The 57,671-nt window shown below is 38.3% G+C and carries 55 protein-coding genes and 3 pseudogenes (1 of these 58 running past the window's edge); 40 read left to right on the top strand and 18 right to left on the bottom strand.

The window, feature by feature from the left end; genetic code table 11:
- From G532_RS0109795 to G532_RS0109810, 4 genes are all read left to right on the top strand, one after another.
- Positions 1–283, top strand: a 283-nt coding sequence (locus tag G532_RS0109795; protein WP_027964658.1) for an ATP-binding protein, incomplete at its 5' end; no start/stop codon positions are given.
- Positions 284–492: 209 nt separating this feature from the next.
- Positions 493–1,539, top strand: coding sequence for a LytTR family transcriptional regulator DNA-binding domain-containing protein (locus G532_RS0109800; RefSeq protein WP_027964659.1), 1,047 nt, complete (start codon positions 493–495; stop codon positions 1,537–1,539).
- A gap of 222 nt (positions 1,540–1,761) precedes the next feature.
- Positions 1,762–2,610 (top strand): ABC transporter ATP-binding protein, encoded by an 849-nt coding sequence (locus G532_RS0109805; RefSeq protein ID WP_027964660.1) that lies wholly within the window; start codon positions 1,762–1,764, stop codon positions 2,608–2,610.
- Positions 2,610–3,317 (top strand): ABC transporter permease, encoded by a 708-nt coding sequence (locus G532_RS0109810; RefSeq protein WP_027964661.1) that lies wholly within the window; start codon positions 2,610–2,612, stop codon positions 3,315–3,317. The genes G532_RS0109805 and G532_RS0109810 overlap by 1 nt, the downstream gene beginning before the upstream one ends.
- 308 nt (positions 3,318–3,625) lie before the next feature.
- Here G532_RS0109810 and G532_RS0109820 read toward each other — a convergent pair whose 3' ends face one another.
- The 3 genes from G532_RS0109820 to mscL all read right to left on the bottom strand — a co-directional run bounded on the left by G532_RS0109820 (position 3,626) and on the right by mscL (position 4,895).
- Positions 3,626–4,099: a hypothetical protein gene (locus G532_RS0109820; protein ID WP_027964662.1), complete on the bottom strand. Its 474-nt coding sequence runs from the start codon at positions 4,097–4,099 to the stop codon at positions 3,626–3,628.
- A 5-nt stretch (positions 4,100–4,104) separates the two neighbouring features.
- Entirely contained in the window at positions 4,105–4,296 is a 192-nt protein-coding gene (locus tag G532_RS0109825; RefSeq protein ID WP_027964663.1) for a helix-turn-helix transcriptional regulator, read from the bottom strand.
- Positions 4,297–4,469: 173 nt separating this feature from the next.
- A complete protein-coding gene (gene mscL, locus G532_RS0109830; RefSeq protein WP_027964664.1) occupies positions 4,470–4,895 on the bottom strand; it encodes a large conductance mechanosensitive channel protein MscL in 426 nt (141 codons plus the stop codon).
- Between the two features lie 241 nt (positions 4,896–5,136).
- Here mscL and G532_RS0109835 point away from each other — a divergent pair, with 241 nt between their 5' ends.
- From G532_RS0109835 to G532_RS0109850, 4 genes are all read left to right on the top strand, one after another.
- Complete coding sequence (locus tag G532_RS0109835; protein WP_027964665.1) at positions 5,137–6,879, top strand: carbon starvation CstA family protein; 1,743 nt, start codon at positions 5,137–5,139, stop codon at positions 6,877–6,879.
- Between the two features lie 96 nt (positions 6,880–6,975).
- Positions 6,976–7,242, top strand: coding sequence for a cory-CC-star protein (locus tag G532_RS0109840; RefSeq protein ID WP_027964666.1), 267 nt, complete (start codon positions 6,976–6,978; stop codon positions 7,240–7,242).
- A 24-nt stretch (positions 7,243–7,266) separates the two neighbouring features.
- A complete protein-coding gene (locus G532_RS0109845; protein WP_027964667.1) occupies positions 7,267–8,211 on the top strand; it encodes an ArsA family ATPase in 945 nt (314 codons plus the stop codon).
- Positions 8,211–9,200, top strand: a complete 990-nt coding sequence (locus tag G532_RS0109850; RefSeq protein WP_027964668.1) for a zinc-binding dehydrogenase — start codon at positions 8,211–8,213, stop codon at positions 9,198–9,200. Before G532_RS0109845 ends, G532_RS0109850 begins: the two co-directional genes overlap by 1 nt.
- A 76-nt stretch (positions 9,201–9,276) precedes the next feature.
- Here G532_RS0109850 and G532_RS15110 read toward each other — a convergent pair whose 3' ends face one another.
- Both G532_RS15110 and G532_RS0109860 read right to left on the bottom strand, forming a co-directional pair.
- Entirely contained in the window at positions 9,277–9,480 is a 204-nt protein-coding gene (locus G532_RS15110; RefSeq protein WP_084500681.1) for a hypothetical protein, read from the bottom strand.
- Positions 9,464–10,066 (bottom strand): sigma-70 family RNA polymerase sigma factor, encoded by a 603-nt coding sequence (locus G532_RS0109860; RefSeq protein WP_027964669.1) that lies wholly within the window; start codon positions 10,064–10,066, stop codon positions 9,464–9,466. The genes G532_RS15110 and G532_RS0109860 overlap by 17 nt, the downstream gene beginning before the upstream one ends.
- Positions 10,067–10,242: 176 nt before the next feature.
- Between G532_RS0109860 and G532_RS15115 the strand changes: the two genes are divergently transcribed.
- Both G532_RS15115 and G532_RS15640 read left to right on the top strand, forming a co-directional pair.
- Positions 10,243–10,386 carry a YvrJ family protein gene (locus G532_RS15115; protein ID WP_035512872.1) on the top strand — a complete coding sequence of 48 codons (144 nt, stop codon included), beginning with the start codon at positions 10,243–10,245 and terminating at the stop codon, positions 10,384–10,386.
- A gap of 287 nt (positions 10,387–10,673) precedes the next feature.
- Positions 10,674–12,644, top strand: coding sequence for a peptidoglycan-binding protein (locus G532_RS15640; RefSeq protein WP_051189136.1), 1,971 nt, complete (start codon positions 10,674–10,676; stop codon positions 12,642–12,644).
- 96 nt (positions 12,645–12,740) lie between these two features.
- Here the strand turns inward: G532_RS15640 and G532_RS0109875 are convergent, their stop codons facing one another.
- The gene (locus G532_RS0109875; protein ID WP_027964670.1) at positions 12,741–13,940 is read right to left on the bottom strand and encodes a spr1629 family repressor/antitoxin; all 1,200 of its coding nucleotides are present in this window, start codon (positions 13,938–13,940) and stop codon (positions 12,741–12,743) included.
- A gap of 26 nt (positions 13,941–13,966) precedes the next feature.
- A complete protein-coding gene (locus G532_RS0109880) occupies positions 13,967–14,719 on the bottom strand; it encodes a spr1630 family ClpXP-sensitive toxin (protein ID WP_027964671.1) in 753 nt (250 codons plus the stop codon).
- Positions 14,720–14,934: 215 nt separating this feature from the next.
- Here G532_RS0109880 and G532_RS0109885 point away from each other — a divergent pair, with 215 nt between their 5' ends.
- A complete protein-coding gene (locus G532_RS0109885) occupies positions 14,935–15,480 on the top strand; it encodes a TetR/AcrR family transcriptional regulator (RefSeq protein ID WP_027964672.1) in 546 nt (181 codons plus the stop codon).
- A gap of 70 nt (positions 15,481–15,550) precedes the next feature.
- On the top strand, positions 15,551–16,681 hold the full coding sequence (locus tag G532_RS0109890) for an MFS transporter (RefSeq protein ID WP_245570134.1): 1,131 nt from the start codon (positions 15,551–15,553) through the stop codon (positions 16,679–16,681).
- A 20-nt stretch (positions 16,682–16,701) separates the two neighbouring features.
- On the opposite strand, the gene G532_RS0109895 is transcribed toward G532_RS0109890, so the two are convergent.
- Entirely contained in the window at positions 16,702–16,956 is a 255-nt protein-coding gene (locus tag G532_RS0109895) for a hypothetical protein (RefSeq protein ID WP_027964674.1), read from the bottom strand.
- 239 nt (positions 16,957–17,195) lie between these two features.
- On the opposite strand from G532_RS0109895, the gene G532_RS0109900 reads away from it, so the two are divergent.
- Positions 17,196–18,059: a DMT family transporter gene (locus G532_RS0109900; protein WP_027964675.1), complete on the top strand. Its 864-nt coding sequence runs from the start codon at positions 17,196–17,198 to the stop codon at positions 18,057–18,059.
- A 75-nt stretch (positions 18,060–18,134) separates the two neighbouring features.
- Here the strand turns inward: G532_RS0109900 and G532_RS16375 are convergent.
- Together G532_RS16375 and G532_RS16380 are read right to left on the bottom strand one after the other, a co-directional pair.
- Positions 18,135–18,470: pseudogene (locus G532_RS16375) on the bottom strand (methyl-accepting chemotaxis protein); the annotation flags it as partial.
- A 201-nt stretch (positions 18,471–18,671) separates the two neighbouring features.
- Positions 18,672–19,040, bottom strand: a pseudogene (locus G532_RS16380) (PAS domain-containing protein); the annotation flags it as partial.
- Positions 19,041–19,402: 362 nt separating this feature from the next.
- Here G532_RS16380 and G532_RS15645 point away from each other — a divergent pair.
- Genes G532_RS15645 through G532_RS0109930 form a run of 5 tightly spaced genes read left to right on the top strand, consistent with a single transcriptional unit; the run spans position 19,403 to position 25,909 of the window.
- Complete coding sequence (locus G532_RS15645; RefSeq protein WP_051189138.1) at positions 19,403–20,773, top strand: Sapep family Mn(2+)-dependent dipeptidase; 1,371 nt, start codon at positions 19,403–19,405, stop codon at positions 20,771–20,773.
- Between the two features lie 19 nt (positions 20,774–20,792).
- Positions 20,793–22,058 (top strand): M24 family metallopeptidase, encoded by a 1,266-nt coding sequence (locus G532_RS15130; protein ID WP_051189139.1) that lies wholly within the window; start codon positions 20,793–20,795, stop codon positions 22,056–22,058.
- Between the two features lie 24 nt (positions 22,059–22,082).
- Positions 22,083–23,009 (top strand): dihydrodipicolinate synthase family protein, encoded by a 927-nt coding sequence (locus tag G532_RS0109920; protein ID WP_035512874.1) that lies wholly within the window; start codon positions 22,083–22,085, stop codon positions 23,007–23,009.
- Positions 23,010–23,014: 5 nt separating this feature from the next.
- Complete coding sequence (locus G532_RS0109925; protein WP_027964678.1) at positions 23,015–24,196, top strand: NAD(P)/FAD-dependent oxidoreductase; 1,182 nt, start codon at positions 23,015–23,017, stop codon at positions 24,194–24,196.
- A gap of 27 nt (positions 24,197–24,223) precedes the next feature.
- Positions 24,224–25,909: an FAD-dependent oxidoreductase gene (locus G532_RS0109930; RefSeq protein WP_027964679.1), complete on the top strand. Its 1,686-nt coding sequence runs from the start codon at positions 24,224–24,226 to the stop codon at positions 25,907–25,909.
- Positions 25,910–26,032: 123 nt separating this feature from the next.
- On the opposite strand, the gene G532_RS0109935 is transcribed toward G532_RS0109930, so the two are convergent.
- Positions 26,033–27,718 (bottom strand): glutathione ABC transporter substrate-binding protein, encoded by a 1,686-nt coding sequence (locus G532_RS0109935; protein WP_027964680.1) that lies wholly within the window; start codon positions 27,716–27,718, stop codon positions 26,033–26,035.
- A gap of 350 nt (positions 27,719–28,068) precedes the next feature.
- Here G532_RS0109935 and nikC point away from each other — a divergent pair, with 350 nt between their 5' ends.
- From nikC to G532_RS15135, 10 genes are read left to right on the top strand one after another with little or no spacing between them, the layout of a single operon-like run.
- Positions 28,069–28,974, top strand: a complete 906-nt coding sequence (gene nikC, locus G532_RS0109940; protein WP_027964681.1) for a nickel transporter permease — start codon at positions 28,069–28,071, stop codon at positions 28,972–28,974.
- A 19-nt stretch (positions 28,975–28,993) separates the two neighbouring features.
- Complete coding sequence (locus G532_RS0109945; protein ID WP_027964682.1) at positions 28,994–29,914, top strand: ABC transporter permease; 921 nt, start codon at positions 28,994–28,996, stop codon at positions 29,912–29,914.
- Positions 29,915–29,932: 18 nt separating this feature from the next.
- Complete coding sequence (locus G532_RS0109950; protein ID WP_027964683.1) at positions 29,933–30,955, top strand: ABC transporter ATP-binding protein; 1,023 nt, start codon at positions 29,933–29,935, stop codon at positions 30,953–30,955.
- Positions 30,933–31,946: an ABC transporter ATP-binding protein gene (locus G532_RS0109955; RefSeq protein ID WP_027964684.1), complete on the top strand. Its 1,014-nt coding sequence runs from the start codon at positions 30,933–30,935 to the stop codon at positions 31,944–31,946. The genes G532_RS0109950 and G532_RS0109955 overlap by 23 nt, the downstream gene beginning before the upstream one ends.
- A gap of 27 nt (positions 31,947–31,973) precedes the next feature.
- Complete coding sequence (locus tag G532_RS0109960) at positions 31,974–33,293, top strand: M20/M25/M40 family metallo-hydrolase (protein ID WP_027964685.1); 1,320 nt, start codon at positions 31,974–31,976, stop codon at positions 33,291–33,293.
- Positions 33,274–34,473, top strand: a complete 1,200-nt coding sequence (locus G532_RS0109965; protein ID WP_027964686.1) for a M24 family metallopeptidase — start codon at positions 33,274–33,276, stop codon at positions 34,471–34,473. The genes G532_RS0109960 and G532_RS0109965 overlap by 20 nt, the downstream gene beginning before the upstream one ends.
- A 17-nt stretch (positions 34,474–34,490) precedes the next feature.
- The gene (locus tag G532_RS0109970) at positions 34,491–35,759 is read left to right on the top strand and encodes a M20/M25/M40 family metallo-hydrolase (protein ID WP_027964687.1); all 1,269 of its coding nucleotides are present in this window, start codon (positions 34,491–34,493) and stop codon (positions 35,757–35,759) included.
- 14 nt (positions 35,760–35,773) lie between these two features.
- Positions 35,774–36,946, top strand: a complete 1,173-nt coding sequence (locus G532_RS0109975; protein WP_035512876.1) for a M24 family metallopeptidase — start codon at positions 35,774–35,776, stop codon at positions 36,944–36,946.
- A gap of 16 nt (positions 36,947–36,962) precedes the next feature.
- On the top strand, positions 36,963–38,102 hold the full coding sequence (locus G532_RS0109980) for an NAD(P)/FAD-dependent oxidoreductase (protein WP_027964689.1): 1,140 nt from the start codon (positions 36,963–36,965) through the stop codon (positions 38,100–38,102).
- Between the two features lie 39 nt (positions 38,103–38,141).
- On the top strand, positions 38,142–38,621 hold the full coding sequence (locus G532_RS15135; protein ID WP_051189140.1) for a DUF3830 family protein: 480 nt from the start codon (positions 38,142–38,144) through the stop codon (positions 38,619–38,621).
- A gap of 45 nt (positions 38,622–38,666) precedes the next feature.
- Here G532_RS15135 and G532_RS0109990 read toward each other — a convergent pair whose 3' ends face one another.
- Positions 38,667–39,356, bottom strand: a complete 690-nt coding sequence (locus tag G532_RS0109990; RefSeq protein ID WP_027964690.1) for a Crp/Fnr family transcriptional regulator — start codon at positions 39,354–39,356, stop codon at positions 38,667–38,669.
- Positions 39,357–39,397: 41 nt separating this feature from the next.
- On the opposite strand from G532_RS0109990, the gene G532_RS0109995 reads away from it, so the two are divergent.
- Positions 39,398–40,531, top strand: a complete 1,134-nt coding sequence (locus tag G532_RS0109995) for an aminotransferase class V-fold PLP-dependent enzyme (protein WP_035512877.1) — start codon at positions 39,398–39,400, stop codon at positions 40,529–40,531.
- Positions 40,532–40,613: 82 nt separating this feature from the next.
- On the opposite strand, the gene G532_RS0110000 is transcribed toward G532_RS0109995, so the two are convergent.
- Complete coding sequence (locus G532_RS0110000; protein ID WP_027964692.1) at positions 40,614–42,647, bottom strand: heavy metal translocating P-type ATPase; 2,034 nt, start codon at positions 42,645–42,647, stop codon at positions 40,614–40,616.
- Between the two features lie 233 nt (positions 42,648–42,880).
- On the opposite strand from G532_RS0110000, the gene G532_RS0110005 reads away from it, so the two are divergent.
- From G532_RS0110005 to istB, 4 genes and pseudogenes are all read left to right on the top strand, one after another.
- Entirely contained in the window at positions 42,881–43,639 is a 759-nt protein-coding gene (locus tag G532_RS0110005; protein WP_342662660.1) for an ABC transporter ATP-binding protein, read from the top strand.
- The gene (locus G532_RS0110010; protein WP_027964694.1) at positions 43,632–44,912 is read left to right on the top strand and encodes an ABC transporter permease; all 1,281 of its coding nucleotides are present in this window, start codon (positions 43,632–43,634) and stop codon (positions 44,910–44,912) included. The genes G532_RS0110005 and G532_RS0110010 overlap by 8 nt, the downstream gene beginning before the upstream one ends.
- Positions 44,913–45,064: 152 nt before the next feature.
- Positions 45,065–46,567: pseudogene (gene istA / locus G532_RS15140) on the top strand (IS21 family transposase).
- Entirely contained in the window at positions 46,564–47,283 is a 720-nt protein-coding gene (gene istB / locus G532_RS0110020) for an IS21-like element helper ATPase IstB (protein WP_027964695.1), read from the top strand. Before istA ends, istB begins: the two are co-directional and overlap by 4 nt.
- Before the next feature lie 131 nt (positions 47,284–47,414).
- Here istB and G532_RS0110025 read toward each other — a convergent pair whose 3' ends face one another.
- Positions 47,415–48,305, bottom strand: coding sequence for a fructose bisphosphate aldolase (locus tag G532_RS0110025; RefSeq protein ID WP_027964696.1), 891 nt, complete (start codon positions 48,303–48,305; stop codon positions 47,415–47,417).
- Between the two features lie 370 nt (positions 48,306–48,675).
- Here G532_RS0110025 and G532_RS0110030 point away from each other — a divergent pair, with 370 nt between their 5' ends.
- On the top strand, positions 48,676–49,959 hold the full coding sequence (locus tag G532_RS0110030) for a helix-turn-helix domain-containing protein (protein ID WP_027964697.1): 1,284 nt from the start codon (positions 48,676–48,678) through the stop codon (positions 49,957–49,959).
- Positions 49,960–49,974: 15 nt separating this feature from the next.
- Positions 49,975–50,115, top strand: a complete 141-nt coding sequence (locus G532_RS16065) for a hypothetical protein (RefSeq protein ID WP_156882577.1) — start codon at positions 49,975–49,977, stop codon at positions 50,113–50,115.
- Positions 50,116–50,167: 52 nt separating this feature from the next.
- Here G532_RS16065 and G532_RS0110040 read toward each other — a convergent pair whose 3' ends face one another.
- Positions 50,168–50,635, bottom strand: coding sequence for a hypothetical protein (locus G532_RS0110040; protein WP_027964698.1), 468 nt, complete (start codon positions 50,633–50,635; stop codon positions 50,168–50,170).
- An 18-nt stretch (positions 50,636–50,653) separates the two neighbouring features.
- Positions 50,654–50,911, bottom strand: a complete 258-nt coding sequence (locus G532_RS0110045) for a hypothetical protein (RefSeq protein ID WP_027964699.1) — start codon at positions 50,909–50,911, stop codon at positions 50,654–50,656.
- Between the two features lie 368 nt (positions 50,912–51,279).
- Between G532_RS0110045 and mqo the strand changes: the two genes are divergently transcribed.
- The gene (mqo, locus tag G532_RS0110050; protein ID WP_027964700.1) at positions 51,280–52,767 is read left to right on the top strand and encodes a malate dehydrogenase (quinone); all 1,488 of its coding nucleotides are present in this window, start codon (positions 51,280–51,282) and stop codon (positions 52,765–52,767) included.
- A gap of 64 nt (positions 52,768–52,831) precedes the next feature.
- Here the strand turns inward: mqo and G532_RS15145 are convergent, their stop codons facing one another.
- Both G532_RS15145 and G532_RS0110060 read right to left on the bottom strand, forming a co-directional pair.
- The gene (locus G532_RS15145) at positions 52,832–53,257 is read right to left on the bottom strand and encodes a hypothetical protein (protein WP_051189141.1); all 426 of its coding nucleotides are present in this window, start codon (positions 53,255–53,257) and stop codon (positions 52,832–52,834) included.
- Between the two features lie 65 nt (positions 53,258–53,322).
- Positions 53,323–53,586 carry a hypothetical protein gene (locus G532_RS0110060; RefSeq protein ID WP_027964701.1) on the bottom strand — a complete coding sequence of 88 codons (264 nt, stop codon included), beginning with the start codon at positions 53,584–53,586 and terminating at the stop codon, positions 53,323–53,325.
- Between the two features lie 273 nt (positions 53,587–53,859).
- Here G532_RS0110060 and G532_RS0110070 point away from each other — a divergent pair, with 273 nt between their 5' ends.
- The 4 genes from G532_RS0110070 to G532_RS15880 form a co-directional block, all read left to right on the top strand.
- Positions 53,860–54,765, top strand: a complete 906-nt coding sequence (locus G532_RS0110070; protein WP_027964702.1) for a DUF1002 domain-containing protein — start codon at positions 53,860–53,862, stop codon at positions 54,763–54,765.
- Positions 54,766–54,910: 145 nt separating this feature from the next.
- The gene (locus G532_RS0110075) at positions 54,911–55,219 is read left to right on the top strand and encodes a phasin family protein (RefSeq protein WP_027964703.1); all 309 of its coding nucleotides are present in this window, start codon (positions 54,911–54,913) and stop codon (positions 55,217–55,219) included.
- Positions 55,220–55,350: 131 nt separating this feature from the next.
- Entirely contained in the window at positions 55,351–56,934 is a 1,584-nt protein-coding gene (locus tag G532_RS0110080) for an ABC1 kinase family protein (RefSeq protein ID WP_342662661.1), read from the top strand.
- A gap of 554 nt (positions 56,935–57,488) precedes the next feature.
- Positions 57,489–57,671: the 5' portion of an SMR family transporter gene (locus G532_RS15880; protein WP_084500687.1), read on the top strand. The gene runs 312 nt beyond the window's last position; only the first 183 of its 495 coding nucleotides appear in the window; it begins with the start codon at positions 57,489–57,491; its stop codon lies off the right edge, out of view.

Here is a 57,671-nt window from a genome sequence, read left to right on the forward strand (position 1 = left end):
GAACAGGTTCAAGAAAGTAGATCTCATTATCTTAGATGAAATGGGTTATATTCCATTCAGTAAAGATGGAGCGGAGCTTCTGTTTCAGTTGATCACAGACTGGTATGAGCAGAAAAGTCTTATCATCACTTCTAATTTAGAATTTAGCCAATGGAATCGCATTTTTGTTGATGCAAGACTGACTGCTGCATTGGTGGATCGTGTGATTCACCATGCGCATATTCTAAGTTTCACCGGCAACAGTTATCGTGTCACACACGCACTATCGAATTACCCATCATAAAATATGGGCTGGCAATGTTCTCGAATTTCTTTTGCATTTTTATCAAGTTTTCTCTTGCAAAATACAGGAAGCTTTAAATATCTTCATATAACTCACCATTTACCATAAATTACGAATGCTTTTTATTCATACAAAGTCATTATTTTTCTTATCATACTAATAATGTACACTATAAATAAACTAACAATCTAACCTTGGAGTGAACTACTATGTCTCAGAACCCTATCTTAAAAATCGAAAACGTAGGAAAAGTGGAAGGAGATAAATTGTGGTTTCATCCCTTTAATTTGGAACTAAACCAAAATGAGTTAGTTGCAATTCAGTGTGATCATATTGTTGGGAAGGTGCTATTGCATATTTTAATCGGGAAAGAAGAGGCTTCAGGGAACATTTCTTACTTTAATCAGTCTCATCCTTCTGGTTGGAAGCACTATGGCCATCGAATCGGGATGGTGTCTCATGAAGAAGAGGTATATGAACGTTTAACGCTTTATGAGTATTTGAAGTTTTATCAGAAGCTTTATAAGGAAAAAGCGGATATTCACGAGTTGTTACATATGGTTAATTTATCCAATAAGAAATCGCATCGAATTAAACTTCTCAATAGTTCAGAAAGGAAGCGATTGTCTTTTGCGAAAGCATTTGTGCATAAGCCGGATTTAGTGATATTGGAAGAGCCTGATCAGAATATTGATTTGGAAAGCAAGGTAATCTTGCGAGAATTAATTAATGAGCATACGGAAAATGGTGGGGCTGCTTTAGTTATCACGAGTAACATGGAGAGTGCTGTGATCTTAACGAATGACGTGTATCGCTTGAATGAAGAGGGTGTAAAAAAGATGGAGTTGCAGGATCCTTGGGGTTCCGAAACTGCCAGGCAGCTGGATTCAGGTGCTGAGCTTGAATCGAGTGTTCAGGTTCAAATGGAAAGGATCCCTGCGAAAGTGAAAGAGAAAATTATTCTGTTTGATCCCACCGAAATTGATTATGTGGAGAGTGTGGATGGAACGGTTCAGTTACATGTAAAAGGCGGAACTTTTCCGTGTACGATTACGTTGCAACAGTTGAATGAACGACTGGAGCCTTTTGGTTTCTTTCGTTGTCATCGGTCTTATATCGTGAACCTTCAAAAAGTTCGCGAAGTAATGACATGGACAAGAAATAGTTACAGCTTAATTCTAGAGGACCAACATAAAAGTAATATTCCTTTGTCCAAAGGGAAGTTACAGGATTTAAAGGATGTACTGAGAATGTAATTTACGTTTTAATAATTAATTATTTCCCGGGAAATGTCGAAAGAAGTCATCCGTTTGATAGGTTAATTAACTCCTTTGGCTTGTTTTCGTGTAACGCTCATACTCCTATTACTCTATTCACCCCTTATTTGGTTCCTTTCATCCTACTATTAATGCTCAGGTGCCCCCCTTCTTATAAACTTTAGTTAATCAGCTACGAAAGCAGGGGAAGGGGAAATGAATATGAGTAAGATTATTGACGTTGCGAACGTTAATAAAGAATATGAGGGGAAACGGGCGCTGGATAATTTGTCGTTCTCCATTCAACAAGGAGAAACATTTGGCTTCTTAGGGCCAAGTGGATCTGGTAAAACGACGACAATTAAGTTACTGACGGCTCAGGAGCATTTTCAGGCAGGTGAGATGCAAGTGTTTGGAAAGCCTGTAGCTAACTTAAAGGATCCTCAACAAATGAAACGAATTGGAGTGTTAACCGATAATTCTGGTTTATATGACCGGTTAACGGTAAAAGCCAATTTGAAATTATATTGTGATTTGTATGATGTTGATTATAAGCGTATTGACGAGGTGCTAAATGATGTAGGTTTGACAGGGGAAGAATCGAAAGTCGTTCAAAAGCTTTCTAAAGGAATGAGGCAACGGGTTACTTTAGCTCGTACTATTTTGCATAAGCCTGAACTGTTATTTCTTGATGAACCGACTTCTGCGTTAGATCCTGTTAGTACCGAACGAATCCACCGAGTTTTACGCAGCTTAAATGAAGAAGGAACAACGATTTTCTTAACTACACACGATATGCATGAAGCGGAACGAATCTGTGACCGGGTTGCTTTCTTAAATAAAGGAAGCATTCAACTGGATGGGCCACCCAAGCAGCTTCGAGTGAGCCACACGGATTCCTCAATCAGCATTTCATTAAGTGATGGAAGAGAAGTGCTCGTTGGGAATGACCATGAAGGAGCGGCACGCATTAGTGAAGCGATTACGAGTAATCAATTGGTAGCCGTACATTCTAATGAGCCGACTTTAGGAGAAATTTTCGCTCGTGTAACAGGAAAGGAGTTGTTCTAATGATTTCTATCAAACGAATTCAAGCAGTCGTAACGAAGGATTTTCAAGATCTTAAGAAGAATGCCTATATGCTTTCTACAGCTGTAGTACCAATTTTCTTTGCATTCATTTTCGGGCAACAAGAAGCTACAGGTGATTTAGATACAGCTGTTTTCTTCATGCCCATTATGCTTACAATGGTAATCGTTGGCTCCTTTGTTCAAGCAGCCATGATTGCAGAAGAAAAAGAGAAGAACACGCTAAGAGGATTGCTCCTGTCTCCACTATCCACTTCGGAAATTTTCATTGGAAAGAGTATTCTTTCGGCTATTGTAAGTATCTTTATGATTATTGTTGTGATTTATATAGGTAATATCCCTATACCAGATCAGATACCGCTCGTTGTTGCAGCAATTTTCATCAGTCTGATTATTTTCATTAGCATCGGCACCATTCTTGGACTATTATCTCGCACTGTAATGGAAACGTCCGTTATGGGCATCCCTGTTTTATTTATTTTTGGAATGGGAGATTTATTTCATAATATGATCGAATCAGAATGGCTTTTAAATATCCTAAGCTATTTGCCCGATCAGCAGTTTGGTCAGGCACTTGTGCAGTTAAATAATGGAAATGCAATCGGAGAACAACTAGTTGCGTTATCGATTTGGGCTGTTGTGAGTGTGTTGGTGACGGTTTATATATTTAAGAAGCGAAGAATTGATTAAGATAGGGCAGATGAGACTGCAGTGGTGATTTTTACTACTGCAGTTTTTTGATTTGTAGTAAGAACTATTGTTCATTCTTCGATTTATATACTGTTAAGAAAATTAAGGTAATAATTTCTATAAACATGATCCACCAAAACACAGGCTGTACTTGTCGATCGCAGAACCACCTACGCCGCCATTGGCAAACTTTTCAAACCAGACATATTCCCCCCACATAATTATTGCTATAAATTGTGTTGTCACCGCTAATACTGATAATGTGATAAATTTCACCAACTTAAAAGCCTCTTATAAAATATGCTTAATTAATCATCTATTAACTCTCTATTTTTCTTGAGTGATTTTTTCAACGAAACGTAATTGATCACAAACATGAATAAGGCTATAAGGAAAGCTTGACCAGTGAAGTCTATCGTTTCTACTAAATTAGAAGGAAGACCGTTAAAAACAAAGAATAAAACGAGAATTAAAACAAAGGAAACGATACTGCGATTGCGGATCACATTCTTTTCCTTCTTGTATTTTTTATCGTCGGTTACTTCCGTATACTCGATGCCTGATAGTATGTATCTTATGAGGATATAGGTAATTAAAAAGAATAAAGCTAGCAATGCAACCATTCCGGTAGTGGAGTTGCCGTATAAGGAATAGTTATTTATTAATACGAATACAAATAGCATTACTGCAAGAATGACTGCAGATTCTGCAATAAAATAAACTATTTTTCTTTCTTTATATTCGTCATCTGGTAAAAATTTAGAAATCCATGATTGTTCCATTTTATTCACTCCTCCCAAAATAATTCATCTAATGTTTTGTTTAATGATTTTGCTATAGCAATACAAAGTTGCAGTGTCGGGTTATACTCTCCTTTTTCAATCAATCCGATTGTTTGGCGAGTTACGTTCACTTTTTTAGCCAGTTGTACTTGTGTTAAGGAGTTCTCGACTCTTGCTACCTTTATGCGGTTTTTCATATGCTCACCATCCATGCAATGTATATATTACATTATGCAATATTTATATTACATATCAGATATTAGAATGTCAAATCTAGTAAGTGAAGCCGCAACAGGGAAGAAGGATAAATGTAATCGCATTAAAAATCAAAAGCCCTAATCCATAAACGAATTAGGGCACATCTATAGTCTTACTTAACCCGAACCTTAAATGATCTCTCTTCCTCAGTGGCTTTCACTTTAGAAACTTTTTCTTCCTTTAACAAATCTCTAATCTCGGTTAATACTTCTTTGTTAGGGTGGGGGGATTCCTTCAATGGGACACTCTCCCGTCCTCTTAGATAATTAAATAGTTTAATGAAAAGGTAGATGGAGAATGAAATCACAAAGAAATCAACGGCCGTTTGAAAAAAAGAGCCATACCTGATACTGACCCCATCAATGTTTAAGACAAGAAATTTGAAGCTCGTCCCACCTGCTAGCACACCAATGACCGGCATAATAATATCGTTTACTAACGAATTAACAATATTAGTGAAGGCTGTTCCAATGACCACAGCAATAGCCACTTCAAAGACATTTCCTCTTAACGCGAACTTCTTAAATTCTTTTAACATCGAATCAATCCTTGTCTTTGCGATTCCTATATCCTATTCAAAAGAAGTGGAACATATTATTAGAGGTTAAGAATATTAACTCATCACAACAATAATCAACAATTTCTACTCAAACTAAACAATATTAACTAAAAATTTCGTTTTTTCAATTAATTTATTGCTATCTTCCAATTTTAATAGTAAACTTCACCATAAATGTAAACGCATACAGTATAAATACTTAAAAGTTGGAGGAATTTGGATGAGTGGTATATGGTTAGCGCTCGTTGGTGGTATTGTGTTTTTTGTGGGTTATCGGTTTTATTCAAAATTTATTGCGAGTCGTATTTATCGGCTAGATCCTGAGTTTATAACTCCTGCCCATCAATATAAGGATGGGGTTGATTTTGTTCCGACTAATAAATGGGTATTATGGGGGCACCATTTCACCTCTGTCGCCGGTGCTGCACCAATTGTTGGTCCCGCAATTGCAGTCTACTGGGGTTGGCTCCCGGCATTATTATGGGTGTTGCTTGGAACGGTCTTCGCTGCCGGGGTACATGACTCTGGTACTCTATTAATGTCTGTTAGAAATAAAGGCCAATCGATCGGTACGCTTGCGAATAAGTTAATTGGCCAGCGAGCGAAAATTTTGTTCTTATTTATCATTTTGTTATTGGTATTGATGGTCAATGCGGTATTCGCTTGGGTTATCGCTAATTTATTTATTACTAACCCATCAAGTATTGTTGCTGTGTTCATTCAAATTCCGTTAGCGATTTGGATTGGGTACTCCGTTTACAAGCGACAAGGAAGTATGCTGATTCCATCTTTAGTAGCTTTAGCAGTCATGTATTTTACAGCAATTTTAGCTAGTTACTTCCCTGTGCTTCAAATTGATTTTGTTGAGTATTTCGGTGGGGAAGGTGCTACTGCATTTACCGGTATGACTGCTACATCTACGGCTTTCTTTGCGTGGATTGTGATTTTGATGATTTATGTGTATATTGCTTCGACCTTACCAGTATGGAAGCTATTGCAACCACGTGATTATATCAATTCACACCAGTTGGTTGTCGGGTTGGCATTATTATATATCGGTTTACTTGTAACAAATCCAGAAATTACGGCTCCTGCAACGAATTCAGGGGCAGATGATAAGTCTTGGTTCCCTTTACTGTTCATTACCATTGCCTGTGGTGCCATTTCAGGCTTCCACGGACTTGTTTCTTCTGGTACGACTTCGAAACAATTGAATAATGAAAAAGATGTCCGTTTTGTCGGTTTCCTAGGAGCGATTGGAGAAGGTGCTTTGGCGTTGGTTGCGATTATCGCGATTGTAACTTTCTTCCCGACAACTGGAGATTTCACCAGTACGTATAGTGGTTTTAATGCTGCGAACGCAGAAGGGTTGGGAGTATTCGTTCAGGGTGCAGGGCAGTTAATTAATGGTCTTGGTATTCCTGTAGAAGTAGCGACTACGATCGTAGCGGTAATTGTTGTTAGTTTTGCTGCGACTACTTTAGATTCCAGTGTCCGTTTGATGCGTTATATTATCGCGGAGCTTGGTAGAGAGTATAAAGTGAAGCCAATAACGAATATGCATGTGGCGACAACAATTGCTGTTACATCTAGTGCGGCACTTACATTAATTCCTGAAGGTCCAAATGGTTTTGGTTCAGGTGGCTATCTCCTATGGCCACTGTTTGGAACCTCTAACCAGTTATTAGCTGGAATCAGTTTACTGCTGTTAGCCATTTGGCTGAAAAGAAGAGGAAGCAATTACTTGCCAGCGCTGATCCCAATGCTCTTCTTACTGGCAATGACTTTATACGCGATGGTCATTCAAGTATTTACGGAATGGGCGCCTTGGGTTGCAGAGACCAGTGATTGGTTACTATTTATATTCGGTGCGATTGTCTTCATATTTGCGATCTGGATCGTGATCACTGCCTTCTCCGTCTTTAGAAAAGAAGGGGAGAATCCTCAAATGAATAACGATTAACAATAGAAGATAGGAACAAAAGCCGTGCCAGTCGTACGGCTTTTGTTTATTTACTGGAAAAGGTAAAATATAGGGAACAAATGAGGAGATGTTCACATGTCTGAAAAGAAATTTTCATTCAAAAAATTAATGGAATATTACGATGAAGTGTTAAGTTTGCCTCACCGGACGGAAGTGGCTAGGGAGCTGCGTGATGAAGATGACTTATTCATGCTACTAATCTATTCTGATATGTTAGGCATTCCTAATCCGGCATTCTATTACACGTTGGAATTATATCCTCACATTCTAGAAAAATTCCATGACTGGCACCTTCGCATGGGAATGGAGAAATCTCCATTAGACGGTATTCGGTGTTGTTAATTTTAAGAAGGTTGGTGCAACAATATGCTAAAGGATAAACAGGTGATTTTTGTTGGAGGGAAAGGTGGAGTTGGGAAGTCTACATCTTCTGCTGCCATTGCCTTAACCTTCGCAAATCAAAACTTGAAGACGCTGATTATTTCTACAGACCCAGCGCATAATCTAGGAGATATTTTTCATAAAAAGATTAATCACGATAAAACAAAGCTTCAAGATAACCTTTGGGGAATTGAAATCGATGCCGCGAAAGAATCGAAAAGGTATATCGATGAAGTGAAAAGCAATCTCGAAGGACTAGTCAAATCGAGGATGGTAGAAGAGGTTCATCGTCAAATCGACATGGCTAGTGCCACACCTGGTGCGGAAGAAGCGGCATTATTCGACCGTTTGATTTCCATCATCATCGACGAATCAAAGGAGTTCGATAAAATTATTTTTGATACAGCTCCTACTGGCCATACCATTCGTTTATTGACGCTTCCGGAGTTAATGAATGTTTGGATCGACGGGATGATAGAAAGAAGACAAAAGACGAATGAAAACTACACCCAGTTATTAAACGATGGCGAGCCAGTAGAAGACCCGATTTATGAGATCTTACAGAAAAGAAAAAATAAGTTCGAAGCCGTTCGAAAGATTGTTTTAGACCAAAAATTAACTGGATTTGCGTTTGTACTGAATCCGGAAAGGTTACCGATCTTAGAAACAGAACACGCGATCAAACAATTAAAACAACACGATATTTTGGTGGAAAACTTAATTATCAACAAAGTGATCCCAAGCCATGCGGATGGCACGTTCTTAAGCCAACGTAAAGAACAGGAAAAGAAGTACTTACAAGAAATTGATAAAGTGTTCAACAAGCAAAATAAGATTAGAATTCCTTTATTAGAAGAGGATGTGTCTAGTTTTGATGCGTTGAAAACTTTTTCGACGTATATGGAACCATTAGTGGAGGAGGAATTATAATGCGTGCAATCGTACATGAAGGAAAAAATGGATTAGAAGGGCTTTCTATTAAAGACATGAAAAAGCCAGAAGTACGTGGAAATCAAGTGCTTGTTAGGATGAAAACGTTTGGATTGAATCGTCGCGATCTAGCAGTAACAACGCTACATGATTCGGATGCTGAGGCACTGATTCTTGGCTCTGATGGTGCTGGTGTCATTGAGAGTGTAGGGGAAAGTGTAAGTCAGTGGAAAGTAGGAGATGAGGTGGTTCTTAACCCTGGAAGCGGGTGGAAACATAAGAGTGAGGCGCCACCTGAAGGGTTTGAAATTGTCGGGTTGCCAGATCACGGCACCTTTTCTGAGTTTGTAGCGGTAGATAGCGAACACGTGGAAAGAAAACCAACACATCTTACCTGGGAAGAAGCGGGGGTTTTATCACTTGCGGCTTTAACAGCATATAGAGCTGTTTTTACTAGAGGGAAATTGACTAAGGACGATACGATTATGCTACCGGGTATTGGAAGCGGCGTGTTAACCTTTGCTTTAAAATATGCGAAAGCAGTTGGAGCAAGAGTAATCGTCACCTCGAGAAGTGAGGAGAAGTTAGAACAGGCTAAACAACTTGGAGCTGACGTAGCGGTTCAAACAGAAGCAGACTGGAACGAAGAATTAAAAGGGGAAGATGTCGATTTATTAATTGAATCTATTGGTGCTGCAACGTTCAATAAATCATTGGATATCATTCGTAAAGGTGGTACTGTTGTAACTTTCGGCGCGACAACGGATGACGAGGTGAAAATAAATATACGCAAATTCTTCTATGGGCAATACAATTTACTAGGTACTACTATGGGAAGTGCGGAAGAGTTAAGAGAGATGATTTCGTTTATTGAGGAGCACAACATCAAGCCAGAAGTTGATCAGATGTTTGCAATGGATGACTATCAACAAGCATTTGAATATTTAAGAGATACGAAAAACTTTGGGAAGATTGGGTTTACTGTTTAAGCCTATTAACAATACAGAAAAAGAGAAAAGCGAAAATGCTTTTCTCTCTTTTTTTGTTCCTATAATCATCTGGCTGTTACTTATTCACTTCCTCTATAAATTCCAAAAAATTAATAGGAACTATTTTTTTACTTTTCACAGCATCTACTACTTTTAGTTTTATTTCTTGCTCCAAGTCATTTCTTTCCTGCGTCCTTGTGTTTTTTAAACTCTTCTTAATTTTTGGTTTCATCATTTCTAATGTTTCCTCAATCACTTGATTTTCATTTGTATCTCTCATCTTCATCATCCCTTTTCTTCTTGTTGTTGTTAAAAGCTGTTCTAATGGCCTTAATTGCTTCCTTCTTGTGTTTCGAAATATTTTGAGGTGTGTCCCCAAACTGGTTTGCAATTTCTTTGATACTTAATTCGTAAACAAAAAGTAGTTCTAACACCTTCCTTTTTTTATAGGAGAGGTTTTGTATAGCTGAAACAATTAGCTCGTCTGTAACAATATCTAGCAAATTGTTGGAGGATTCGATTGGCTCTTCTGTTGTTGGAAAGAGATCCCCCAGCTCGGAATTCTCTGTTACAGGTTTATCTAAGATTAATAAGTTTTGATTATTTAATTTCTTTAAGTGTTGATCGTAATAACTAGAGTACCTGTGTGATAAGACGGCGATATAACTTACTAATCTAAATTTTAAATAGAATGTTTGAAATGTATCGTTCAATTGCTTTAAGGCATTGTCGTCATTTTTTTCAATCGCTCTTCTTAATAGAGACATATTGTTCTGATCATGAAAAAATCTTTGAATGATTTGGTGGTCAAATATAGTAGGGTTCTTTTCTTTAAACTCTTCAACCTCTTGATAGTTATGAAACATTATTATTCCCCCTTTTTATACTAAAAGAGATAAATTTAAACAATAAACAACCAAAAATGCGAACTTATGTTCTCATTTTACATCATATTTTAAGTTTTAAATTACTTTTGTTTAATTTTCTATAAAAAATTCTCTTTATGTAATAGAAAGAAGGTTTCTCAAAGGAGGGAATTTGAATGGAAATGATCCAAGATATTATTGGAAACTTTGGCTTTCCGATTGCAATTACGATTTACTTGTTAGTTCGATTCGAAAAGAAAATTGCAGAATTAACTTCGGCAATCGCTACCTTAAAAGAAAACATTAATACTAAATTATAAAGCGGTGATGGAAGGTAGATTTTTAAGCTTTAGTTATTGCTTTCCTCATTAAATACAACCACTTTAATTCACAATTCCAAAAACCTTCTTCCAATTAGTTCTATTTAAAAATTACTTTAGAGGTTTATTTTTCACTTCCATCTTCTCTTTGTTTAAGTAAGAGGCTTAACACTAAGTTTTCAAGTTAAGTCTAATGCTCAATAGCCAAGGGGGAGATGGTTGTGATGGTGTGAATCAGTTTAGTTAGAAAATTGAAATCAAAAATCAATTAAAAAGGAGAATGTATTATGTCTAATCATCAAGAATTTTTAAATTCAATAAAGGAAGATATTCTGAAATTGTGGGACGACCACTCTATTTTGCCATCTGTTGCAGCAGGCCAAGCCGTTCATGAAACAGGCGGAGGAACTTCTGAAATTGCAGAAGAAGCAAGGAACTTATTTGGAATTAAAGCAAATGGGGTATGTGAAGGCTCAGATCGAGAACCTGTTTCCGTTGATGACCCTGACTGGGATGGAGATGCAGGGTGTTACCTCACATGGGAAGAAGTAGACGGAGAACCAGTTGAAGTATATGATGTTTTTCGTGAATATGATTCTCGTGCAGAATCTATTAATAACTATGGTGAGTTTTTGAATGCGGATGATCGTTATGCGGATGTGATTGGAGAAACCGATCCAGAAGCGGCCCTTGCAGCTTTAGCCGACGCGGGGTATGCGACAGACTCTAACTATTTTGACAGTGTTCTATCAGCAATCGAAACGTATTCACTGACTGAATGGGATGATGAGGTTTTAAATAACAACGGTGGAAATGAAGGCAAAATTGCTATTGGTGCTGGTCATGGTGGAAGCGGATCTACTGACGGCAAGCGTACTCCTGATGGGGAATACGAATGGGACTTTAACAATGAAGTTGTTTTGGCTGCCATTGATGTTTTTGAAGCTTCTGGCTATGAGGTTTTGCGCTTAGATGATGAGACTGGGCAGGAGGATGTACCTTTAGCTACGCGGACAAGTCGTGCAAATGATTGGGGTGCAGATATCTATATTTCTGTTCACCATAACGCGCTTGGAACCGTTTGGCGTGATGAACGTGGCGGGGTCGAAACGTTCACGCAAGAAGGTAGCTACCCTGAATCAGAAAGTCTAGCGGAGGCTGTACACCCACTATATGTAGAAGCTATGGGATTACACGACAGAGGGCTTAAAAAATCTAACCTTCATATTACTAGAGAAACAAATATGCCTGCCATTTTAACGGAAGGTGGGTTCATGGATTCTCTTCAAGATATTGAAGTGATGCGAGATGATGAAAAGCTTAGACAACAAGGTGAGGCTATTGCCCAAGGTGCGATCGACTTCTTAGGTGGTGCTTCAACGGATCCAGAACCTGATCCGGACCCTGAACCAGAACCGGATCCAGATCCAGAACCGACTGGGGACAATGTAGAGGATGTCCAACAATGGTTGAATAACACTTATAGTACTGGGCTGGATGTAGATAATATCTATGGTCCTTTAACAAATGAAGCGTTAGTTATCGGTGTTCAAACGGAATTAAACGAGCAGTTCAATGCAGGATTAAGCGTGGATGGTATTTTTGGTCCTGCAACGCAATCGGCATTTGTTAATGTTCGCCGTGGGGCGGAAGGTAATTTAACAAGGTTGATCCAAGGACAATTAATCGGTCAAGGTTATGATCCTAATGGGTTTGATGGTATTTTCGGACCAGGTCTGGAAGCTACCGTGGAACAGTTTCAATCGGATCAAGGATTGTCAGTAGATGGAGTAGTTGGTGCGAATACAGCTTCGGCCTTATTTGGTGACAATGATGATGGAGACAATGGCGGCGGAAGTCCTGATTCCGTAATGGAGGAGATCCAGCAATTTTTAAACAACACGTATAGTACTGGTTTAAATGTTGATGGTTTGTATGGACCAATGACAAAAGAGGGGATTGTTATTGGCGTTCAAACGGAATTAAATGAACAGTTTGGTGCCAGTTTATCAGTAGACGGTATTTTCGGTCCTGCAACTCAGGATGCATTTGTAAATATTACACCGGGTGCAGAAGGGAACATCACCCGACTGATTCAAGCACAATTAATCGGGATTGGTTATGATCCTAATGGTTTTGATGGAATATTTGGTTCGGGTCTTGAAAGTGCCGTTCGAGATTTTCAATCGAACAATGGATTATCTGTTGATGGGATCGTAGGCCCCGCGACAGCAAACGCTCTGTTTAATGCAGGTTAATAACTGAATAACATGTTAAAAAGTGGTGTTGAGGATATCCTCAGCACCACTTTAATTTATTCATTAATGATCTACTAGTTACACCTACTAAGTGAATTAATTAGATACACGGTTGGATCCATGTTTAACACTTATCAACTCAAAATCCTGCTCTTGTACAAAATAGTTATCAAAAAATTCTGCTTCAATACCGGTTATTTGATTAAAAAATAGTGTGTCGGCCATCCAATCTTTTTCAATCATCTTCCTAATATCAATGGTTTCTTTTTTGGTAACGAAATCAAAAATTGATTTGATTTTTTGTGGCTTTTGAATAGTTAAAGATTCATCCAACGGCTCTCTTTTAAGGTACCCTTTACGGTGGAGTGCCGCGTAAAAATTTCGATGCTTTCTGGAATCTATTATCCCTAAATTAGCAGCCCTGTATCCTAATACTTGAAGAGAGGTTTTCCATTTCTTCTTTAAGTCTAAATAAGCATCAGGATTTGTTATACGAGAAATAGTTTTTATATCATCTAAAAATGCTTTTTCTGGTAACAGGAATGCACCAGCGAAAAGATTAGCTTCTTTTTCTAGAGCCTTATGTTCTTTTCGATTTAAATTGGTGAATTCAACTTTATAATGAAGAAGCAAATGCGCAAGCTCATGTGCAATATCAAAATTTCTGCGGACAGCTGAACGCTTTAAATTCCCTAAAATAATATAGGGCCGATCTTGTGTAGTCCATAAACTATAGGCATCAATTTCTTCACCCATTGGCTTTTCTAAAATAAATACACCGCTTTTTTCAACTAAGAACATTAAATGATCATTAGTGTCTTGACTGAAAATTAATTTTTCTCGTGCAAGCTCTGCTACTGTTAGTATTTGTTCATGTCTTTCGTCAGTGGAGTTATTTAAATAGTTAACTACTTCATTTCTTAGTTGAATTATTGGTTGAGTGGGGAGTGATAAGTTAGCTGTTAAGTAGTTTAAAAAACTATCTATAAATTCAACATGCTTTGCTTCCGATTGGGTTTTCGAAATGACATTCATTTCAGTGGAGCGATATGCAATATTCATTACAGGAATACTGTCTGCTGTGTGGTAACGACTTAATGCGTCCTCTTTATAAAAATATATGCTTTTTACATTAAATAAACTTTTTAAATCATTAATAATTTGCATCTTGGGAGATGTATAGTTATTTTCATATTGCCATATGGCTTGTTCAGTAACGTTTAATTTGTCAGAGAGCTCTTTTCGTGAATATCCATGCATTATACGAAGGTTAGTCAAATTTTCTCCGATGAACATAATGCTCCCCCCTTACAAAATAAGTATTAATTACTTTCTTCACCTTCCTCGTCAATGATACCAATATCGAAAGCTGCAGGATCAATTATATCATTATCTTGCCCTGGTGCAAGAATATCACGTTCATCATCAGTTAATTCCGAACCAGTAATATACTTGGAGATGTTCTCAATACTATATGCAATATTATTCTCGGGGTTAGGTAAATAATGCATTATTTCAGAAATTTGATAGGCCTTATCAATTTTATAAGTAAGAATATGAAATTCATCATAAGTTTTATGAAATTCCTCAATTTGCTCCTCAACTTGTTCCTTATATACAAATAGAGAAAGTTGTTCTCCTTGTTGTTCTTTATGAGATTGATCGATAAAAGAGTGATCAAAATGGAGGTTTTGATTAATTTTAGAAAGCTCGTGTAAGTAGGTTCTGTGAGGTCCTTTTCTTCTTTGGGGATTGGGTATTAAAGCCTGTGAAAAACAATTTTCATTAAAATAATCTGCATTTTTTATAAGGAAAAGCTTTTTTGTATCACCATGAATAAATTGAAGATAATCCCATGTAAGTCCTGCTTTGGCAGTTTGGTAAGTCAATTTAAGAGAAGGACTTATTTCAGCAATCTTACTCTCTATAAAATTCCCTTTTGTCCAAGCGAAGGCAGAACTAATAATCATATTCTCATGACGGTCTTTACGATGGTCAATGTACTCTCTATATCCTTCAACAATAGCCTGAACAATTGCTTCACTTACATCAGGTTCAAATTTAAACTCGTGCATTTAACCACTCCCATAATAATAGTATTATCATAATTTTACACTAATAATATTAAATTGTGTATGATTTTTTTATAAATATATAAAGTAATAGTTGTAATTATCTTTTAAAATATAGTATGAATAATTTGACGTCTATTAGTTGACTCAACCCATAACCCCTGTTAATCTAACTATATTGAACGTTCTATCTTGTCATAAACCAGGAGATGATCTACATGACTCGATCTGCTAAAAGAGAAGCTTTACTAGAAGTAGCAGAGAGGTTATTTTATGAACACGGGTTTCAAGGTGTTGGACTAAAACAAATTATTAGTGAAGCGAATGTGGCGACGATGACGTTATATAATCACTTTCATTCCAAAGATCATTTGGTGGAAGAGGTGTTAAAACAACGGCAGGAACGCTATTGGTCTTATTTAGATTATTACGTAGAAAAAGACTCTGATTCTCCTTTTATCCTAGCTGTTGAAGCGCACGGGATTTGGTTAAAAGAAGTGTCTGACAACGGGTGTATGTTTCTTCGAGCGATTGAGAGTTATGCAGGCGAGGATAATCAAATTGCGTCGATTGCAAGAAGCCATAAGGCCAAATTGCTTCAATACTTTCAAGAATTAGCCCAAAGAAAAGGATTACATAATGAGCGTGATTTAGCTTATCAATTCACGTTATTATTAGAGGGTGCGACTTCGATGACGACATTATTCGGAGCGGATCAAGCAACCGAATATTCTATTGCGATGGCGAGGACTTTGGTCCAATAGTCATCGTAATTTTTTTCACTTCTAATTAGAAAGGTCGTTCTATATAATTTAGGAGATGGAGGGTGGGGTTATGATGAAGTTTTCGCGTTTGGTTTTACCTGGAATAATGATGATTGCAGTAACGTATGGATTGGCTCGCTTTAGTTTTGGTTTATTGCTTCTAGACATCAATCAGTCGCTTCATATGTCTGAATTCATCTCGGGATTAGTCTCTTCTTTATTTTATTTAGCATATTGCGTGACGATTGTTGTTTCGACTGTTGTTACAGCTAGAGAAGGACCAAGGAAGATGATAATATTTGCGGGTGTCTCTGCTTTGATCGGGCTTTTGCTCATGGCGAGTTCTCCAAATGCATGGGTCTTGGCGCTCGGTGTTTTATTTGCGGGTGGTAGTGCAGGCTTGATCTCACCTCCATATGGAGCAGCGATCTCTCTATGGATTAAGGAGAAAGTGCAAGGTAAAGCTAATTCATGGATTAATTCAGGCACAAGCATTGGGATTGCCTTATCCGGTGTGGGTGCGATTCTTTTAGCTCCAAATTGGCGGTTCACTTATTCAATCTACGCAGTGCTGACGTTGTTCATATTACTATGGAATTATAAAGTCATTCCTAAAATGAATTCTGATACAAAGCTGATGTTCAATCAAGGACGACTCACGATTCGTGGTGTACCTGGCTCTGTTCCAGTTATTTTAGCTTCCTTAATGGTAGGTATATCTTCAGCTGGTTTTTGGACATTTTCTAGATCGTATATAGAAATAGCGGGTGTATATAGTGATTGGATCTTATCTGGTTTTTGGGTCGTTATTGGTGTATTTGGGGTTTTAGGTGGGTTTTCTGGTTTTTTAATTGATAAATTTGGTGTTTCTACTTCTTATAGATTAGGCGGACTTGCGATTGCTTCTGCTTCCATTCTATTAGCTGTTGCTCCTGAAAATATGTGGCTTTCCTATCTTTCGGCTGGGCTTTTTGGTTCCTCTTATATCTTTTTATCTGGAGTGCTTATTATTTGGGGCATTCGTATATTTATTGTGAATGCTTCTTTAGGTATAGGAGTTCCATTTTTACTGATGTCGTTAGGGCAAATAATAGGTTCTTTAATTGCGGGTTTGATGATTGGGCTTTTGGGATACGCTACGACTTTTGTGGTGTTCGGAATTATTGGGTTGATGGCTATAGTGAAAGGGCCAAGGATGTAATAACTAGTAGGGTGGAAATTTTATTGATTGGTGCTGTTCTTCGACTTTCGATATTTAATATATAACAGGTGTGCACTAAGCGCGATCACACCACCGGTTAAATATCCAAGTATTCTAAAGATATTTGGAGAGCCAGTGACTAGTTCAATGATAATCATAAAGAAAATCGTCAAAATCGCAGTATAAGCACCCCTCCACTTTGAGTTTTTAAGAATCGCATTAAATTCACTGAAATTGTTCGAATGAATCATTTCTTTTAATTCTTTCTTATCCATAATTAGTCTCCTTTGATTATCAAATTTGCTAATTGACCGGAGAGAATCTTATTGTATCTAAATTATTTTTATATTAGCAATATTTACCTTTCTTTTCAACTTGTGAGTGATATGATCTCATGTTTACTTTAAAAATAATAAAGGTATATCTCTATTTAAGTGTAAGATTATGGTTTTAATAAATAGTTATTTGAGCTTGAGAGAAGTTCATATAAATTACGTTTTTGAGGAGGCTCAAGATGAAATATACAGGTGTGTTTTTAGTGATATTAGCAGCCGTTTGCTGGGGGATTACAGGGGGAATTGCAGATATTTTAATGAATAAGGGCTGGGATCCAATTGTCATTTCCTTTTACCGTGGAGCGATAGGTTTTATCGTCTTTTTTGGATGGTTTATATATCGTTTTAAGCATAATTTGATGCACTCGTCTCGTTTTTATATATGGGCAGTTTTGGCGGGTGTTGGTGTAGCAGGGAATTTCACATTATATTTTCTAAGTATTGAAGCTTCCAGTGTGGCTGTTGGGGCTACTTTAATGTATACCGCACCTGTATTCGTATTATTATTCTCCTTTTTATTAGGGTTGGAGTACTCTAATTGGTTTAAGTGGGGCTGTATCTTCTTTGTGCTATTAGGAATTGTGTTACTCACCGGTGCATATAATCCGAGTGATATCTCTGTGAGTTTCTTAGGGATTGCTGCAGGTATTGGGGCTGGGATTTCCTATGCTTTATTTATTTTTGGATTCACAAATGCTGCTGCAATAGGGAAGAAGCAACCTACTTTGGTGGTCGCCTTTTTCGTATTTTGTGTTATTCTATTTCTATTTATAGATAGAGGAGAAGCGGCTAGTGTGCTGACATCAAGCGACTTAGGTTGGTTTATCCTTATCGGGATTATAGGTTCTGGTGTTTCCTTTATCATCTATATAATTGGTTTAAGACGCACTCCACCGTCCACAGCTTCGATGGTTGCTATGGTGGAGCCGGTAACTGCTTCCTTATTCGGTCTTTTGCTTCTTGGAGACCATTTGAATCTGATTCAGCTTATGGGGATGGCTATAATCTTAGTCACGGTTACTTGGTTGAGTGTGAAAGATTAATTATTAAACAAGTGAAAAGAAACCTAACTGACTGGGTAGAGGTATCTCTACTTTATCTGTTTAGGTTTCTTTTTTTTATGTTATATTCCTTAGCTCATCGGATTTAGCAGAGATCTCTTGTGCGAGCCGGTCCACTGTATGGAAGCTCTCCACTGTAGAGTTGGCTTCTGTTACGATCTCTGAAGTCTTTTGATTTGCGTCAGATGTTCCTTGTTTCATGTTATCAATTTCTGTCATCATGCCTTCGATACTGGTGCGAATGTCTACGGTGGATTTTTCAACTGAGGAGGATAGCTTTCTAACTTCATCTGCAACGACACTGAATCCTCGTCCGTGTTCTCCTGCTCGTGCAGCTTCGATGGCAGCGTTCAGAGCAAGTAAGTTTGTTTGTTTGGAGATGTCACGGATGGTCTTTAAAAATCCTTGAATTTCTTTGGATTTTGTTTCTAAACCGGATAGTACTTCTGTGTTTTGAATCGTATTTTGTTCGACGGCATTAATTTTATCCATAAGGACTTGGCTACGGTCAATACCGTTACTGGACTGGGTGTCTAAAGTGTGGGAGGCCTTTTGGAAGTCTTCGATAATTTCTTTTAAGGAGGACTCCCGTTTCGTAATATCTACAGCAGTCTTCATTACGCCTGTTACTTTGTTTCGCTCATCCAAGATCGGCATATACGTCGCTTCTAATACAATCTGATTGTTATTAGCGTCTTTTCGTTCAATTTTATCTTGAAAGTTCTTCCCTCTAAACAATTCGCGCCACATGGTTTCGTAAGCATATGATTGAACAAATTCATCAAAACAAAACATTTGATGGCGCATGCCAATCATTTCTTCTGGTTTGTACCCCATTGTGGTCGCAAAAGCCTCGTTTACATAAACTACTTCTTTTTCCTTATTAAATTCAATTACTGCTAAGTTTCCCTGAATAGAGCGTACAATTGCTTCGTCGTTGGTAGGACTTTGAATAGTTATCACAATGATCTCTCCCGTTGTTCATGTGGAATGAACTTTTATGAAATGCTGATAATAAATCAGTATTTTTACCTATGTTCTATTAAAATTTATCGTACAGTTAACTCTTTAGCGTGTCAAAGTATAAGCGCGTATTATTCGACAAAATCTGCAGAGAAGTTCTAAAGATTAAGAAATATCGAATTAGAATGGAAGCTACCTTTTATTTAGAGACGGATAAAAGGTAGCTTTTTCTTTTCCATAGTCTAAAAGAATTTTTAAATAAAAAGACGGAATAGTTAAAAATTTTATATTCAAAGTTGGATTTTCATGGGATGCTTACGTTATAGATAGCGATATATAGATTAGAAGGGGTGAAGTAGTCTTTGGGAAGTGTAAACGAATCAACGTTTGAAGCATATCTTAGTGATTTAAAGAATCTTATTCGGATCCCGAGTGTAAAAGGGGAACCAAGCTTAGGTGCTCCGTATGGGAAAGAGGTAAGTCGAGCATTATGTTATTTTCTTCAGTTAGCTGAACGGTTTGGCTTCCAGGCTTACGAGCTAGATCACAAGGTTGGGGTTATTGAATTTGGAGAAGGAGAAGAGGAGCTTGCTATATTCGTGCACGTTGATGTAGTACCAGCTGAAGATGAAGCGAGTTGGATGTTTTCACCATTTTCTGCAACGGAGCATGATGGGAATTTTTATGGTCGGGGAACATTGGATGACAAAGGACCAGCTCTTGCTGTTTTGTATGCGCTTGCCGCCCTGAAGCAAAAAGGATTTGTGCCAGAGCGTCGAATTCGAATAGTTGTCGGTGGAGATGAGGAAAGTGGGATGGATTGTATCAAGACGTATAAAGAGAAAGAGTCACCTCCTACACTCGGATTTACTCCGGATGGATATTTTCCGGTAACGTATAGCGAAAAAGGGATTCTTGTGTTAGAAGTTTCTCTTCCACTTGCAGGAGCTGGTCATCAACTACAACTTCATGCTGGCAAGGCTCAAAATGTAAAACCTACTCAAGCAAGTGGGAGATTGATATTAAAAGAACGAGTAAACACATCACGTATTCTAGAAGAACGTGTGGAACATGTCTACGCCCCAACAACCACCGGTGAGTGGGCGCTTGCACTTCAGACGAATTCGGAAGCGGACCGAGAAGCTGTTATTTTTGATATGTTACGGGCAGTATCACATAGCTTAACTCAATTAGATCCTCAAGCTTCGAAAGCGCTTATATCCGTCTGTAATCTATTTTCTGAGGAGTCTGGTAAAGAGCTAGGGATAGAGTTAGAAGATGAAGAATCTGGAGAACTAACGATGCAAACGACAAAGATGCGTTTTGACGGTGGTATATTAACTCTTACGTTAAATATACGGTACCCTTCTTCTGCAAATTCGTCCCCTATTGAAAAATTCATCCATCGTAAGCTTTTGGATCATGGTTATGAAGTTAAAACAATTGATCATAAGCCCCCTATCAATTTTGATAAAGAAGATTCGTTTATTCACTCGCTTATGACCTTGTATGAGCAAGCTACTGGTCGAAAGGATGAGCCGAAGTCTATTTCTGGAGGTACCTATGCGAGAGCTTATCCTGACCGGGTAGTTGCATTTGGTGCACTGTTTCCAGGGGAGCCTTTAAACGCACATGCAGTTGATGAACATGTGAAGCTCTCAGTAATGAAAGAATGGCTTCATGTATATGAACAAGCGATAGAAAAAATAGCAAAAGGGGAAATCACCCCGTAAAAAAGAAGGAGTGAAAGAAATGGTTCAACGAAATCTAGTAGATCGAACAAAGGCAATCCTTCCTCTAGAAAAACGTGACCAGCTTCAAGATGAATTGTTAGCAGAACGGTTAAACGCGATTATTAAGGAAGCGATGATCAAAGCGGAACTTAACTGTTGGATTATTGTTAGTCGGGAATATAACGAAGATCCAATAACACGAACTTTGACACCATCGAAACACGATGAAACAAGAAGAATTGGGATGATAGTGTTTCATTTAGAGTCAGAGGTCCTTACGCGCTATTGGATTGGACTACCAATTCCAACTATTGAGAATTACTATAGTTCTATCTGGGATCGAAAAAAAGAGACAGAATGGGAGTGTTTGAAAAATCTGATTGAAAGATTAAATCCAGAAACCATTGCTCTTAACCAATCCGAACACGTACCTGTTGCTGACGGGCTAACTAGTTCTCTTTTTTGGAAATTATCTGATGTTTTAGGCGAACCATATACTTCTCGTTTTTGTAGTTCAGAAGCTGCAGTGGTGCACTGGTATTTGAAAAGAAGTGAGCAAGAGATGAAAGTGTACCCTTATTTGACGGATTTAACGCAACTAATTACTCGACAAGCATTATCTAATGAAGTAATTGTACCAGGGGTTACCACCTGTGAGGAGGTAGTGAAATGGATGCGTCAAAAGGTATTGGACTTAGGGTTGGAAACGTCTTTTTATCCAACTATCGATGTGCAACGTCAAGGAGAAAAAGTAGATCGATTAAGCGGTACGACAATTCAACCTGGGGACATTGTTCATAGTGACCTTGGATTAACTTATTTAGGATTATCAACAGATATGCAGCAGCTTGGATACGTGTTGCGTCCGGATCAATCTGATGCACCAGAAGGACTTAAAGCTCTTTTATTAAAAGGGAAAAAATTTGCAGATTATGTAATGGAAGAAATCAAGCCGGGCCGTTCTGGCAATGATATCTTCGAAAAAAGTATTGACCGGGCGAAAGCAGAAAATATACAAGCGATGCTATATTCGCACCCGATTGGTGTTCACTGTCATGAATCTGGACCTACAATTGGAATGTTTGATCGTCAAGAAAGGATTCCACATAAGGGGGAGTTCCGTGTGGTGAATCAGTCTGCCTATGCACTTGAGTTTAATGTGAAAGATTATGTTCCAGAGTGGGGTCAAGAAACCTATGCGTTTTTGGAACAACCAGTAGCCGTATATGAGAATGAAGTAGTTTATCTAGCTCCAATGCAAGAAAATTTTTATCTGATTCGATGAGAATATGGAGTGGGGGAATAAATGATGGATAAGTATTCAGTTGATTGGAAGGGGTACATCCCAGCAATTACCTTGCCGTTTGATGCTGAGGAACAAATTGATTGGCAAGCTTATGAAACGTTATTGAATTGGCTTGTAGAAGAAGGAATGCATGGACTTGTGATCAACGGCACAACAGGAGAGTGGTTTAGCCTAACAGATCAAGAAATTCAAGATGTTTTTATGTTTGTTGGTCGTGTTGTTGGAGGAAGTATTCCTGTAATTGCTGGGTGTACGGGTTATACAGCTAAGCAGGTGACGAAGTATGTACAGTGGGCAAAAGAATCAGGTTTGCAAGGTGCATTAATTGCGCCGCCTCCATACATGGTGCCGAATGAGGAAGAAGTTTTTCGTCATTATCAAGATATTAGTAACTCAATAGATTTCCCAATCTGTGTTTATAACTGGCCTCGTGGAACTCAGATAGATATGAACCCAAAGCTTCTCAAACGGTTAACCACTCTTCAAAATGTGGTTGCGATAAAAAATTCAACACCTCAAGGAGGAGAATTTATCCAAGCATTGCTTGAGGTCGGAGAAGATGTACGCTACTTTGGCGTACCAATGAATGCATTCGGAATAAGCTTGATCGAACGACATAAAGCAGATGGGTTGATGGGGGCAGGGGCAGTATTAGGACGTGTTCACCCCGATTTCTTTAACCACGTTTGGAATGGAGAAGCGGAGAAAGCGATTTTGTGTGGGGAGAAGGATCAGTTGTTATTTAAACATTTTTTTAATTCGGATTTTTCCGTATCGTTTGGTTCCCAACAAGCGATTCTAAAGACTGCTTTAAATATACAAGGATTACCAGGGGGACATGTCCGCAGTCCTTTATTAGATCTATCTCCTGAGGAAGTAAATGAAGTGCGGAAAGTTATGAGTCAGGTTTCAATTAGTGTAAAAGGGTGAGGAACGTGAACCAGTATACAGAGACTATTGTTATTGGTGGTGGCTTAGTCGGGGCTGCGACAAGTTATTATTTAGCTGAAAAGGGGCGAGAGGTAACTCTTGTAGAACGTGGGCAGCTTAACCGCCAATCATCTGGACAAAACGCAGGGAGTTTACATTTTCAACTGGAGTATCGAATGATTGCATTTTGGGAGCAACTGCAACATGAACTTTCTCAACTGATTCCGCTTTCTATAGCCTCTGAAACAAAATGGCGTCATTTAGAGTCAGAGCTAGGTTTAGATTTAGAAGTGGTGCAGCATGGGGGATTGATGGTTGCAGAAACAGCTGAAGAATGGAAAGTTTTAACGAAAAAGTTTGAATTAGAGAAGAAGCTAGGGTTAAACACAGAGCTTCTTTCATCCTATGAAACTCATAATCTCGCACCTTATTTATCAGAGAAAGTGATTGGGTCTGCCTTTTGCCCGGAAGAAGGTCATGCAAATCCACGCCAAGTAACACCTGCCTTTGCAAGAAAAGCAATCGAAAAAGGGGCGAATGTTCATATTAATTCAAGTGTTCGTTCGATTGAAAAAGGATCTGGAAGGTGGGTGGTGGAGTTAGTCTCTGGGAAACGTGTTATTGCAGAAAATGTTGTAATTACTGCTGGAGCTTGGACTCAGGAAATTGGCTTGATGCTCGGGTTACATATTCCTGTTTACCCAGTTCCACTACTGATGAACGTGGTAGAAAAATCACCTCCCTTTCTTCATCATATGGTGCAACATGTCGGAAAACGTTTAACCATGAAACAAGTTCGAGATGGAAATATATTAGTTGGAGGGGGATGGCAGTCTTATTTTCAAAAGAAAAAAGGTAAAATTTGTTTTGACTTACCACCTCTAATTGATCCTAGATTGGTAAAAGAAAATGTGCGACTAGCGTCAAGTATTGTGCCGGGTGTTAATGATTTGAGGTTAATAAGGAGTTGGGCTGGGGTAACTGGCATTACACACGATCAGTTACCTTTAATTGGAGAACTTCCAGAGAGAAAAGGTGTATATATCGCTGTAGGTGGTTCGGGGTTCACGTTTGGTCCACTGTATGGTCAGATTATTTCTGATCTAATTACAGAGGGGGAATCTGAATTTGATATTGGATCGTTTTCTCCAGAAAAGTTAGCTCATTTAAATTTATTTATGCGCTAGTTATATATGATAGTAAGGAGGGGTGAGATGGAAGCTGTTCATATAACAATTAATGGAGAGATGTATGAAATTCCCGCTTATATTACTGTTTCCACTGCAATTATGTATGCAAAAGGTATATCCTCTTATCGGCAAACCGAAGATGAAGAGGCGCGGGCACCTGTCTGCCAGATGGGTGTTTGTTTTGATTGCACCGTTCATATCTATAAAAAAGGTCGTGTTCGGGGGTGTATGATCGATGTTGAAGAAGGGATGCATATAACAACTAGTTCGGTCATGATGGAAACGGGCACTAATGTAGTTTCAGAGGGGAAGGCACCGGAATCATCAGAGGTAGAAGCAAGCTATGATGTTGCAATTATTGGTGCAGGTCCTGCTGGGATGGGCGTAGCTGATGAACTGTCTGCTTCTCATCAATCCGTTATTTTGATCGATGAACAAAAGCAAGCGGGAGGACAAATTTATCGGCAACCTTTTGAGAAGCGAGGGGAGGTAAATCCTCTAGTCTCTAAAGTAGAACAGCATGAATCAATCGATCATTGCTATGGCCATGCAGTTTGGTCCATCCATGCTTATACAGAAACAGACCAAATTACATCGGATCCTGAACAATATGCTTATTTTCGTCTATTCATGGAAAACTATCAAACGATTCTTGCTCGCCGGGTTGTATTGGCAACGGGAGCTTATGATCGATTGATTCCTATGAAAGGGTGGACTCTACCAGGGGTAATGAGCGCAGGTGGGATTCAGGTTTCTTTAAAAACACAAATGTACCTTCCAGGTCTATCCGTATTTCTTGCTGGTAGCCATCCATTTCTTTTTGTTGTGGCGAAAATGCTTGTTGATGCAGGAGTGGAAGTGAAAGGAATTGCAGTCGCTCCCTCTTATAAAGATCTTATCAAGTTATCGAAGCATGGGAGCGTGATGGTAAAACATCGTTCTAAGTTGCATGAACTTTTTGGAGCTTTGAGGACTTTACATAAAAATCATGTACCTATATGGTTCGATACTGTTCCTCAAGAAATTATTGGCGAGGGGAAAGTAGAAGTGGTGAAGATTAGGCCCGGAAATAAGTCTAGTAATCAACAAAAAACAATTGCCTGCGACTTGGTAGGAATGTGTTATGGATTTACCCCGGTATTAGATTTAGCTAAACAATTGGGTTGTAGGTTGGAACGGACATCACATGGGAGTAGGCATGTGGTTGTGGATTCCTATCAACAAACGTCCGTCAAAGGCGTCTATGCTGTAGGTGAGTTGACGAAGGTTGGTGGTGCGGAACGTTCGGAAGCAGATGGTCGATTGCTGGGGGGAAGGTGGAGTCAAACTGAAGGAGCAAATAAGAAGCGGCAACTGCATTTAAAGGAAAAGGAAAAACGAAAATGGGATCGTTTTGCGGGTGTATTAACCGATTTAGAGTTAGTTGCTTGGAAGAAGGATGAGCTAACTACTTTTAATGATGCTCAAATCGTATGTAGATGTGAAAATATTTCAGTTAAGGATATTAAAGAAACGATGAACAAAGATGCTTCACCTAATGAACTCAATACAATTAAGCTTGAAACGCGTTGCGGCATGGGGTTATGCCAAGGAAAGTATTGTGAGGAGAGTCTGTATCGTTTAACTAAGGAGATTCTAGGAAAAGCACCAAAGGATACGTACTTTAAAGGGCAATCTCCGGTTAAAGCCATCACCATTCGAAATCTCTAAAATTAAATAGTCCAAATTAAAGTGTGGTACGCCTTTTGAGGAGGGGTGCTATGCTTTTTTAATTTAGAAAATAAAAAATTCTCGCACTTGGTATTAAACCAAGTGCGAGAATGAAGAGAAGACTTATTCAACTGTTACATCGTTAAATTGGTAAATACCGTTCGGTGCAACGCCGAATCCTTCGATCGAATCACTAACACCTAAAAGATATTCTGTATGGTTCACAAATACCATTGGTGCTTTTTGAATTAACATTTCGGATGCTTCCGAATATAGTTCCATACGTGTATCTAGATCTGCTTCTCGTCGAGCTTCATCTAAAATCTCATCTACTTCTGGATCATCAAAGAATGTCATGTTACCCGGCATTCCGTGGTTATCAGAGTGGAAGAGTAAGTGTGTAGAGTAGTCTCCGTCCATTGTCGGTGTCGACCACCCAAGTATAAACATTTCCGTTTGACCTTCTGCAGCATCCTCGATAAATGCTCCAAACTCCATTCCTTCAATGTTTACAGTGATATTAAGTTCAGATAGTGCACTTTCAGCATAGGTTGCCATGTTCATACGCTGTGGGTTATCACTATTTGTTTTCAAGCTGATTTCAAATCCATCTCCATAACCAGCCTCTTCTAATAATGATTGAGCTTCTTCTAGGTCATAACCAAGTCCTTCTATATCTTCATCATGTCCTAGTACACCAGGAGGAATTGGACCGGTAGCTGGAATACTAGTTCCATCGTATATACCATCAATGATCTGAGATTGATCAATAGCTAATGAAATCGCACGTCGAACTCGCTCATCATTCAGTGGCTCTACCTGTGTATTAAAGGCAATAAAGTTTAAGGATGTTGAACTTTCTTGTAAGACAGAAGTTCCGTCCATTTCAGATACACGATCAATATTGTCTGGTTCAATTGCGTCTGCAATGTGTACTGCTCCTGTTTCAAGCTCTGCTAAACGAGTACTTGTTTCAGGAATTGTTCGGAAAGTGATTGTTTCTATTTCTGCTACGTCACCCCAATAATCGTCATTTCGTGCAAGAACGATTTGATCTCCTGGAGTGTAAGTATCAAACATGAATGGTCCTGTGCCGATTGGGTTGGAGTTGATGTATTGATCAATTTCGTCTCCCGACTCAACGGCTTCTGCATCTGCCTCAATAATTTCACCAGACATAATACTCGTATTATTATGAGCTAAGTGGTTAAGAATTGGCGAGAATGCATACTGAAGAGTTACTTCGAGTGTATACTCATCTACAGCTTCTACAGTGTCAATTGCACTTACGATAGAAGCCCCTTGAGAACCGATCTCCTCATCTAATAAGCGGTCGAAGTTCATCTTAACAACTTCTGCATTTAAGTCTGATCCGTCATGGAAAGTTACACCTTCACGAATCTCAAACTGCCAAGTAGTCTCATCAAGTTGTTCCCAGTTAGTAGCTAGGTTTTCTTGAGGGTTTCCTTCATCATCTAGTGTAATCAGAGTTTCGTAAATATTTGATCGAACGTTTCCAGATGGAACATCATTCGAACCGTGTGCTGATAAAGATGATAATTCAGCTGGTACAGCAATTACTACATTTTCCTCTCCGTCCCCTTCACTTGCTGCATCATCTTCCGTAGAAGAGTCATCCTCTTCACCTGATGCCTCATCGTCTTCAGAAGATGAGTCTTCTTCCTCTGAAGCTGAATCATCTGTTGATCCTTCTGATTCTTCCGGCTCGCCATCTCCAGCACATGCCGCTAGAAACATCGCAAGGACAAGGAAAAGAGCCAGCAACCATGCCAAATTCTTTGATCGCATTATAATACCCCCTAAAAGTTTTTAACCTTCGCTCAAATAGTGTTTTAAATTATTTGAATATTGCGAGATTAATTAACAATATAAGCGATTGCTAAAGATAAAACTATAAAAAATTTTACAAACTTAAAAATGTCTTTACAAGTAATCAGTGTCGTTTCTTTTGATATATATAGGAAATTATTCTTCCTAATAAGTTTTTAAATATCAACAATTGAGACAAAAACAAAACTTTATGTGAGTTTGTAAAAAATTATATAGTTTTCGTTCACAAGAGGGTGGTAGAATTTTTTTAAATAAAGAATTTTGAAAATTCAAAAGAGAATGAAGTTTAAGTTATTGGAGGAATACTTATGGCTAACCAAGATGAGAAGTTAGTGAAATCAGAGGCATCGTTTATGCGGCTACGAACAAGCCCGAAGATGAGAAGTTTAAAAGGATTTTATCGAAAGTTGAAAAGAAATAGAGCTGCATTGGTTGGGGGTTACCTCATTATTTTATTAATGATTATTGCCACCATCGGCCCATTTTTTCTTAGCCATGGAATTAATGACGTAGATTATACGGTCCGTCTTCAACCACCTAGCTCAGAATTTTGGTTAGGCACAGATCATAACGGTAGGGATATATTCTCTCGGATTATATACGGTGCTCAAATTACATTAATTGTAGGTTTTCTTTCCGTAATCTTTGGTGGGGTTGCAGGAGTGGTAATTGGAATTGTGTCTGGTTACTACGGAGGGAAAATTGATGCGGTGATTATGCGAATTATGGATGTGCTTTTAGCGTTCCCTGGAATTTTATTAGCATTAGCTATTGTGAGCATTTTAGGTCCAAGTATTATTAATGTGATTTATGCCGTAGCGATATATTCAGTTCCATCATTTGCTCGTATTGTAAGAGGCTCGACATTAGCGACCAAGGAGCTTGAATATGTAGATGCATCTCGTGCATTAGGTGCTAGTGATTTTCGCTTGATATTCAAACATATCCTGCCAAACGTCACTTCTCCACTAATTGTCCAAGCGACTTTATCTATTGCAACAGCAATATTAACAGCAAGCGGACTTTCCTTTCTTGGATTAGGAGCACAACCACCTTCTCCTGAGTGGGGTGCGATGCTAAACGATGGAAGAGGGTACATGTATGATTCAGGCTACATTGCATTATTTCCAGGTCTCGCGATTGTCTTAGCCGTACTAGCTTTTAATCTATTTGGAGATGGCATTCGAGATGCTTTAGATCCAAAGACAAAATAATCACGGGGAAGGTGAAAACATGTTCAAATTTATTGTACGTAGGTTACTTCAGTTGATTCCTGTTTTATTTGGAGTCACACTGCTTGTCTTTTTAATGCTACATATTACACCCGGAAATCCAGCAGCAATATTAGCTGGAGAAGGTGCGAGTCAAGAGACAATTGACAACGTTGCAAACCGGTTAGGGCTGAATGAACCACTTCATATGCAATACATTTACTTCGTTATGGACGCCATTCGATTAGATTTTGGAACTTCGTGGAGAACTGGTATGCCAGTAGCTGACGAAATTGGCTCAAGATTTTGGGTAACCGTTGAACTGGCGGTTTACAGTACTATTTTAAGTGTATTTATTGGAATAATCGCAGGGGTTATATCTGCTGTACGTCGATACTCATTCACGGACGTTGGAATTATGTTACTAGCATTATTCGGACTATCCATGCCGAACTTTTGGTTAGGGCTAATGTTAATGCAATGGTTTGCCGTTCAGCTTATGTGGGTGCCTGCATCCGGCTGGGGAAGTGCTTCGCAAGTTATTCTACCTGTGATTGCATTAGGCACGGCGGGAGCAGCAATTATAGCAAGAATGACACGTTCTAGCATGCTTGAAGTCATCTCACAAGATTATATTCGGACTGCTCGAGCTAAAGGCACAAAGGAAAGAGTTGTTATATACCGTCACGCCCTCCGAAATGCGTTAATACCAGTAGTTACCGTTGTAGGACTTCAGTTCGGATATTTACTAGGCGGAGCAGTTTTAACGGAGACCGTGTTTGCAATTAATGGACTTGGAAGGTTAGTTGTAGATCGAATCGCATCACGTGATTTCCCAGTGATTCAAGCATCGGTTTTAATTATTGCCACGTTATTTGTATTCGTTAACTTCTTAGTTGATATCTCTTATCGACTGCTTAATAAGCGAATTGATTTGGATTAGGAGGAAGAGGTGAACAAAATGACTGTTGAAAATATCTTAGAAATTAAAAACTTAAAAACATATTTTTCATTAGATAAAGATCGTGTAGTCAAAGCAGTAGATGGTGTTTCTTACGTTGTTCCAAAGGGTAAAACGCTAGGCATAGTCGGGGAATCGGGTTCTGGTAAAAGTATCACGGCTTTAAGTGTCCTACGTTTAGTGGATGAACCTGGAGAAATCGTAGACGGAGAAATTTTATTCAAAGGAGAAGATTTGGTTAAGAAGAAAGTGTCTGAGATGCGTAAGATCAGAGGAAATCAAATCTCGATGATCTTTCAAGAACCGATGACGTCTCTAAACCCTGTCCACTCTGTGGGAAAACAAATTAAAGAAACTCTCCATATACATGAGGATTTAATCAGACAAGAGGCCAATCATAAAGCATTGGATTTATTAAAATTAGTAGGAATTCCGTCGCCAGAAAAGCGATTGACACAGTATCCGTTTGAATTATCTGGTGGTATGCGACAGCGCGTGATGATTGCTATTGCCCTTGCATGTAACCCTGAATTATTAATTGCAGATGAGCCAACTACTGCTTTAGATGTGACTATTCAAGCGCAAATATTAGAGCTAATCAAGGAACTTCAGGCGGAACTTCATATGTCGGTTATGCTCATTACGCATGATTTAGGTGTAGTGGCAGAAACATGTGATTTTGTTGCGGTAATGTATGCGGGAAAAGTTGTTGAATATGCCGATGTAGATACGTTGTTTGAAAGTCCGAAACACCCTTACACAGTAGGCCTATTAAATTCCCTTCCGCGTCATGACATTAAAATGGAAGAGTTGACACCGATTAAAGGGATGGTACCTAGTCCATTCGAGATGCCAGAGGGTTGTCGATTTGCACCTAGGTGTCCGTTTGCTACTGCGCTTTGTCAGGAGAAGTTGCCTGATCTTGAAAAGAAGGAAAATGGTCAAGAAGTAAGATGTTGGATATACACAGATGAATGGGATGGAGAGGAAGTGAAAGTTTATGAACCAAACGCAACTACTTAAAATTAACGGGCTAAAACAATACTTTCCGATTCGCGGTGGATTCTTTGGGCGAAAAGTTAATGACGTAAAAGCAGTCGATGATATTAGTTTTGAAATTAATAAAGGAGAGGCAGTCTCTATAGTCGGTGAATCTGGGTGTGGGAAATCGACAACTGGTCGAGCTATTTTGCGATTAGATGAGCCAACGGAAGGTACGATTGAATTTAACGGTGTCGATCTTCTTTCTCTAAAACGAAAGGACATGAAAAAGGCACGAAAGGATTTGCAAATCATCTTTCAAGACCCTTATGCTTCTTTGAATCCTAGATTAACTGTCCGTCAAATTATATATGAGTCAATGGATATTCAAAAACATGTGAAGCGTCAGGACCGGGAAGCTAGAATGTTTGAGTTACTTGAATTAGTTGGATTGCAACGGCATCAAGCAGACCTATTCCCACATGAATTCTCCGGAGGTCAACGTCAACGAGTAGGCATCGCTCGAGCTCTATCAGTTGATCCGAAGTTGATTGTTTGTGATGAAGCGGTATCTGCTCTGGATGTATCGATACAAGCGCAAGTATTGAATTTACTGAAGAAACTTCAAAAAGAGATGGAACTTACGTATTTGTTTATTTCTCATGATTTGGGTGTGGTGCGACATATTTCTGACCGAATCATTGTTATGTATCTAGGTAAAATAGTTGAAATTGGTGACAATGAATCTATCTTCGAAAATCCTAAGCATCCATATACCAAAGCTTTGCTATCAGCAATACCTGTTCCGAACCCGAAAAAGAAAAGTGAGCGCATCTTGCTAGAAGGGGATGTACCATCTCCAATTGATCCGCCGCAGGGTTGTCGTTTTCATACGCGTTGTCCCTTTGCAACCGACTTATGTAAAGAAGAGACCCCACAATTACGAACGACGGATGGTATGACAGAAAATCATCAAGCTGCATGTCATTATATTAACGAAATAGATTTTGAAAAGGTCAAAGCGCGAGTGTAAATCTGTTAGTGAAAGGAGGAGGGCAAAATGACATCCTTACAACAAGAAGCGGTTGCTGTTTTGCAACAACTCATAAAAATCGATACGAGCAATCCTTCGAAAACGGAATGGGAAGCGTTACGCTATTTAGAATCGATTGCTGAACGAGAAGGGTTGTCGACACAATTAGTGGAAACTGCTCCCCAAAGAGGAAATTTGGAGATCTTTTTAAAAAAAGATACCCCTTCAGACCTTCTACTTTTATCACATGTGGACGTAGTTCCAGCGGAGACAAGCGCTTGGACTCACCCGCCTTTTTCAGGGGTGGTCCAAGATGGATGGATTTGGGGTAGAGGAACTATTGATACAAAGCAATTAACGGTGATCCATCTGTTTACATTGGTTCATTTAAAGAGAAATGGAATTCAATTACCAATTCAAATGCTTGTGACATCGGATGAAGAACAGGGGAGCAAGGAAGGGCTTTTACGTTACATAGAAAAAAAGCCTGATGTTTTTCGAGACTTAACGGTACTTAATGAAGGGGGAGGTTTTCCAGTACTTGTGAACAATCAACCTTTTCATTTAGTAGAACTAGGACAAAAAGGAGTAGCTCGTATAAGCGTACGGGTGAAACCATCCAAATCATCCAACCCTTATATGCCCGATCATCAGGCATTAACAGACTTATCTACAGTGATGAAACGTATACAAAGAATATCGAACGATACATTGCCTGAAACGGTTCGTTTGATGTTTGAGATTATCGCAGAAGCGACAAACACGTCGTTTCAAGTAGAGAATGCAGACCAGTTTATTGCAGCTCATTTACCTTCCCATTTGGAACGTATGATGCGTGCTATGACACGGACAACTTTTTCATTTACACAATTGAAGGCGGGCGTACAAACTGACCTACCTGAAGGAGGGTATGAAACGATTATTGATTGTCGAACGCTCCCTAAAGTAACTTACGAACAACTAAAAGAACACTTTGATAAAGCGTTACAGGAGATCGACGGAAGCTTTGAGATTTTATCCTTTTCTCAAGGATATGAAACCCCCGTGGATCAAAACCAATTAAATTCATTAGAATTCATCTTACAAAAGAATCTACCAGGACACCGAGTCGTACCATACTTATCTATTGGAAGTAGTGATGGAAGGCATATAGCCCCTTTAGGAGCACATGTTTATGGCTATTGTCCAACAGATGTGGATATGCCATTTGATGAAGTCATTCAACGTGTTCACGGGGTCGATGAGCGTATTTCAATTAGATCTTTTACATTAGGTTTGGAGCAAATGATTCACATAGTGCAAGAAATGAGTGGAGGAGGGGTGCAAGATGCAATTAGGCGATCCTGAAATTTCAAAAGAAAAGCTTGATCAAGCAGTACAGTATATGAAAGCGCATGACATCGATACATGGCTCATCTTAACACGTGAGGGCACAGACCCATCTTGTCCATTGCTAATCAGTGTAAGGTCCGTTCATTTGGCTGCTGTCTTTATCCGTGCTGATGGAGCACATCAAGTTTTGACATCAGCTAGTGACTACGGCAGTTATGTGGAGACAGGATTATTTAATAAAGTTATTCAATACGAGTCAGATATGGAAGATGACTTTAGATCTTTGTTCGATTCTTTGGATATCGAACGACTGGCCTTAAATTATTCAGAAACAGATCATTTATGCGATGGACTTACTGCCGGTTTGCTCGAGTGGCTTGAAGATGTAATTGGTGAAAAACGAATCATGAACCTTATGCTTAGTAGTGAACCTTTATTAAAACAAATTCGTAGCATAAAGTCACCGAAGGAAATTGGGTTGATTGAAGAAGCAGTCAGATTAACTGATGAGATCTATGAAAGGGTATTTGAACAAGTGATGCCAGGTATGACAGAGATTGAAATGGGAGAGATTTTTGTAAAAGAGATGAAGCAACGAGGTGTATCAAATGGACTTGGTAACTCCTTTGATTCTCCAATGGTCTGCTGTGTAAGAAATGGTCTTGCTCACCGGCGTCCGGGTCACTTTGTTGTGGAACCAGGTGACATTGTCATTTTTGATTTCAGCTTAAAATATGTGAATTATGTTTCCGATATTGCTCGCACGATTTACTTTTTGAAACCAGGAGAAACGCAAGCTCCAGAGAGTATTCAACATGCTTTTGATACAGCATTTAAAGCTATTCACAAAACTATTGATTCTATGAAACCTGGTATGAAGGGTTATGAAGTGGATGCCGTTGGAAGACAGGTGATTGAAGACGCAGGTTATCCAACGATTCGTCATTCAGTGGGACATCAAGTAGGGAGAGATACGCATGATGGTGGCACGATTTTAGGCCCAGTAAAAAAACCAAAGCGGCCACAAGTAGAAGGTGAGCTTCAAGTAGGAGAAGTTTATGCTATCGAGCCAACTCTCATACAAGATGACGGGCTTCCGTGTATGCTCGTCGAAGAAAATGTCGTGATGACAGAAGCGGGTACAAGATTATTAAGTCGCCCACAGCAAAAGCTTGTACTAATCAAACCGTCGTAAAAGAGGTGATGTGCTAGATGGAAGCAAAAGAGTTATTGATTCAACTCGTTCAAGCAAAAACTGTCAACGATGAACAGAATGAGTGGGTAGGTATTGATGTCCTTGGGAGATGGCTTACCGAGAGAGGGCTTCATTATGACATTTACGAAAGTCCTCACCATCGCCCTAACTTAGTTGCTAAAATAACAAAAACGACTCATGAATCATGTGAACCCCCCCTTATTTTACTTTCACATATGGATGTAGTGGCAACTAATGATGAGGAATGGACTTACCCACCATTTCAAGGCATACAAGCAGAAGGAGCTATTTGGGGTCGAGGAACGCTCGACACCAAGCAGCTCACTGCTATGCATGCCGAAGCTTTTTATAAAGCTTCTAAACAATTGAATCGAACAAGAGATATATATTTCATCGTGACAGCGGATGAAGAAAACGGCAGTAAAGAAGGAATGGAGTTTTTATCTAAAGCGATGAATCATATATTCACGGATGCATTAGTACTCAGTGAAGGTGGAGGATTTTTACTGAATAATGATCTGACGAATGAAAGCTATATGCTATATGCCAATAGTGAAAAGGGTTCAGCAAACCTACGATTATCATTTGAACGGGAGGGTGGACACGCAGCTGCTCCTCCAAACGAGTTTGTCATTGTTGAATTAATTGAGACGATAAATTACTTAGCGAAACACTTAGAAGCTTCCGTGGAAAATCAGGACTTGTTTGGATATCAATCTTCATTGAATGCTTTCTTGGAATCAAGTCACCATACAAGCGAACACGAGCTGGCAAGCCGACTAAAAGAGTACATGAAAAATGTAACAATGAAAATTCCACCGTTCAAAGTCGGTGGAAATAGTGTCAATGTGCTTCCCACTCAAGCAGAAATCACTTTAGAGTTGCGAGTGCTGCCTGAGATGACCGCTTCACAGTTAGAAGAAAGCATTAATTGCTTGTTAGATCGTAATAAGGTTTCGTGGGAAATAATATCGTTTCATCCTGGATATCAAAATCAACCGCGGGATTCTATGGTTCCAATCTTTGAAGAAGTTGCAAAGGAGCTTGGATTTCATGGTGAATGGATTCCATTTACTGCTTTGGGACGAACGGATGGACGTTTTATTGCCAAAGAAGCGACTTGTATCTATGGAATTTCTCCTACTATGACTAGTTTCACAGAAGTGCTGAAAAGAGTACATCAAACGGATGAAAGAATTGAAATAGATTCTTTTGAATTTGGGTCTATGTGGATGGACCGAGTAGTAGCTAGAGCTTGTGAATAAAAGGGGTGGCTAATATGTATGAAACGCAAAAAGAAAAGATGGAGCAGGCCGTTCGATATTTAATTAAGGAAAATATAGATACTTGGTTAATTTATACGAGCGAAGGAAGTGATCCCTGTTTGCCTTTAGTAACAGGTGTAAAAACAGTTGGTCCAGGGGCATTTTTATTTAGAAAGTCTGGAGAAAAAATAGCAATTACGAGCTCGATAGATGCACAAGATGTGCGGGAATCAAAGCTATTTGATCAAGTACTTACCTATCAAAATGGTTTAGCAGAAGAACTGGTTCCCCTAATCGAAAAATGGAAACCACTAACCATAGCAGTTAATAAATCTAAAAATGAACATCTCGCAGACGGACTGACAGCCGGTCGTTTCATGTGGTTAAAACGTACGTTAAGTGAGGTTTTTGAGGGAACTTATCTTGATGCAGAACCTTTTTTGAATAAGTTAAGAAGTATAAAAACGGAAGCGGAAATAGAAAAAATAAAGATAGCGATTGATATCACCCATGATATATATGAAAGCGTATTTAAAGAGATTCAAGCTGGTATGACAGAAAAAGAAATGGGCCAGTTGTTTGTGGAAGCACTAGAAGAACGTTCACTTGTAAATGGAATCGATCGTACCTTGTCGATGCCGATTGTTATGAAGGATAATATCGCACATCGCGGACCAAGTGATCGGGTAGTGGAGAAGGGAGAGCTTGTGATTTTTGATTTCAGTGTTGATTGTGACGGGTATGTATCCGACATTGCACGGACTGTCTACTTCCTTAAAGACAATGAAACGCAAGCACCAGAACCTATTCAACAAACTTTTGACACGATTCATGAAGCAATTACTCTAGCAGCTGAACGGATAAAACCTGGAATCAAAGGTTATGAAGTAGATCAAGCAGCACGAGAGCATCTATTGACTAATGGCTACCCAGAAATTGAGCATGCAACAGGGCACCAAATTGGGCAAGATGTGCATGATGGTGGGGCGTTGTTAGGGCCGAAATGGAAACGTTACGGAGAATCTCCTTATGAATTACTTGAAAAAGGCAATGTATTCACAATTGAGCCCACTGTATTTTTAAGAGAAAAAGGAATCCATTTTATTGTTGAAGAAAATGTCGTAATTACAAATGAAGGAATTACTTACTTAAGTAAAAGACAAGATGAGCTTATTTTAATAGATTAAAGTTGGAGGTGCAGGAATGACCAAATATGATGGAATTATAGTAGGTGCAGGTATTGTAGGAGTTTCTATTGCTTACCATTTAAGCAAACTAGGCTATTCTAAACTGCTCCTCATAGATAAGGGCGGTGTAGCTTCAGGTATAACGGGTATTTGTCCAGGTGGTATTCGCCAGCAATGGGGTACAGAAATTAATTGTCGAATGGCAAAAGCAGCCGTTCAATTCTATGAAAACATTAATACCCATTTAGAGCCAGAGGAAACGATTGGTTACAGTAGTGTGGGGTATATGTACACTTTCCACTCCGAAGAGGCAATTGAAAACTATAAGAAAAATAAAGAACTCCAAAATAAACTTGGAATTCCAACCGAATTTTTAACTCCTGAACAAGCTGCTGAGATAGTACCCGGGATCGATCAAGAATCTTTTAAACTAGCATCTTATTGTAAGACAGATGGGTTTGTGGATGATGCTTACCATGTCACACAAGGCTTTGCGGATGCAGCAAAAAGACGCGGTGCGACTGTCATAAATGATGAAGTAAAGAAGGTTTTAATGGAAGGTCAAAGAGTAACTGGGGTTCAAACTAAAAAAAGGGGAGAGATTCATGCAGATTTTGTTGTAAATGCTGCTGGTCTTGGTTCCAAAGAATTAGCAGCAACGGCTGGTATAAATTTACCGATATCGTTTGAAACTCGTAGGATTTTATATACGAATAGAATCGAAAAAAGATTAATCGAACCATTACTTATTTCCTTTGAAAAGGGTTTTGCAGCCAAACAACTTTCTGACGGAGTATTGTATATGAGTTACTTAGGGGAAAGCGAAAAGAAATTGTCGTCCTTTGAGTTTAAAATGAAAGCAGCAGAAGTGGGGATGGAAATCTTCCCTCCACTTGAACAAGTTGAATTCCGTACGCATACTGATGGAGTCTATGATAGTACCCCGGACCACCAAGCGATTCTAGGAGATGTAGATGGTGTGGAGGGATACTACCAAGCAGTCGGTATGAGTGGTCATGGATTCATGATGGCACCGATTATTGGAGAAACACTTGCTGATCTTATCGATGGAAAAGAACCTTCCATTGATATTCGTTCCTTGCATATGAATCGTTTTAAAGAAGATAAATTATTATTTGAACCAAGTGTTGTGTAATTTGGTGGAATAAATGTAAAATGCTAAAGGAGAGGTAAAATGAATTATTTCATTATTGAGTTTCCAGAATCAAACGAAAGTATACGATTCGATTTATTGACTGAAAAAGCACCTAAAACATGCGAGGCCTTTTGGGAAGTGATATCTGAACCGGTGGAAATGATGGTAAAGCATGCGATTTATACTGGGAAAGAAATTTCAGCACAACTACCACCAGATGGAAAGGCAAAAGATCTCTTGTATGATCCGAAACCTGAGAATTTAACTTGCTTTCCTCTACCTGGGGATATCCTGTTCACTTTTATGCCTGAATACGGATTCGGAGGAGCTCCAGTCCCAATATTTGATATAGGAGTCTTTTATGGAAGAGATGCAAGAACCTTCTTTCCAATGGGCTGGTTGCCTGGTCATTTGATGGCACAGGTCCATTCTAAGCAGGAGCTTGACCGTTTACAAGAGGTAGGGCAAAGCATCCATGTAAACGGTCAACAACCCATGGTTATACGTAGAGGGGAATAAAAAAGACTGGGAGCACATAAAGGATGCTCCCAGCCTGATTTCATATTAATAATAACTAAGATCGATGAGGGCATCTATATCCGTGATTACATAATGCTTGCCCTCTTTTCTAATATAAGATTCGTTTAAAAGCCATTTAATATTATTGGCAATAGTCACTCGAGTGATTCCAAGTAAATTAGCCATTTCCTGGTGTGTAAAAGATATCGTTAATTTAACTTCTTTTTCCTTTTGGGATTCACCATACTCTCGAGCGAGGTGGATAAAAGTTGCGCAAACGCGAGTGAAAGCTTTCGCGTAGCTGAGCTCCATAGATTGCATGCAGAGAACCTGATATTTTTTAGTAATTAAATCTAACAAGCTGGTATATGTTTCAGGGTGCTTGTGTAAGTGGGTCATAAAGGTTTGACGCTCCACCTTTACTAAATCACACTTAGAAGAACTGATCGCATTGGTGGAGTACTTCATCTCATTATTTAAGCTACATTCACCTAGCAAACCATGTACTCCAACAATAGTAAGGGCCTTTTCTTCTCCATTTTGAGAAATCAAACTAAGGCGGATTCGACCTTTTTTTACGATATAAATGAAGTCTCCAGGGTCGTTTTGATTAAAGATTGTCTCATTTTTAGGAAAGCTGATTGGTGTTCCTAATTCGTAAAGCGATTTCCAATCATAGTTCAGGTTTTCTAACCAAGGATTTATGAAGCTAAAATCAGTCTCTAAGTGGCTCATATTTATTCACTCCATACGAAAGTTATGAAAGGAAGATTAACATGAATACAATAAAATTACCAGTTGAAAGAAGCAACTTCCCTACGTTAAATAATAAAATTATGTTATCTAGCTGTTCTCAAAGTGCTCCACCTCAATCTGTCATTGATGCGATGGATTCCTATAAGTATAGTCTAATCGATGAGGGAATGGAATGGGGGAACTGGGTTGAGCGAGTGGAAGGGGCTCGTAATAAATTTGCTGAGCTTATACATTGTGAACCGGAAGAAGTTGCTATTTTATCTTCCGTATCAGACGCGTATTCCTCAGTAGTTAATTCTCTTAATTTTAACGAAGAAGATGAGATCTGTGTAACAGAAATTGATTTTCCTTGTATCGGTCAAATATCTTTATCCAACAAGCTAAGACATGATGTCCCTGTAACATTTATTCCACACACAAATCATGTCATCAATAGAGAAGATTATGAATCTAAAATAACTGATCATACCAAGTTAACGTGTGTCCCTCATATTAGTTATTATAACGGATTTAAACAGGACCTTAAAATGATTTCTGATATCGCAAAGCAACATGATTCTTTACTTTTTGTCGATGCTTATCAATCTGCAGGATCCGTCCCTATTAATGTTAAAGAAATGGGGATTGATATTTTAACTGCAGGGTTACAGAAGTATTTAATGGGAATTCCGGGCATTACATTTCTATATATTAATAAAGAGATTTCAGAACAACTAGTTCCTGCAACTACAGGCTGGTTTGGCCAATCGAATCCATTTGCTTTTGATTTAAAGTCTACTGGTTTTGCTGAATCTACGCAACGATTTAACACCGGCACACCTCCTATTGCAAATGCGTATGCTGCAGAAGCGGCTCTTGATTATATCTTAGATGTTGGAGTAGAGAATATAGAAAAATATCTTCAAGAGTTGTCTAAGTTTACTATTGATTATGCAGAGTCATTAGGAATGGAGGTTGCTAGTCCAAAAGATTCAAATCAGAAAGGTTCTACTACAGCTATTTACGTGGAGAATGCAGATGAAATAGAGACAGCTCTGAAAAAGGAAGGATACGTTGTTTCAGCAAGAAGAGATGTGATTCGTATTGCTCCCCATGTTTATAATACGAAAGAAGATATTGAGCAAGCATTAGATCGATTAAAGGAACTTTTGTAGTATTTGTATTAACACAACAAAGCAGGAGGAGAGCCTTCCTGCTTTGTTAATTGTTGTACTTAGAAAAAATTTTCTAACAGGATTAATCTGGTTTAAACTTATATAGCAACTGAGCATTAACAGCTACTATAATCGTACTTAGGCTCATCAATATAGCGCCGACTGCAGGGCTGAGAATGATGCCCCATGGTGCCAAAACCCCTGCTGCTAAAGGAATAGCAAAGATATTATACCCTGTAGCCCAGATTAGGTTTTGTACCAATTTATTATAGGTACGTTTAGATAAGCTAAAAATCGAAAGTATATCTTTTGGATCACTATCTACAAGTACAATATCCGCACTATCCATAGCAATGTCAGTTCCTGCTCCGACTGCTATACCGACGTCTGCTGTAGAAAGGGCTGGTGCATCATTGATTCCATCTCCAGTCATAGCCACTATCATGCCATGACTTTGAATTTCCTTCACTTTTTCTGCTTTCTGGTCTGGTAAAACTTCTGCATAGACCTCGTCGATTCCAATTTGTTCAGCTACATAATGGGCCACTTTTTCATTGTCACCTGTTAACATAATTGCTTTGATGTTCTTATCATGCAAACGTTCAATTGCAAGGTGTGAGCTATCTTTGATTTGGTCTGCTAGAGCAATTGCCCCCACTAATTCTTCATCAACCAGTAAGAATACGACAGTTTTACCTTGAGCGGACCACTCTTCGTAGTGCTGTTCATCGAATTGAATAGCTTTGTCACGGATGAATCCTGGGCTTACGACCTTAACATTTTTTCCGTTAATGTCACCTTCGATTCCAACCCCGGTGATGGAATTAAAGTTAGTTAGTTCTAGTAGCTCAAGTTGTCGATCTGAAGCTTCCTTTACTATACCTGTTGCAATAGGGTGTTCGGACTCTCTTTCAATTGTCGCAGCATACCTTAGTACGTCATCTTCTGATGTACTTGAAAAAGTCTGCAAGTCAGTGACTCCGAATTCACCTTTTGTTAACGTTCCAGTCTTATCGAAAATTACAGCATTAATATTTCTTGCATTTTCAAATTGGGTACGATTTCGAATTAATAAGCCATGTCTAGCAGAGAGAGCGGTAGATACTGATATAACTAACGGTGCTGCTAGTCCTAATGCGTGTGGACATGTGATGACCATTACAGTAACTGTTCTTTGAATTGCCATATCAGCTGTAGCACCTAGAATTATCCATACGACGAATGTGGTTAAACCTGCTATTAGAGCAATATAGAACAGCCATTTTGCTGCTCGATTAGTGAAGTCTTGTGTTCGAGATTTTGTTTTTTGAGAATTTTTTACCATTTCAATTACTTGTGATAGATAAGAGTCTTGCATCATCTTCTCGACTTCTATGGTTAGAGAGCCTTCTTTGTTTATCGCTCCTCCAATCACTTCATCGCCTTCACTTTTTGTCACTGGTGCGGACTCCCCGGTCAACATGGATTCATCTACCTGGGATTTTCCTTTAATTATCTTGCCATCTAAAGGCATTTTTTCACCTGGTTTTACTAAAACATAATCGCCTTGTTGTAGCTGATCAATTTCCACTTCTTCGGTATCTCCATTTTCCAACATCCGGTATGCAGTATTAGGCATAAGTTCTGCAAGGGATTCCAACGCTTTGGAGGCATTATTAACCGACCTCATCTCAATCCAGTGGCCAAGCAACATAATTAATACTAGGGTAGCAAGCTCCCAGAAGAGTTCATCTCCATCGAAGCCTAGTACGACAGCGATACTGTAAAAGAATGCAATAGAAGTGGCCATTGCTATTAACGTCATCATTCCAGGCTCTCTTTGACGCCATTCGTCGTAAGCACCACGAAGAAAAGGCCATCCACCATAAAGGTAAACAAATGTTGCTAGTGCCGCGAGAATATAAATGTCACCTGAGAATCTCCAATCCACACCCAAGAAGTGTTGAATCATAGGGGATAGGAGCAAAATTGGGACAGTAATAACTAATGTTAGGAAAAATTTATTTCGAAATTCTTTAACCATATCTCCATGGTGGTCATGCCCATGTTGACTATGGTCGTGGTTAGACGAATTATTCTGGTGTTTTTCATGAGAAGAATGATGATTATGGTTCATAAATACACCCCTCTTTAAGAAATTTCATTCTATTATACCCCCCTTAGGTATATATAGCAATGTTCACGTATTACACACAGGTAAAACATAGTATAAGGCTTGTATTGTTTTTACCAGGATTGCACTATTTATGCAATCTTACATTTTAATTTTATTTTTATATTATTTATATCTATTTAGAAGGAAGTAGTTATAGAGGAGGAGAATAAAACAGTAACAATAAATTTAGGTTTATGGGTTCTAATTATTATTTTCTAACTCAAAGGGTGATCAAAATCGAGCTTCTGAACGTTTCAATAGAAACTGCTGGATACAATAGAAGAGAGCCGGTATTAAAAGATATCAATTTTAAGTTACATGCGGGGGAAATGATTGGATTACTCGGTCCTAATGGTGTTGGAAAAAGTACTACCATAAAAGCTATTATGGGAAATTTAGAACAAATAGAGGGTTGCATAGAATTTAAAGGTCCTAAAAAATCTTATGCTTATATCCCTGAACAACCAATCTATTACGAGGAATTAACATTGTGGGAACACATTCGATTTGTGGCTTCATTGGAAGATATCAGTGAAAAAGAATGCTTTATAGAAGCTGAGAAATTACTTCGACTATTTCGGTTGGAAGAAGCTAAAGACCAATTACCTGATAATTTTTCTAAAGGCATGCAACAAAAGCTGATGATTGTTCTAGCGTTATTAATGAAGCCCGATGTTTATATTGTTGATGAACCGTTCATGGGTTTGGACCCCTTATCTTTTAAATCTTTTCTACAGCTTATAGATGAAAAGAAAAAGTTAGGTGCAGGAGTTCTAATGTCGACCCATGTGTTGGACACTGCGGAAAGAATTTGTGATAGGTTTTTACTTGTTTCAAATGGAAGTTTAGTAGCTAAAGGAACTTTAAAAGAAATTCAAAAGGAACATGGATTGGAGGACGCGAGACTTTATGATTGTTTCGAAAAAATATTAGTGAGGGAACATAATGAATAAAGATAAGCTGTTTAACAGTTCGTTGGAATTAGGGCTAAATAGAGTCAGGAATTCATATAAGCAAAAGTATGATATTTGGAAAACGGCAGTGGATTATTCAGTATGGGTTTATTTCATCATTCCTATTATAGGTGTGATGCTTTACCATTATTATAATCTCTGGATGGGAAATTTAGAGTGGCCATTAGCAATAAACGAATTTGTAGTTATAATTATGTCATTTTTATTTGTATGTTTGAGTCAAATGAAAATTTATGTTGAAGAAGGAGATCAGCTTGTATTTTTACAACGAAAAAGCAATCTTAAATCTCTCTTCCTATTAAGTTATTGGCATTTAATTATTAAATCACTTTTTTTGAATGGATTATTTGTCATTCTTCTTTTCCCACTACTCATTCAATACCTTACATATACCGCGACAGAAGTTATGATGATTTATTGCATTCTATCAGTTGTTAGTCTTTGCACAGCGGTTTTCAACCATAAGGTCTACCTTACAGTAAAAAGTATTAGATTATATATCCTCTTAGCCTGTTTATATATTCTTATCTTTTTGTGGATGTACGCGTTTTACGTCTATACAATCAATTCATTTTACATTTTTTTAGTACAACTATTAATTAGCCTTATGGTATTTTTGTATTTATCATATATAAGTATTAGGGATTCTAAATTATCCTCTACTATATTTGAATTAAATGCACGTTATGAAAGTATGGTACTGCATTTCTTGTTGGCAAAATCAGCATTCATAGGAGCACCAGAGTTTGTTTATACAAAGAAAAGAGCCAAAAAGTTTCGTTTTTTAGTGGTTGGAAAGAACTCTGTATTTTTCAAACAAAATAATAAATTAAATGGGATGATAGAAGTAGTAATTAAAACTCTATTTAGAGACCATTCGTGGCTCATGATGTATGGGCAGATTATCGTTGCAGGAGTCGTATCTCTTTGGTTTGTTCAAGGTGTATGGTTAAAGTTGATTGTTCTTATTTCTTTTATTGCCGTCTTATATCAATTTGCATTTGTCTTTTGGTATAGAGTTTTTCAGCATTCATTTTTTGAGTTATTCTCCTCAGTGAAATTAATTGGGGCTTCTAAAAAGGGTCTGTACATTTTAATGCTGCCTGGTACTTTATTTTTGAGTGGGTTCACGGGTTATCATACCTACTCTTTTCTTGGACTATTGGTAAGTTTAGTTATGGGCTTGTTTGTAATGTATACCATTATAATGACTGCCTCTAATTTAACTTCAAGGTTTCTTAACAAGGGTTAGCTGTTTATGGCAAACTAAAAATGTAGGCTTTGGCATTTAATTTATGTAGGTTGCCGGATGGCGAAACATAAAAAAAGTCCACTTGCCAACTTCTCAAAATAACTTTAAACTCCTCGTTGGACCAACAACGTTCGACAGGAGGATATTAGGAGATGTTAGCAGTGGAACAGATTGATTATATCAGATATGAAGTGAACCAAAAAGGTGAAACATATGCCAGTGTCGCAAGAAAGATGAAAGTTGACACTAGAACGGTTAATAAGTACGCCAATCAAGAGGAATTCAAAAGAAAAGAACCACAAAAACGTCAATCACCCATTATGGGTCCTGTTAAACCCATCTTGGACAAATGGATCAAAGAGGATTTGAAAAAGAAGAAAAAATATCATCGGACAGCTAAACGAATGCATGAACAGTTAGAGAAGAATCATAGTTTCAAAGGTTCTTACCGAACCGTTCGTGAGTATGTATCCAAGCGTAAAAAGGAATTCATAGAATACCATGAGGGTGCTTCCTTACCTCTTGAGTCTGTACCTGGAACTGCTCAGGTTGATTTCGGGACAGCCCCATTTAAATATCATTCAGAGATGATTGATTTACCTTATCTTGTGATGTCATTTCCTTATAGTAATTCCTTTTATTTCCAGGTGTTCCCCTCAGAAAATACAGAGTGTTTGCTCGAAGGTCTACAGCGGATGTTTATCCATATAGGGGGAGTTCCCGCGACCATCCGGTTCGACAACCTTTCACCTGCGGTGAAGAAAATCTTCTCTAAGGGAGAGCGAGCGTTAACAGATACATTTGAACGTTTTGTCTTACATTATGGCTTTAAATATGAGTTCTGCAATCCTGGAAAGGGGAATGAGAAGGGACACGTAGAAGCCATGGTAAAGTATGTTCGTAATAATTTCTTGTTGCCCGAATGTACCATTATCAACCTTGATCATTTTAATGAATCTTTGTGGAACATGGCTAAGGAGGATAGGAATCGTCCCCATTATCAGAAGCAGGTTCTACTGTCAGAACTATTTAAGGAGGATCAAAAAGAGTGGTTGGTTCTTCCTGAAAAAGAATTTGAATGCGCTCGTTATGAACGAGTGAAGGCTGATAAATATGGCATTGTATCCATAGATAAGAAAGAATATTCTACGTCACCTAGATTTGCCAAACAGAATGTAAGGGCGTGCATTACTTATAACACGATAGTCATTTTAAATGAAGAGAATGAGGTCATTCTGAAACACAGTCGTCTGTACGGAATCAAGCGAAGGTCCATGTTGTGGCAACCCTACCTTGACCTTTTATCCAAGCGACCAAATGCTATTAAGTATACGAGCATTTATGATCAATTTCCCCTCATTTGGTCCACCTTTCTGAGAAAGTGTACAGAAGAAGAACAAAAAGCAGCGTTACGGTTATTAGGCAACTTATAAAAAAATAATGACTTCAGCGTATTGAACGAGGCTTTGCGAGTTGCTTCAGCACAGGGGCATCCCAGCGCTGATCAAATCAAGCATTGCTTTTATTCACTAACTAATCAAAACAGCAGTTATCAGACGATTTCGCCTAAGGTAAACGTGCCTATTGTTCCAAACGCATCCAGAGGCCTCTCTCATTACGATACACTTTTTCAGAATGGCGGTGAGGCAAGGTGAACCATCTAATTGAAGCCCATGCTAAACGCTTAAAATTAAGCTGGATCAGGGAACATTATCACGAAATCGAGGCGGACAGTAATCAAGAGTATCTTCTTAAATTGTTTGAGAAGGAAGTGCAAAACCGCGAGGAACGAAAGGTGAACTTATTATTAAGTCAAGCACAACTCCCGAAGACAGGTAATCAACCGTTCCAATGGGAACATATACAAATCCCTCAAGGGATTGATAGAGAATCTGTGCTGGATGGATCATTTATTCAAGAGAAGGAAAACCTTATTTTATATGGTGGGGTTGGAACAGGCAAAACGTACTTAGCAACATTGATAGTTTTAAATGCCATACATAGGTTTGGCAGTAAAGTGAAATTCTTTACAGTAGCATCTTTAGTAAATAAGTTAATTGATTCGAATCAAAAGGGTTCGCTACCCAAATTCATGAAACAGATCGAACAATTAGATTTACTCGTATTAGATGAACTGGGTTATATCCCCCTTCACAAGGAAGGAGCTGAGCTCCTATTTCAAGTGATTTCAATGTGTTATGAAAACAAAAGTATCGTTATTACAACAAACCTCCAGTTCGGTCAATGGAATCATGTATTTGGCGATCCCATCTTAACGGAAGCTGTTATTGATCGACTGATACATCATTCACATTTACTTGTTTTTTCCGGAGATAGTTTCCGGTATAAAGAATCATTAATACAGCATTAAATTGAAGTGGCAGGTGGCATGCATTTTTAAATGCCATTTGATACATTTTTTACTTGCCAAATACAGGTTAGCAGTAAAAAAGCCTGTCCACCTCAAATAAATGAGATGGGCAGGCTTTATTTAAGTTTAATTTAGTTTTTGTTAACAGATGCATCATGAATAGAATCAACAGCGTTTTGAAGCTTTTGATTAAATTCGTCATCTGACTGACTCGCGTTTAAGTCTGTAACTAATGCACGAGAGAAGCTTGCGATTAGTCCGTCGTTTGTTTTTAGCATTTCGTTTGCTTCATCGCGAGAATATCCACCTGATAAAGCAACGACACGGACAACGTTATCGTGTTCGATTAGTTCTTTGTATAGGTTAGGTTTTGTTGGGATTGTTAGTTTTAACATTACGTTTTGGTCGCTTGATAGTTCGTTTAAATGCGTTAGAATCTCTTCTTTTAGCATTGCTTCACATTGTTCTTTTTCAGAGCTGTTGATATCAACTTCCGGCTCGATGATTGGAACAAGTCCAGCAGCAAGAATACGCTTCGCAACTTCGAATTGTTGGTCAACAACTGCTTTGATCCCTTTTTCGTTTGGCTCATGAATCACAGAACGCATTTTAGTTCCAAAAATATGACGCTCGTTTGCGCGGCGTAGCGTGTCATCTAAGTTATCAATTGGCTTCATTAGTTGAACGCCATGATGTTGGTCAGCTAGTCCTTTATCTACTTTTAAGAAAGGAACAACGCCTTTATCTGCTAAATAATCTGCAGTGTATTTTCCTTCAATTTCGCGGTCCATTGTTTGTTCGAATAGGATCGCTCCTAGAATTTGGTCTTTGTTGAAAGCAGGTGATGTGATAATGCGCGTTCTCATGTCGTGGACTAGCTTGAACATTTCGTCCTCGTTGGAATAAGCATCTTCATATACGCCGTATGCTGCTAGAGCTTTTGGTGTACTTCCACCACTTTGGTCAAGTGCTGCGATAAATCCGTCTTCGTTTTTCATTTTGTTGAATTGTTGTTGATTCATATATAACACTCCTTCATGTTTATTCTAATTTAGCATCTAGTTTATATTTTATCAGTTTCGAGCTATTTATGACAGTTAATTAATTACACTAGAAAAAATGATTCATTCAAATAACAGGGTAGATGGTCAAAAAGGTGGTATGTTGAGAAACTTTTTTGAGAAATGCTCAATATTTGATAGGTTTTGATATTTTTTTCTGAATATAAAATAGTTAGTTTCTACCGTATAATTGTACTTAAGCGATAACCTTTCTTTCGGAAATAAGTGAAATAGAAAGTAGGTTCACTAGATCCATGAGTTGGTTCGCATATACATCTTGGTTTCTATAACTTTCTGCCCATAGTATGCTATATTAAAGGAAAATCAATTTATGGGAGCGTTGGTTATCGTGGAAAGTGGCATAGGTAAAGCTATTAAGTATTATAGGGTGAAACAGAATATGACACAAGAGAATCTCGCTGAAGGAATTTTGTCTATATCTTACTTGTCCAAAATCGAAAGTGGGCATATCAAACCCACAGAGGAGATTATCGATTTGCTTTCAAAACGATTAGACGTAGATACCGAGCACGAAAAAAAATTACTAGATGAAGACAAGCTCCATGAATGGTTTCAACAACTACTCAACAAAGACGTTGAGAATGCCAAACAAACCTATGAATCTTACATAAAAGAACTGGTGATCTTCGACGACTCCTATCTCTTTTATTTGTTACAGATTTATAAGTTGAGGTATTATTTGTTGATACAGGATCGAGAAAAAATGAACGAGCAAGTAGCTACATTGAAAACACTATCTCGTGATTTCACAAGGTTGGAACAATTCTATTGGTATAAGTTTTATGGGGACTACTTCTACATTAAACAATTAAACAGTGATGCTTTAGACTCCTATAGCAAGGCTGAGGAGACCCTGACCTTGTTAAAGATTAATGAAGAAGAAATGTATGATTTGTATATGTCTATTGCGATTGTGGCAAATCACTTAGAAAACATCCCTATATCAATTGAGTATACTCAATATTGCTTAGAGCATTACCGTAAAAAGTACGACCTACAAAAATGTGTTGAGTGCCATGTTCTATTAGGACTGACTTATAGGTTTTCAAAATACTATGTTAAAGCTGAAGAAAGTTATAAAACAGCTCTAGATCTATCTGATCAACTAAATGACGATTCACTTAAGAGGCTGTGTTATCAAAATATTGGTATGTTAAAGTCACTTCAAGGCTATAGTGAATCAGCTATAAAGTATTATGAACAAAGTTATCAATTGAGAGTGAACGAGAGTGGTTCAATAAAATTGGTTTCTGTAATAAGTTTGATTAAAGAGTACGTGAAAATTGGAAGTATGAAAGAAGCGAATACTTGGATGGATACAGGTTTAGATATTGCTAAAGACATGAACCCTGAAGATTCCGTTTATGTGCATGAAATAAATGTATACAAGAATATAGTGCGCCAAAATATGAATGATGCTTGGTTTAATTATGTAAAGAAGGAAGTACTTCCATATTTAAATGAAAGAAAACTTTATGTTAAATTAAATCACTATCTAGCAATTATTGGTGATTACCTATTTGAAAACTCAAAGTATAAATTAGCATCAACTTATTATAAAGAAGCAAATGATGTTGCTAATAAAATTTTATAAAAAGGAGATTTTAAAATGAAAAAATTAGTCTTGGTTTCCTCGATTCTATCAGTGTTAGTTTTAACAGTAAATTTTGGTTCAGGTGACTTGAATGCTGAGCCAGAGAGACCACACATTATTAAGCCGTTAAGCGTAGACTATAGTGAACTAATGTAACAATGTAACACCCCCTATAAAAAAGACATCTAACCTTCCGCTATGGAATCGATTAGATGTCTTTTTTATTTTTATTCCACAATACTCCTATGGATAGCGCAATTATGTGTGTGAGGGAGTATGTGTATAGGTTGAAGTAGATGCTGTTGGTGTATTGATTCATCCAGCCTAATTGATGGATGGTTGAATCGGGATTGGTAGGAGGCCCACCTAATTCCTGAATCAGGTTGTTTCGATAGTCTGCGATTAGAAAGAATAAGAGTGTACATAAAATGACTGAACCAGTGACAATCCCTAGTTTTATTTTGGGGTTTTTTATATTCAAGTCTTGATGGGCGACTTGAAAGGTAAAATAGTAGCTTAATAAAAAGAATGGTGAGAATAAGATGATGATTAGTATGCCTAGGTTACCGTTTCCGGATGTAGTACTTGGCGAAACGGTGAAAACGTATTGAATTAAATAGAAGCCAAATAGAGAGATTAGTAAACTAACCACCCAGGCCATGTTTTTGCGGTTCATTTGACTCCCCCCTTTTAATTATTGTTCGTCTTCTTCTGTGAATTCAGTTGTGTAATCGTGGATTAATTCTCCATTTTGTTTGTTATATTTAGTCCAAAAACCTATTACAACTTCCTCGTCTTCTCCTTCGACTTCTTCATCATATATAACGGAAACCAGTACACTCTGATCCGTATCCGATATTATGACCATTTCATAGTTATCTGACTTTACTTCTTGTTGGATCTTTTCTTCTACACGATTTTCTAATTGCGCGTTATTATAATAGCCATACAATAACCAAATGATATAGAATACACATACTGAAGCGGAAATAAGTCCTATAATTTGCCACCATTTCAGGTTTCTCTTGATAGGATCTCTCCTTTCCTAAAAGCTTTACTTTAATTTTAACAATGTTTTACATAAAGGTATATGTTTTGGAGTTTAAGGTCATCCAAGGTGACTTGCTAAGTTAATAGTTACGTTTTTATGAATATTAATTAATAGGTGCGAATTGCTTCCTTAATAATTATTTTAATCTATCCATAATAATGATACACTATAAAAAGGTAAAAATGATCTGCAGCAGGTGTTTTCGTCATTTTAGGAAGCAATCGAAAGCGTTTACATCTCATGGCAGAATGTAGGGGTAGAAGGCTAAAATGAGTACAGAACAACAGACAGACGTAATTTTAATTGGTGCTGGGATTATGAGTGCGACATTAGGTTCGCTCTTGAAGGAATTGGATCCGAGCTTAACGATAAAAGTATTTGAAAAATTAGAGGGTTCTGGTGAGGAAAGTTCTAATGAGTGGAATAATGCAGGGACAGGACATGCTGCGTTATGTGAGTTGAACTATACGAATGAATTGCCGGACCGGACGATTGATATTAAAAAAGCGATTAAAGTGAATGAGGATTTTCAAGTGTCTATGCAGTTTTGGGCGCATTTGGTGAAGTCTGGTTTAATGACTAATCCGCGTGATTTCATTGTGAAGTTACCGCATATGAGTTTTGTTAAAGGGGAAGACAATGTTGATTATTTGAAGCGTAGGTATGAGACTATGTCCGAGAATCCATTGTTTGCGGATATGGAATTTAGTGATGATCCGGAGCAATTGAAATCTTGGATGCCACTCATGATGGAGAATCGTACACCGGATGAGCCGATTGCTGCGACGAAGATTGATGCTGGTACGGATGTTAATTTCGGGGCATTGACTCGTAAGTTGTTTAGTCATTTAGAAGAACAAGATCTTGATATTCGTTATAATCACCAGGTGGACAATCTGAATCAATTAGATGATCAATCGTGGGAAGTGAAAGTCCGCAACATGGATAGTGGCGAAATCGAGCGTCATTCGGCTAAATTCGTCTTTATCGGTGGAGGCGGTGGAAGTCTTCACTTGCTTCAAAAGTCTGGAATTCCTGAAGGTAAAGGGATTGGCGGCTTTCCTGTAAGTGGGATTTTCATGGTGACCCATAATCAAGAATTAGTAAAACAGCATGATGCCAAAGTGTATGGGAAAGCTCCAACAGGGGCTCCACCAATGTCGGTGCCTCACTTGGATACCCGACTAGTAGACGGACAGAAGTCTTTATTCTTTGGTCCATTTGCCGGTTTTTCTCCGAAGTTCTTGAAGGGTGGATCGATGCTAGATTTAATTTCTTCGGTCAAACCTAGTAATCTAACAACTATGTTAGCAGCTGGGGCCAAAGAGATGCCATTGACCAAATATTTGATTTCACAAGTATTACAGTCGAAAGAGAATCGCATGGATGCTTTACGTGATTTTGTTCCAAATGCGAAGAGTGAAGACTGGGAATTAGTCACAGCTGGACAGCGTGTGCAGGTGATTAAAGATACGGATGATAAAGGCAAAGGGACCTTACAATTTGGTACGGAACTAGTTACCTCTTCTGACGGATCAATCGCCGCACTTTTAGGGGCTTCACCAGGAGCATCTACGGCAGTATCTGTTATGTTGGATATCCTGGAGCGTTGTTACCCAGAGCGCATGGATGAATGGGAACCAAAAATCAAAGAAATGATTCCATCTTACGGCAAGAAATTGATGGATGATTCGGATCTTGTACGTGAAATTCATGATTATACAGAAGAAGCGTTAGGGTTTGATGAAGAGAAATAATGAAGAGAATCATCGGCTAGAAGGCTGGTGGTTCTTTTTTGTATTGATTTAAAAAAGGGTAATTTTAAACAGTGTATCGAGTGTTCCAGTTTTTGGGAAAGTCGATTTTATTAGCATAAGTATAACGAATTAACTGGCCGTGATGTTGGATTTCATGTTCGTATAAATCCATTAATAGATTAACGTTTATTTCATTTAAGTTATTAGCTTGTAAAAAATCCTCTATGTTTCTGTGAGTTTCATTTAATAGAGCAATTATTGAATTTTTATCATTACTATTTGTTAAGCTACATTCAAAACCAATCCATTCTCCAGCCTTTAGAGCATTTAAGTAACTTTCCCTTGCTCCAATAATACAATAAGCCTGTTCTCCAATAGTGTTGGATGGCGCATTTGGAATTTTAAGCTCTAAGCTACGTTCGTTTACATGTTCGAAGTAGTCTTCTGATAAATGCAATGATTGGAGAAATCGTGTTATTAGTGCATCCATATATGGCACCTCATTTCTAAATTTAATTTTTGTCTAAAAATAAAAGCATACATCATCAACGGAGTTTATTCGAATAAGTTAAAAGCAATTATTCCTATCAAAACTATTAAACTTACTCTGAATATTACCTTGTCCAATTTAGTAGCACCTATTTTAGTATCTGCAAATTGAAAGTAAATGCAGAGGAGAATATAACCAAACATTGTTAAACCGTATGCGGCAGTATCCTGGAGTACGGATAGACTTCTTAATACTGCGAGGCCAATAAGTAAGTGTCCTGTATACCCTACAACTAAATGTATATATTTTTTCCTGCTTTCATCATCCATTGAACATACCTACAACATATAACTTAGCAAACCTTATTGAAATTTTAACATAAAATAACAATTCGTTCTGATTGCTGTTCGTTTTTTTATATAATTCTTCTATAGCGCTCCAATTTTTAACAAATATTTTCCGCAGCATCACCATAAAAAAACCTTCCCAACCGAACTGTATAATGAAGAAAATAATACAAAAAACTATTATGTTTCTTTGTTTCATTCAGAGCGGAAAGAATATATAATGGGATAAACCATATAAAAAGGGGCAATTGTGGGATGAAAAAACTAGCTCTTCTAATGATTTTTGTATTGATGATTGGATTTATTGCTTCACCGCTTGCATTAGCGAACGAGCATGATGACGATGTTATTGATGAATACCATGGCGAGCCGATTTTAGTTTTAGGTGAGCAGTTAGATGAAACGCAGCGAAATGAAGTGCGAGAGACATTAGATGCACAAGATGCGGAAGAATTGATTGTTACAGGTCAAGATTTAAGTGATTATATCGGTGGGAATCCGAATGCGAATATGTATTCTTCTGCGAAAGTGACTCATATGGATGATGGTCACGGAATCGAAGTTGATATTGTTACTCCAGACAATATTACAGAAGTAACTCGTGAAATGTACGAGAATGCGTTATTAACTGCTGGTGTGGAGAATGCAATGGTTGAGGTTGCTTCCCCATTGCGCGTAACGGGACACTCTGCTTTAGTAGGTATTTATAAAGCTTTCCATGTGGAAGGTGGATCTTTAGATCAGGACCGCATGGAAGTAGCGAATGATGAGCTAAACGTGGCAACGGAAATTGCTGAAGAGGAAGAGAACGTCGATTCCGATGAAATTACTGCGTTATTGACGGAAATTAAGAAGGCAATCTCTGAACAAAATCCAGCTTCAAGAGAAGATGTAGAACAAATTGTTGATGAGAAAATTAATGAACTTAACTTAGAATTAAGTGAAGAGAACCGACAAATGTTGATTGATTTAGTGGATCGTATGCGTAGTTTGAATATTGACTTTGATCGTGTGAGCGAGCAACTAGAGAATATTGTTGGGGATCTTCAGGATCGTTTGGATGATTTAACCGATGGCAATGCGGATGGAATTTGGAACGCGATTAGAAACTTCTTTATTTCCATTGCGAACTGGTTCCAAGGATTATTTGCGAAAATTTAACTTATAAAATTGAACTCTCGTGGAAGAAATTTTCCGCGGGAGTTTTTGTTTTTATATAAGACTTCACATGTGGAAAGTCTAGTTTTTACAGTCTCTAGTTAGGGTAAACTAGGAGTAACTATTAGATTTTAAGGAGGTTTTGATCATGCGTGATACATTCAAAAAAGGTTTAACGATTGGGTTGGGACTAGCTGCTTCTAGTAAAGAGCAGGTGGACCAAGTGGTAGATGAGTTGAGAAATAAAGGTGAATTAACAAAAGAAGAGTCCAATAGTTTGTTAAATGAACTGCGCGTCAAAGGTGAAAAGACACAGGAAGAGTGGGAAAGTAATATTCAAGATAAAATGAAGAAACGTTTGGAAGAAATAGGTGTGCCAACGAAAGAAGAGCATCAGGCTTTGGAAGCTCGTGTAGCTGAACTAGAGAAAAAGCTGGCTGCAAGCGAAAGTGAGTAATTTTTGAAAATTTGGCTAAGTGAGGGGGGATTATTATTCTTAGAAAACAGATGCGTCATATGAATAGATACCGTGAAATCGCAACCGCCTTTTCGCGAAATGGGTTTGATTTTTTTGTGAAAGAGGTAGGTTTGGATAAAGTTTTCACGCTTCCTCGTCGTGTCGTGGAAAACAAAAGAGGTCCTGAGGGTACAAAAACGATGGGTGAACGGATTCGCTCTTTTTTAGAAGATTTAGGTCCGACTTTTATTAAAATTGGGCAAATGGCTAGTAATCGCCCCGATTTAATTCCAGAAGATATTATGGAGGAATTGGGCCAATTACAGGACGAAGTGAATCCGTTCCCATTTGAAGATGTGAAGCGCATTGTAGAGGCAGAACTCGAGCAACCATTAGAAGAATTATTTGATTATTTTGAGGAAGAGCCATTGGGAGTGGCCTCTATTGGCCAGGTTCATAAGGCTATGCTGTATTCAGGTGAATATGTGGCTGTGAAAGTTCAGCGTCCGAAAGTTGAAAAACAGATACATACAGACTTAGAGATTCTTCAAGAATTAGCGACGCGAGCGGAACGAAGGTTGAAATGGGCTCAAGATTATCAAGTGAAGGATGTTATAAAAGAATTTTCAAAAGCGATTAAAGAAGAGTTGGATTACGAAACGGAAGGTCGCAATGCAGACTTGATGTCTAGGCAGTTTGAAAATGATTCCTCTGTGCAAATCCCAAATATTTATTGGGACTATACCTCGAAGAAAGTATTAACGATGGAGTTTGTGGAAGGGATTAAATTAGATGACACTGCGTCGTTGCAAGAGGAAGGCGTGGATTTACCACAGGTTGCAGAGCGATTAGTAAATGCGTTATTTTATCAGTTATTTAAAGATGGTCATTTTCATGCGGACCCTCACGTAGGGAATGTGCTGGCTGTAAATAATGAGCGTTTAGCATTTATGGACTTTGGTTTGATGGGGCATTTATCATCTGACATGAAATCACATTTAGCAGAGTTAGTTGTCGCGATGGTCAAGCAGGAAACAGATAACATGATTAAAGCGATTAAGAAAATTGGTGGGATCCCGGAAGAACTGAACGAACACGAGTTAGATAGGGATGTCGAGCAATTTCTTATTAAATACTATGGCGTGCCTCTTAGTAATATCAGTTTGGGTGAATCGATTACGGATATTTTTCGAATTGCGCAAGAGCATCACATTAAGATTCCGGCTGATTTAACGATGGTAGGGAAAACATTGTTGACGCTTGAAGGTGTGATTGAAAAGCTGGATCCTGACTTTAGTATTATTGATGCTGCTGAACCTTTTGGAAGGGATTTAATCCGGGAGAAATACAATCCGAAACGCATCGCCAAAAAAGTCTTTGATCAAGTTCACGAGTACGGCGATATTGTGGAAGACTTACCAGAAGTGTTTAGAGAATTAAGCTCGATGGCGAAAAAACGCAAATTGCCGCTTGAGATTAATATCCCGAAAGCAGATACATTTTTTGCGAAGCTTGATCAAGTAAGTAATCGCCTATCATTTGCGATTGTGCTACTTGCATTTAGTTTGATAATGACGGGGTTGATTATTGGGTCTGCGTTAGGTAGACAGTCAACTATGTTGTGGCAAGTGCCTGCGATTGAAGTTGGTTTTGTGATTGCGATGTTAATGTTTGCGTGGCTGATCTATTCGATTGTCCGTTCGGGAAGGTTTTGACGTGTAGATTTGTAGGTGGAAACGATGGTGCTAGGGCGCCATCGTTTTTATTGTGGGAAAAGATTGATAGTTTTAGCTGAAGTTGATTGGATGAGAGGAAGTCCAATAAGTTGTTAGAGCGATTCAATAAGTTGTTAGAGCGATTCAATCAGTTGTCAGGAAGTCCAATCAGTTGTTAGAGTGATTCAATCAGTCGTTAGAGAGTCCAATCAGTTGTTAGAGCGATTCAATCAGTTGTCAGGAAGTCCAATCAGTTGTTAACGCGATTCAATCAGTTGTTAGGGAGTCCAATCAGTTGTTAACGCGATTCAATCAGTTGTCAGCACGTTTCAATCGCTCGTCAGGAAGTCCAATCGCCCGTCAGCACGTTTCAATCGCTCGTCACCACGTTCCAATCGCCTTTCACAAGCTTCTATCAGCTGTGAGAACCCCCATCTCAATCTATAGTCTAAACAAATTCGCTCGACTTGTGTTCAAGTGAATTTTCAACTATAATATTTTTAAACCGTCCAGACGGTACGGTATAAAAAACGTTATGAAAAGGGGATCCACTGATGTCTAAAAAAATTGAAATTCTCGATGCTGCTTCTCGTGTGGTTGTGAGGGAAGGGGTTGATCGGTTGACGTTGGAGACGGTTGCTAAGGAAGCTGGTGTTAGCAAGGGTGGCCTGCTTTATCATTATTCTACGAAAGATGCGCTGATCATGGCGATGAATGTTTATGTGATTGAACGTTTT

Origin of the sequence: Halalkalibacillus halophilus DSM 18494 (assembly GCF_000423105.1) — a bacterium.
GTDB classification, from domain to species: domain Bacteria; phylum Bacillota; class Bacilli; order Bacillales; family Alkalibacillaceae; genus Halalkalibacillus; species Halalkalibacillus halophilus.

Bases quoted from the DNA above. Each gene is read 5' to 3' on its own strand.
- G532_RS0109860 (WP_027964669.1), bottom strand. From the start codon at position 10,066: ATGTTTCATAACTATCAAGAGGTTGAAGAGTTTAAAGAAAAGAACCCT.
- G532_RS0109920 (WP_035512874.1), top strand. From the start codon at position 22,083: ATGGATAAGTATTCAGTTGATTGGAAGGGGTACATCCCAGCAATTACC.
- G532_RS0110000 (WP_027964692.1), bottom strand. From the start codon at position 42,647: ATGAACCATAATCATCATTCTTCTCATGAAAAACACCAGAATAATTCG.
- G532_RS16065 (WP_156882577.1), top strand. From the start codon at position 49,975: ATGAAAAAATTAGTCTTGGTTTCCTCGATTCTATCAGTGTTAGTTTTA.
- G532_RS0109995 (WP_035512877.1), top strand. From the start codon at position 39,398: ATGAATACAATAAAATTACCAGTTGAAAGAAGCAACTTCCCTACGTTA.
- G532_RS0109820 (WP_027964662.1), bottom strand. From the start codon at position 4,099: ATGGAACAATCATGGATTTCTAAATTTTTACCAGATGACGAATATAAA.
- G532_RS0109895 (WP_027964674.1), bottom strand. From the start codon at position 16,956: ATGGATAAGAAAGAATTAAAAGAAATGATTCATTCGAACAATTTCAGT.
- G532_RS0109945 (WP_027964682.1), top strand. From the start codon at position 28,994: ATGTTCAAATTTATTGTACGTAGGTTACTTCAGTTGATTCCTGTTTTA.
- G532_RS0109980 (WP_027964689.1), top strand. From the start codon at position 36,963: ATGACCAAATATGATGGAATTATAGTAGGTGCAGGTATTGTAGGAGTT.
- G532_RS0110060 (WP_027964701.1), bottom strand. From the start codon at position 53,586: ATGGATGATGAAAGCAGGAAAAAATATATACATTTAGTTGTAGGGTAT.
- G532_RS0109835 (WP_027964665.1), top strand. From the start codon at position 5,137: ATGAGTGGTATATGGTTAGCGCTCGTTGGTGGTATTGTGTTTTTTGTG.
- G532_RS0109890 (WP_245570134.1), top strand. From the start codon at position 15,551: ATGATGAAGTTTTCGCGTTTGGTTTTACCTGGAATAATGATGATTGCA.
- G532_RS15135 (WP_051189140.1), top strand. From the start codon at position 38,142: ATGAATTATTTCATTATTGAGTTTCCAGAATCAAACGAAAGTATACGA.
- G532_RS0109825 (WP_027964663.1), bottom strand. From the start codon at position 4,296: ATGAAAAACCGCATAAAGGTAGCAAGAGTCGAGAACTCCTTAACACAA.
- nikC (WP_027964681.1), top strand. From the start codon at position 28,069: ATGGCTAACCAAGATGAGAAGTTAGTGAAATCAGAGGCATCGTTTATG.
- G532_RS0109885 (WP_027964672.1), top strand. From the start codon at position 14,935: ATGACTCGATCTGCTAAAAGAGAAGCTTTACTAGAAGTAGCAGAGAGG.
- G532_RS15115 (WP_035512872.1), top strand. From the start codon at position 10,243: ATGGAAATGATCCAAGATATTATTGGAAACTTTGGCTTTCCGATTGCA.
- G532_RS0109965 (WP_027964686.1), top strand. From the start codon at position 33,274: ATGCAATTAGGCGATCCTGAAATTTCAAAAGAAAAGCTTGATCAAGCA.
- G532_RS0110025 (WP_027964696.1), bottom strand. From the start codon at position 48,305: ATGAATCAACAACAATTCAACAAAATGAAAAACGAAGACGGATTTATC.
- G532_RS0109840 (WP_027964666.1), top strand. From the start codon at position 6,976: ATGTCTGAAAAGAAATTTTCATTCAAAAAATTAATGGAATATTACGAT.
- G532_RS0109850 (WP_027964668.1), top strand. From the start codon at position 8,211: ATGCGTGCAATCGTACATGAAGGAAAAAATGGATTAGAAGGGCTTTCT.
- G532_RS0109880 (WP_027964671.1), bottom strand. From the start codon at position 14,719: ATGCACGAGTTTAAATTTGAACCTGATGTAAGTGAAGCAATTGTTCAG.
- G532_RS0109845 (WP_027964667.1), top strand. From the start codon at position 7,267: ATGCTAAAGGATAAACAGGTGATTTTTGTTGGAGGGAAAGGTGGAGTT.
- G532_RS15130 (WP_051189139.1), top strand. From the start codon at position 20,793: ATGGTTCAACGAAATCTAGTAGATCGAACAAAGGCAATCCTTCCTCTA.
- G532_RS0109955 (WP_027964684.1), top strand. From the start codon at position 30,933: ATGAACCAAACGCAACTACTTAAAATTAACGGGCTAAAACAATACTTT.
- G532_RS0109990 (WP_027964690.1), bottom strand. From the start codon at position 39,356: ATGAGCCACTTAGAGACTGATTTTAGCTTCATAAATCCTTGGTTAGAA.
- G532_RS0109900 (WP_027964675.1), top strand. From the start codon at position 17,196: ATGAAATATACAGGTGTGTTTTTAGTGATATTAGCAGCCGTTTGCTGG.
- G532_RS0110030 (WP_027964697.1), top strand. From the start codon at position 48,676: ATGGGAGCGTTGGTTATCGTGGAAAGTGGCATAGGTAAAGCTATTAAG.
- G532_RS0110010 (WP_027964694.1), top strand. From the start codon at position 43,632: ATGAATAAAGATAAGCTGTTTAACAGTTCGTTGGAATTAGGGCTAAAT.
- G532_RS15110 (WP_084500681.1), bottom strand. From the start codon at position 9,480: ATGAGAGATACAAATGAAAATCAAGTGATTGAGGAAACATTAGAAATG.
- G532_RS0110075 (WP_027964703.1), top strand. From the start codon at position 54,911: ATGCGTGATACATTCAAAAAAGGTTTAACGATTGGGTTGGGACTAGCT.
- G532_RS0109930 (WP_027964679.1), top strand. From the start codon at position 24,224: ATGGAAGCTGTTCATATAACAATTAATGGAGAGATGTATGAAATTCCC.
- G532_RS0109875 (WP_027964670.1), bottom strand. From the start codon at position 13,940: ATGTTCATCGGAGAAAATTTGACTAACCTTCGTATAATGCATGGATAT.
- mqo (WP_027964700.1), top strand. From the start codon at position 51,280: ATGAGTACAGAACAACAGACAGACGTAATTTTAATTGGTGCTGGGATT.
- mscL (WP_027964664.1), bottom strand. From the start codon at position 4,895: ATGTTAAAAGAATTTAAGAAGTTCGCGTTAAGAGGAAATGTCTTTGAA.
- G532_RS0109810 (WP_027964661.1), top strand. From the start codon at position 2,610: ATGATTTCTATCAAACGAATTCAAGCAGTCGTAACGAAGGATTTTCAA.
- G532_RS0109975 (WP_035512876.1), top strand. From the start codon at position 35,774: ATGTATGAAACGCAAAAAGAAAAGATGGAGCAGGCCGTTCGATATTTA.
- G532_RS0109800 (WP_027964659.1), top strand. From the start codon at position 493: ATGTCTCAGAACCCTATCTTAAAAATCGAAAACGTAGGAAAAGTGGAA.
- G532_RS0110005 (WP_342662660.1), top strand. From the start codon at position 42,881: ATGGGTTCTAATTATTATTTTCTAACTCAAAGGGTGATCAAAATCGAG.
- G532_RS0109805 (WP_027964660.1), top strand. From the start codon at position 1,762: ATGAGTAAGATTATTGACGTTGCGAACGTTAATAAAGAATATGAGGGG.
- G532_RS0110070 (WP_027964702.1), top strand. From the start codon at position 53,860: ATGAAAAAACTAGCTCTTCTAATGATTTTTGTATTGATGATTGGATTT.
- G532_RS15640 (WP_051189136.1), top strand. From the start codon at position 10,674: ATGTCTAATCATCAAGAATTTTTAAATTCAATAAAGGAAGATATTCTG.
- G532_RS0109950 (WP_027964683.1), top strand. From the start codon at position 29,933: ATGACTGTTGAAAATATCTTAGAAATTAAAAACTTAAAAACATATTTT.
- G532_RS0110040 (WP_027964698.1), bottom strand. From the start codon at position 50,635: ATGAACCGCAAAAACATGGCCTGGGTGGTTAGTTTACTAATCTCTCTA.
- G532_RS0109960 (WP_027964685.1), top strand. From the start codon at position 31,974: ATGACATCCTTACAACAAGAAGCGGTTGCTGTTTTGCAACAACTCATA.
- G532_RS0109970 (WP_027964687.1), top strand. From the start codon at position 34,491: ATGGAAGCAAAAGAGTTATTGATTCAACTCGTTCAAGCAAAAACTGTC.
- G532_RS15145 (WP_051189141.1), bottom strand. From the start codon at position 53,257: ATGGATGCACTAATAACACGATTTCTCCAATCATTGCATTTATCAGAA.
- G532_RS0109935 (WP_027964680.1), bottom strand. From the start codon at position 27,718: ATGCGATCAAAGAATTTGGCATGGTTGCTGGCTCTTTTCCTTGTCCTT.